This is a genomic window from Deltaproteobacteria bacterium (assembly GCA_019309545.1).
Classification (GTDB): Bacteria; Desulfobacterota; Desulfobaccia; order Desulfobaccales; family Desulfobaccaceae; genus Desulfobacca_B.
This window is the reverse complement of the sequence record JAFDGA010000016.1, coordinates 1-44,798: the sequence shown is the minus strand read 5'-3', so window position 1 is coordinate 44,798 and position 44,798 is coordinate 1. Positions and strand designations below refer to the sequence as shown.

The 44,798-nt window shown below is 53.9% G+C and carries 46 protein-coding genes and 1 tRNA gene; 17 read left to right on the top strand and 30 right to left on the bottom strand.

The window, feature by feature from the left end; translation table 11 throughout:
* The 5 genes from JRG72_06930 to JRG72_06910 form a co-directional block, all read right to left on the bottom strand.
* Nucleotides 1-138, bottom strand: a 138-nt coding sequence (locus JRG72_06930) for a 50S ribosome-binding GTPase (GenBank protein ID MBW2134950.1), incomplete at its 3' end; no start/stop codon positions are given.
* Nucleotides 139-175: 37 nt separating this feature from the next.
* A complete protein-coding gene (gene amrS / locus JRG72_06925) occupies nt 176-1,354 on the bottom strand; it encodes an AmmeMemoRadiSam system radical SAM enzyme (GenBank protein MBW2134949.1) in 1,179 nt (392 codons plus the stop codon).
* A gap of 326 nt (nt 1,355-1,680) precedes the next feature.
* Entirely contained in the window at nt 1,681-1,965 is a 285-nt protein-coding gene (locus JRG72_06920) for an integration host factor subunit alpha (protein MBW2134948.1), read from the bottom strand.
* Nucleotides 1,966-2,097: 132 nt separating this feature from the next.
* Nucleotides 2,098-2,772: a class II aldolase/adducin family protein gene (locus JRG72_06915; GenBank protein MBW2134947.1), complete on the bottom strand. Its 675-nt coding sequence runs from the start codon at nt 2,770-2,772 to the stop codon at nt 2,098-2,100.
* A 34-nt stretch (nt 2,773-2,806) separates the two neighbouring features.
* Nucleotides 2,807-4,318 (bottom strand): HD domain-containing protein, encoded by a 1,512-nt coding sequence (locus tag JRG72_06910; GenBank protein MBW2134946.1) that lies wholly within the window; start codon nt 4,316-4,318, stop codon nt 2,807-2,809.
* Between the two features lie 126 nt (nt 4,319-4,444).
* Between JRG72_06910 and radA the strand changes: the two genes are divergently transcribed.
* On the top strand, nt 4,445-5,839 hold the full coding sequence (radA, locus tag JRG72_06905) for a DNA repair protein RadA (protein ID MBW2134945.1): 1,395 nt from the start codon (nt 4,445-4,447) through the stop codon (nt 5,837-5,839).
* Here the strand turns inward: radA and JRG72_06900 are convergent.
* The 6 genes from JRG72_06900 to JRG72_06875 all read right to left on the bottom strand — a co-directional run bounded on the left by JRG72_06900 (nt 5,827) and on the right by JRG72_06875 (nt 10,028).
* Nucleotides 5,827-7,002, bottom strand: a complete 1,176-nt coding sequence (locus tag JRG72_06900; protein MBW2134944.1) for a DUF1343 domain-containing protein — start codon at nt 7,000-7,002, stop codon at nt 5,827-5,829. The two genes, radA and JRG72_06900, sit on opposite strands and share 13 nt — an antisense overlap.
* Nucleotides 7,003-7,036: 34 nt before the next feature.
* Nucleotides 7,037-7,606 carry a GNAT family N-acetyltransferase gene (locus tag JRG72_06895; protein MBW2134943.1) on the bottom strand — a complete coding sequence of 190 codons (570 nt, stop codon included), beginning with the start codon at nt 7,604-7,606 and terminating at the stop codon, nt 7,037-7,039.
* Nucleotides 7,607-7,819: 213 nt separating this feature from the next.
* Entirely contained in the window at nt 7,820-8,062 is a 243-nt protein-coding gene (locus JRG72_06890) for a LapA family protein (GenBank protein MBW2134942.1), read from the bottom strand.
* A 110-nt stretch (nt 8,063-8,172) separates the two neighbouring features.
* Nucleotides 8,173-8,469 (bottom strand): mechanosensitive ion channel, encoded by a 297-nt coding sequence (locus tag JRG72_06885; protein MBW2134941.1) that lies wholly within the window; start codon nt 8,467-8,469, stop codon nt 8,173-8,175.
* Nucleotides 8,470-8,692: 223 nt separating this feature from the next.
* Nucleotides 8,693-9,703, bottom strand: a complete 1,011-nt coding sequence (locus tag JRG72_06880; GenBank protein ID MBW2134940.1) for a TIGR00341 family protein — start codon at nt 9,701-9,703, stop codon at nt 8,693-8,695.
* Between the two features lie 16 nt (nt 9,704-9,719).
* Nucleotides 9,720-10,028, bottom strand: a complete 309-nt coding sequence (locus tag JRG72_06875) for a DUF202 domain-containing protein (protein MBW2134939.1) — start codon at nt 10,026-10,028, stop codon at nt 9,720-9,722.
* Between the two features lie 221 nt (nt 10,029-10,249).
* Here JRG72_06875 and JRG72_06870 point away from each other — a divergent pair, with 221 nt between their 5' ends.
* The gene (locus tag JRG72_06870; protein MBW2134938.1) at nt 10,250-12,247 is read left to right on the top strand and encodes a CHASE2 domain-containing protein; all 1,998 of its coding nucleotides are present in this window, start codon (nt 10,250-10,252) and stop codon (nt 12,245-12,247) included.
* Between the two features lie 180 nt (nt 12,248-12,427).
* Here JRG72_06870 and JRG72_06865 read toward each other — a convergent pair whose 3' ends face one another.
* The 4 genes from JRG72_06865 to JRG72_06850 all read right to left on the bottom strand — a co-directional run bounded on the left by JRG72_06865 (nt 12,428) and on the right by JRG72_06850 (nt 16,534).
* Nucleotides 12,428-13,117, bottom strand: coding sequence for a TIM44-like domain-containing protein (locus JRG72_06865; protein MBW2134937.1), 690 nt, complete (start codon nt 13,115-13,117; stop codon nt 12,428-12,430).
* A gap of 404 nt (nt 13,118-13,521) precedes the next feature.
* Nucleotides 13,522-14,739, bottom strand: a complete 1,218-nt coding sequence (locus JRG72_06860) for a tyrosine--tRNA ligase (protein MBW2134936.1) — start codon at nt 14,737-14,739, stop codon at nt 13,522-13,524.
* A gap of 61 nt (nt 14,740-14,800) precedes the next feature.
* Nucleotides 14,801-15,853 (bottom strand): selenide, water dikinase SelD, encoded by a 1,053-nt coding sequence (gene selD / locus JRG72_06855; protein ID MBW2134935.1) that lies wholly within the window; start codon nt 15,851-15,853, stop codon nt 14,801-14,803.
* A gap of 111 nt (nt 15,854-15,964) precedes the next feature.
* A complete protein-coding gene (locus JRG72_06850) occupies nt 15,965-16,534 on the bottom strand; it encodes a nitroreductase family protein (GenBank protein ID MBW2134934.1) in 570 nt (189 codons plus the stop codon).
* 303 nt (nt 16,535-16,837) lie between these two features.
* On the opposite strand from JRG72_06850, the gene JRG72_06845 reads away from it, so the two are divergent.
* Together JRG72_06845 and JRG72_06840 are read left to right on the top strand one after the other, a co-directional pair.
* Entirely contained in the window at nt 16,838-17,134 is a 297-nt protein-coding gene (locus tag JRG72_06845; GenBank protein MBW2134933.1) for a ferritin, read from the top strand.
* A 37-nt stretch (nt 17,135-17,171) separates the two neighbouring features.
* The gene (locus JRG72_06840) at nt 17,172-17,360 is read left to right on the top strand and encodes a hypothetical protein (GenBank protein MBW2134932.1); all 189 of its coding nucleotides are present in this window, start codon (nt 17,172-17,174) and stop codon (nt 17,358-17,360) included.
* Nucleotides 17,361-17,378: 18 nt separating this feature from the next.
* Here the strand turns inward: JRG72_06840 and JRG72_06835 are convergent, their stop codons facing one another.
* The 13 genes from JRG72_06835 to JRG72_06775 form a co-directional block, all read right to left on the bottom strand.
* Entirely contained in the window at nt 17,379-18,506 is a 1,128-nt protein-coding gene (locus JRG72_06835; protein ID MBW2134931.1) for a trypsin-like peptidase domain-containing protein, read from the bottom strand.
* Between the two features lie 82 nt (nt 18,507-18,588).
* A complete protein-coding gene (locus JRG72_06830; protein ID MBW2134930.1) occupies nt 18,589-19,836 on the bottom strand; it encodes an insulinase family protein in 1,248 nt (415 codons plus the stop codon).
* Between the two features lie 13 nt (nt 19,837-19,849).
* On the bottom strand, nt 19,850-21,952 hold the full coding sequence (pnp, locus tag JRG72_06825; protein ID MBW2134929.1) for a polyribonucleotide nucleotidyltransferase: 2,103 nt from the start codon (nt 21,950-21,952) through the stop codon (nt 19,850-19,852).
* A gap of 33 nt (nt 21,953-21,985) precedes the next feature.
* On the bottom strand, nt 21,986-22,255 hold the full coding sequence (gene rpsO, locus JRG72_06820; GenBank protein MBW2134928.1) for a 30S ribosomal protein S15: 270 nt from the start codon (nt 22,253-22,255) through the stop codon (nt 21,986-21,988).
* 113 nt (nt 22,256-22,368) lie between these two features.
* Nucleotides 22,369-23,292: a tRNA pseudouridine(55) synthase TruB gene (truB, locus tag JRG72_06815; protein ID MBW2134927.1), complete on the bottom strand. Its 924-nt coding sequence runs from the start codon at nt 23,290-23,292 to the stop codon at nt 22,369-22,371.
* An 8-nt stretch (nt 23,293-23,300) separates the two neighbouring features.
* Entirely contained in the window at nt 23,301-23,690 is a 390-nt protein-coding gene (gene rbfA / locus JRG72_06810) for a 30S ribosome-binding factor RbfA (protein MBW2134926.1), read from the bottom strand.
* A gap of 10 nt (nt 23,691-23,700) precedes the next feature.
* Nucleotides 23,701-23,997 (bottom strand): DUF503 domain-containing protein, encoded by a 297-nt coding sequence (locus JRG72_06805; GenBank protein MBW2134925.1) that lies wholly within the window; start codon nt 23,995-23,997, stop codon nt 23,701-23,703.
* A gap of 78 nt (nt 23,998-24,075) precedes the next feature.
* A complete protein-coding gene (gene infB, locus JRG72_06800; GenBank protein MBW2134924.1) occupies nt 24,076-26,937 on the bottom strand; it encodes a translation initiation factor IF-2 in 2,862 nt (953 codons plus the stop codon).
* Nucleotides 26,938-27,023: 86 nt separating this feature from the next.
* Complete coding sequence (gene nusA, locus JRG72_06795; protein MBW2134923.1) at nt 27,024-28,355, bottom strand: transcription termination/antitermination protein NusA; 1,332 nt, start codon at nt 28,353-28,355, stop codon at nt 27,024-27,026.
* A gap of 180 nt (nt 28,356-28,535) precedes the next feature.
* Complete coding sequence (locus JRG72_06790) at nt 28,536-29,000, bottom strand: ribosome maturation factor RimP (GenBank protein ID MBW2134922.1); 465 nt, start codon at nt 28,998-29,000, stop codon at nt 28,536-28,538.
* A 215-nt stretch (nt 29,001-29,215) separates the two neighbouring features.
* Nucleotides 29,216-29,291, bottom strand: a tRNA-Gly gene (locus JRG72_06785).
* 182 nt (nt 29,292-29,473) lie between these two features.
* The gene (locus JRG72_06780) at nt 29,474-30,226 is read right to left on the bottom strand and encodes a histone deacetylase family protein (protein MBW2134921.1); all 753 of its coding nucleotides are present in this window, start codon (nt 30,224-30,226) and stop codon (nt 29,474-29,476) included.
* The gene (locus tag JRG72_06775; protein ID MBW2134920.1) at nt 30,223-31,107 is read right to left on the bottom strand and encodes a 4Fe-4S binding protein; all 885 of its coding nucleotides are present in this window, start codon (nt 31,105-31,107) and stop codon (nt 30,223-30,225) included. The genes JRG72_06780 and JRG72_06775 overlap by 4 nt, the downstream gene beginning before the upstream one ends.
* A 427-nt stretch (nt 31,108-31,534) precedes the next feature.
* Here JRG72_06775 and JRG72_06770 point away from each other — a divergent pair, with 427 nt between their 5' ends.
* The 13 genes from JRG72_06770 (at nt 31,535) to ribD (ending at nt 42,175) form a co-directional block, all read left to right on the top strand.
* Nucleotides 31,535-32,056 (top strand): cysteine hydrolase, encoded by a 522-nt coding sequence (locus JRG72_06770; GenBank protein MBW2134919.1) that lies wholly within the window; start codon nt 31,535-31,537, stop codon nt 32,054-32,056.
* A 290-nt stretch (nt 32,057-32,346) separates the two neighbouring features.
* Nucleotides 32,347-32,904, top strand: a complete 558-nt coding sequence (locus tag JRG72_06765; protein ID MBW2134918.1) for a DUF177 domain-containing protein — start codon at nt 32,347-32,349, stop codon at nt 32,902-32,904.
* An 11-nt stretch (nt 32,905-32,915) separates the two neighbouring features.
* Entirely contained in the window at nt 32,916-33,098 is a 183-nt protein-coding gene (gene rpmF / locus JRG72_06760) for a 50S ribosomal protein L32 (GenBank protein MBW2134917.1), read from the top strand.
* A 10-nt stretch (nt 33,099-33,108) separates the two neighbouring features.
* A complete protein-coding gene (locus tag JRG72_06755) occupies nt 33,109-34,269 on the top strand; it encodes an acyl-CoA dehydrogenase family protein (protein ID MBW2134916.1) in 1,161 nt (386 codons plus the stop codon).
* Between the two features lie 36 nt (nt 34,270-34,305).
* Entirely contained in the window at nt 34,306-35,091 is a 786-nt protein-coding gene (locus tag JRG72_06750; protein MBW2134915.1) for an electron transfer flavoprotein subunit beta/FixA family protein, read from the top strand.
* 85 nt (nt 35,092-35,176) lie between these two features.
* Nucleotides 35,177-36,367, top strand: a complete 1,191-nt coding sequence (locus tag JRG72_06745; GenBank protein MBW2134914.1) for an FAD-binding protein — start codon at nt 35,177-35,179, stop codon at nt 36,365-36,367.
* A 9-nt stretch (nt 36,368-36,376) separates the two neighbouring features.
* Nucleotides 36,377-37,123: a 3-oxoacyl-[acyl-carrier-protein] reductase gene (gene fabG / locus JRG72_06740; GenBank protein MBW2134913.1), complete on the top strand. Its 747-nt coding sequence runs from the start codon at nt 36,377-36,379 to the stop codon at nt 37,121-37,123.
* A 110-nt stretch (nt 37,124-37,233) separates the two neighbouring features.
* The gene (gene acpP / locus JRG72_06735; protein ID MBW2134912.1) at nt 37,234-37,467 is read left to right on the top strand and encodes an acyl carrier protein; all 234 of its coding nucleotides are present in this window, start codon (nt 37,234-37,236) and stop codon (nt 37,465-37,467) included.
* A 69-nt stretch (nt 37,468-37,536) separates the two neighbouring features.
* The gene (fabF, locus tag JRG72_06730) at nt 37,537-38,775 is read left to right on the top strand and encodes a beta-ketoacyl-ACP synthase II (GenBank protein MBW2134911.1); all 1,239 of its coding nucleotides are present in this window, start codon (nt 37,537-37,539) and stop codon (nt 38,773-38,775) included.
* Nucleotides 38,776-38,777: 2 nt separating this feature from the next.
* Complete coding sequence (rpiB, locus tag JRG72_06725) at nt 38,778-39,251, top strand: ribose 5-phosphate isomerase B (GenBank protein MBW2134910.1); 474 nt, start codon at nt 38,778-38,780, stop codon at nt 39,249-39,251.
* Entirely contained in the window at nt 39,248-40,498 is a 1,251-nt protein-coding gene (locus tag JRG72_06720; protein MBW2134909.1) for a serine hydroxymethyltransferase, read from the top strand. The genes rpiB and JRG72_06720 overlap by 4 nt, the downstream gene beginning before the upstream one ends.
* An 85-nt stretch (nt 40,499-40,583) precedes the next feature.
* Nucleotides 40,584-41,063 carry a transcriptional repressor NrdR gene (gene nrdR / locus JRG72_06715; protein MBW2134908.1) on the top strand — a complete coding sequence of 160 codons (480 nt, stop codon included), beginning with the start codon at nt 40,584-40,586 and terminating at the stop codon, nt 41,061-41,063.
* Nucleotides 41,064-41,092: 29 nt separating this feature from the next.
* The gene (gene ribD, locus JRG72_06710; GenBank protein MBW2134907.1) at nt 41,093-42,175 is read left to right on the top strand and encodes a bifunctional diaminohydroxyphosphoribosylaminopyrimidine deaminase/5-amino-6-(5-phosphoribosylamino)uracil reductase RibD; all 1,083 of its coding nucleotides are present in this window, start codon (nt 41,093-41,095) and stop codon (nt 42,173-42,175) included.
* Between the two features lie 175 nt (nt 42,176-42,350).
* Here ribD and JRG72_06705 read toward each other — a convergent pair whose 3' ends face one another.
* Nucleotides 42,351-42,653 carry a hypothetical protein gene (locus tag JRG72_06705; GenBank protein MBW2134906.1) on the bottom strand — a complete coding sequence of 101 codons (303 nt, stop codon included), beginning with the start codon at nt 42,651-42,653 and terminating at the stop codon, nt 42,351-42,353.
* A 115-nt stretch (nt 42,654-42,768) separates the two neighbouring features.
* Entirely contained in the window at nt 42,769-44,775 is a 2,007-nt protein-coding gene (gene feoB / locus JRG72_06700; GenBank protein MBW2134905.1) for a ferrous iron transport protein B, read from the bottom strand.
* Nucleotides 44,776-44,798: the final 23 nt, after the last annotated feature.

Genomic DNA, 44,798 nt, shown 5'->3' with positions numbered 1-44,798 from the left:
CACGGGGACCACCCCGATATTTGGGCTAACAGTGGTAAATGGATAACTTGCGACCACAGCCTGCCCTGCAGTAAGGGCATTGAAGATAGTGGACTTGCCGACATTGGGCAGCCCGACAATGCCGCAGCTAAACCCCAAGATTTATTCTCCCTATTTTTTTAATTATTAGAAGCATTTAAAGGGTTAATTTGAGGGAAGGGCCGAGCCAGATACCCGGAATTTTAGTGCCGCAGAAGGCGCAGGCCCCGTCTTTCATCTTGACCTCGCCGATCATATAGCCCCGGCGAGGGATGATCAGTTTGCCGCAGTTATGGCAGTAGGTATTCTCCGCCGGGTTTTCCCGGACGTTGCCGATATAGACGTATTTCAGACCCGCTTCCAGGGCCGTTTGCCGGGCCCGTTCCAAGGTGGCCACCGGCGTCGGGAAATGGTTGCGCATCTTATATAAAGGATAAAAGCGGGAAAAATGCAGGGGGGTGAGCGGCCCCAGTTCGTCCCGAATCCAGATGCACATCTTTTTTAAATCCTTGGGGTCATCATTAAACTGGGGAATGATCAGATTGACTAGCTCCAGATGAACCTGACGGCGGCGCAAAGTCTTTAAGCTAGCCAACACCGGGGCCAAACTGCCGCCCACTAAATTGCGGTAAAAGTCATCGGTGAAGGCCTTGAGGTCGATGCAGGCCGCATCCAGGTACTCGCAGAGGGCTTCCAGGGGCTTGGGGTTGATGTAGCCCGCCGAATGGCAGACATTGAGAATACCGACCTGGCGGGCCAGGCGTCCCACCTCCAGCATGTATTCATAAAAAATGATCGGCTCCACATAGGTATGGGCAATGGAGGGGCAGTTGGTCTCTTGCGCCGCCTTAACGATTGCCTCGGGGGGGAAGTCGAAATTATAAGTATCCTCCGGACGTACTTGAGAGATTTCCCAATTCTGGCAGAACTTGCAATGCAGGTTGCAGCCCGCGGTAGCAATGGAGTAGGAGGCGCTGCCAGGCAGGATGTGAAACAGAGGTTTTTTCTCGATAGGGTCGATATGCACGGCGCAGGGGTTTCCATAGGCCAAGGTATAGTACCGGCCGCCCCGATTCTCCCGCACCCCGCATTCGCCCCGTTCGCCGTCCAGCACTTCGCAATTATGGGGGCAAAGCTCGCAGCGCACCATGCCATCCGGCAAGGGGGTGAAATAGGAGGCTGGCCGGGGGCGGATAAACCCATAACGGACCTGCTGACCAATTGCCGGTACGGACAGCACCGGAAGCGCCAGGGCCACCAGGCCCAGAGCCCCGGCCCTGATAAATTGGCGGCGGCTGCAGTTCCAGGTACTCCACTCGCTAGGCCATTTTTCCATGCTTAATTCCAGATTTCGAGTTAAAAGGGGCAAACCCGGTGAAGAAATTGGCATTAAAAAAATTGTAACATTTATCTTCTGGCTTTACCATAATTTTCCACCCCTTAAGGGTTCCCCCAGGGGAAGCTCCATCGAAATTATAGTGATCGCTTGATTATGTTATGGGAGGTTCGTAGAGGGTGATAGCGGTAATGGAAGGATGACCACCAACCTACCAGCGGAGCAAGCCAGACCGGAGAGGAGATTAGGCCGTTCATAGCCCTGACCAGGTCTCAAAGGATAAGATTTAGAAAGATTAACACAAGACTTGAGGGAGGGCACCGATTTCAGGTGCCATTAATGCGGTTGCGCAGCACCCCAGAGGTTTTAAAGACCACGACGTTGCGGGCGCGCAACATCAGGTCCTGTCTGGTCTGGGGGTTACGTCCCCGGCGGGCGTTCTTGCGCCGCACCGAGAACTTACCGAAGCCACTGATCAGCAGGTCCTCTTCCCGGGCCAGGGTCTCTTTCATGATCTCCAGCACCCGCTCTACCGCGGCCCGGGCTTCCTGTTTACTGAGCCCTATCTGGTTGTGGACATTATTGATAATCTTCTCCTTGGTCAAGGCCATGCTCATTCCTCCTCTGTTAGGCTCAGCCGGTCAGCGGCTTGGATTACAGTGGCGTATCTCGCAAGTTATTATTGTTAAAATAAAAATTCCTGTCAAGCTTTTTATCCGTTTTGAGTTAAGATAAATTTTCTTTTATTTAAGCAGGTTCCGGGCCCCTGGAGGGCGATACCCCTGTTCCACCCCGAAGCGGGTGAGTTTCTCCACCTCCGCCGCAGGCAGAGGTTGCACCTTGCCTAACTGACGGGCAGTAACCATGATTAAAGCAGCATGTTCCAGCTTTTCCATCCGATTATAGGCCTCCATCAGGCTGCGGCCCACAGTCAGGCCGCCATGATGAGCCAGCACCATGGCATCATAGCTGCGAATCAGTTCCTCAATGGATTGGGAGACCGCCATAGTCCCGGGAGTGGCATAGGCCGCGGTGGGAATGGCCCCTAAGGTAATGATTACCTCGGGGAGCACTCCCACATCTAGGGAAACCCCAGCAATGGAACAGGCCGTGGCCAGGGGCGGGTGAGCATGGACGACCGCGGCGATATCCGGCCGCAGGCGGTAGGCAGTCAGATGCATCTGAATTTCCGAAGTGGGTTGGCCCTTTCCCTGTATAACCTTGCCAGTCCGATCAATGGTCAATATCTCGCCCGCCTGGATAAAGCCTTTGTTGCGGCCGCTGGCTGTAATAAGCAACCGATCGTCTGAAAGCCGCGCACTGATGTTGCCATCGGTGGCCGCCACCAAATTCTTGCGGTGCATGAGATGGCAGATGCGCACCATTTCCTGTTTTAATTGTGTCTCACGTTCTAGCAATTCGCTCCCCTACCCTTCTCTCTTGACCCTCAGGTCAAAGCATTTTTTGAACCAGGTCCAGCGCCTCCTGGCGGGTATGAATCCGACCCTCCAAACAGGCCTCTTCCACGGCCTCGAGCAGTAGGCGGAATTGTGGTCCCGGGGTCAGATGAAATTTTCGGATCAGGTCATTCCCGTTAATCAATCGGGGCCGATGTTCCAGCGGCTCCAGGCGTTCTTTCAGAAACTGGTAGGCCGAGATGCAAAAGTCGGCCAGGAAAGATTCGGCATCCGGCGGTTTGAGCGGTCCCTGACCGGCCAGACTGTCGGCCATGGCCAGGGCAAAGAGGCCAGGCAGATCGGGCCGGGCCGCCTTCACCAACCGCCCCAAGGCCCGCCAGGTCAACCCTCCTTCTCGAAATATCGGCAATAGGAGAAAAGGCCGCATGTGCAGTTCGATGAGCCGCACCACGGTACGCAATTCCTCCTGACTGAAGCGCAACCTGAGGGCGATCTGGGTAAATATTTCGGCCCCTACCCGTTCATGGTGATAAAAAGTAAAGCGTTCCGGATTGTCCCGGCGTTCCCGGGTCTGAGGTTTGCCCAGATCATGGAACAGCGCGGCCAACTTGAGCAGCACTGCCTTCTTATCCTGGCTGGCGTAGTCAGTAATTACCTGTGCCAGGTCAGGAAACCAATTTTGGGGATCCAGGAGCACCTGTTCCATAAAATCTACCGTCAGCATCGAGTGCTGGAAGACATCCAGGTGATGGTAGCCGTTTTGCTCTACCCCTTTCATGTCCTCCAGTTCTGGGAAAATCTGGGATAGCAACCCGGCCTGATTCATCCCTTCCAGAGTAGGAAAGGCCCGCTTTACAGCCAATAGCTGAAAGAGCTCCTGGTGGATGCGTTCTCCGGCCACCCGGCGAAATTCTTCCCGGTAACGGCGTATCGCCGCCCAGGTCTCAGGAGTCAGAGCTAAGCCATGGGTAGCAGCAAAACGAAACGCCCGCAACATTCGCAGCGGGTCATCGTGGAAGTTTTCTGCCGCCAAAATCTGCAAGCGCCCGACTCTTAGATCCTCCCTTCCGCCCCAGGGGTCCAGCCACTCCAGCTGGCCTTCACGCATCAGAGGAATTAACGCAATGGCCATGGCATTGATGGTAAAATCCCGTTTATGCAGGTCGGCCACCAGGTCCGGGGCCCGGAATTCGGCAAAATCAAGGTCCTGGCTCTGATAGACTACCCGGGCGGTGCGTTCCTTGGAGTCGAGCCTGACAAAAGTGCCCCCCAGCCTATCAGCCAGAGCCGCGGCCAGTTCCAGAACCTGGCGATTGACCGCCAGGTCCAGATCCGGGGCCTCCCGGCCTCGGGCCAGCTCCCGCACCGTGCCCCCGACCAGGTAAACTTCCAGTTGCCAGGCTTCGGCTAGGTGGGCCAGAACTTGCAAACCGGTATGCTGTTGTAATTTTCTAATAACCCGATGAACTTCCGCCGGTGGCGGCAATTGTGCTTGCATGTTGATATAATGCCCTCGCTGGATGCAAATGTCACCAGAAATCAACATTTAGTATAAATCATTTACCTGGACTCGGCAAAATCGAAGCTTTAGGGTATAATTGGAGTGAGACTCGAGCCCAACCATAGACAGCCTTGCTGTCCATTAACTTGGCAACCTAGCAAAACAAGTTTTATGGCCGAAAAACCACCCCGGACCATCTTTGTCTGTCAGAGCTGCGGTTATAAGGCCCCGAAATGGCTGGGCAAATGCCCTGACTGCGGGGCCTGGAATTCCCTGGTCGAAGAATTACTGATTCCTGCCGCCGGCGCAGGAGATTTATCATCGTTGGGACCCGAGAGCAGCCCGGTGCCGCTGGTCAGCCTGACCAGTACTGCCGAAGACCGCCAACTCTGTGGGGTGGCAGAGTTTGATCGGGCTTTAGGGGGCGGCGTAGTACCCGGCTCGGTGACACTCCTGGGCGGCGATCCCGGCATTGGCAAATCCACCCTGATGCTCCAGGTGCTGGATAGCCTTTGTGGTTCTCAAGGTCGGGGTTTATACGTCTCCGGGGAGGAATCCAGCGCTCAACTCAAGCTCCGGGCCGATCGGCTGGGGATCACTGCGCCCGGACTGCTGGTCGCCACCGAGACCTGCCTGGAGAATATTTATAAGATGGTAGAGGCAGTCAACCCGGATTATCTGGTCTTGGACTCCATTCAAACCCTTTACACTGCCACCCTGCCCGCGGCCCCTGGCTCCATCAGCCAGGTTCGGGAGACTGCTTTCCGCTTGGTACAACTGGCCAAAAGCAGTGGCCGCCCGATCTTCCTGATCGGCCATGTTACCAAGGAAGGGGCCATTGCCGGGCCTAAACTGCTGGAGCATATGGTGGATACAGTGCTCTACTTTGAAGGGGACCGGGGCCATGCCTTTCGCCTTTTGCGCACCGTTAAAAATCGCTTCGGACCTACTCAAGAATTGGGGGTTTTTGAGATGCGGGAATCCGGGCTGTCGGAAGTGACCAACCCTTCTGAACTTTTTCTCTCGGAGCGCTCCCTGGAAACCCCAGGTTCGGTGGTGGTGCCCTGCGTAGAAGGTTCCCGGCCCATCCTTGTAGAACTGCAGGCCCTGGTCACCCCCTCCAGCCTGGCCCTGCCCCGCCGTCAGGCCATGGGCGTGGATCCGGGCCGGGTGTCGCTACTGGTGGCGGTTCTGGAAAAGCGGGTGGGACTGGCCTTGGGCGGCCAGGATCTATTTGTCAATGCCGCCGGCGGGGTACGGCTGACTGAGCCAGCTGTAGATCTGGGCATCATCGCCGCTCTGGCCTCTTCTTTTCTGGACCGGCCGCTACCGGCTGATACCCTGGTCTTTGGAGAAGTCGGGCTGACCGGCGAGGTGCGGACCGTCGGCCAGGCCGAGCTGCGCCTTAAGGAAGGCAATAAATTAGGGTTTCGCCGCGTCGTGTTGGCCCGGGGGCACCAAGCCCGGCTGCCTGCCTTACCTGGTCTGCAATTGCTGGAAGTCGCCGATGTCGCCCAAGCCTTGCGGACCCTGTTTCCCTCTACCCCACGCCCTCAAGCCGGGTAAAGCAGATATTGCTGTCGCAGATTTAGATATTCTTGTAACTCTGCCTGCCAGCTGCTTTCCAGGTCGGAGACCGCCCTGCCCTCCTCCAGCCCCTCCCGGATCGCCGGATCGCCGGTCAGTAGATCAAAAGGCCGACGGTCATACTCATACTCGTAGGGCGGCGGGCGCCAGGCAAACTGTTCCGGATACAATTCCCGGATTGCTGCAAGCAGGGTCAGGGTAGTATAATATGGCTTAAAGCTCTGCCGATCGGTGACATGGAGCTGAAAACCGTGGCAGACTGCTCCGGCCCACTTGTGGAAAGTAGGCTGAAAACAGGCGGCTCTAAGCACCACCCCGGGCAGGGGCGATCCTGCCAGCCGGGCGGAGACCTCTGTCGGGTCAATAAAGGGAGCCCCGAATAGCTCAAAAGGCCGAGTGGTGCCGCGGCCTTCAGAGAGATTGGTGCCCTCCAGCAGCACTTGGCCGGGGTAAACCAGGGCCGTATCCAAGCTAGGCAGATTGGGGGAAGGAAGTACCCAGGGCAGGCCGGTAGCATCAAAATACTGGGCCCGGCTCCAGCCCTGGGTCGGGATAATAGTCAGGTCACAACCAAGCTGCTGAGTCTGGTTATAATAACCGGCCAGTTCTCCCAGGGTCAGCCCATGGCGCATGGGCAGCGGATAAGGCCCGACCAATGACGCCATTTCCGGTTTAAGTAGATTGCCTTCGACCTGATGGCCGCCGATCGGGTTGGGACGGTCCAGGATGATTACTTGCTTGCCTTGTTGGGCGGCTGCCTGCATGGCATAGACCATGGTGGTGGCAAAGGTATACACCCGGGTGCCAACGTCGGGGAGATCGATGAGCAGGACATCGATCAACTCCAGCATCCCCGGAGCCGGGGCCAGCCGCTCGCCGTAAAGGCTGAAAACCGGAAGGCCCTGCCGAGGCTCGATAAAATCCGCCGAGGCTACCATGTTATCCTGCTTTTCACCCCCAAAGCCATGTTGGGGGCCAAACAGGGCGGTGAGTTGGCCAGGAAATCGCTCGGCAATCAGATCGGAGGCGGGTTGATAGACAGGGCCGACGGTGGCCTGGTTGCCCAGCAACCCCAAGCGACTTTGGGCCAGCCAGGCCGGGGGTTGGTCTAGCAACACCTCCAGGCCGGTTTTAACGCGCATTGCTCAGTAGAGTGATCCAACCAGAGCTATCCAATTAGAACTCCATCTGCTCTTTTTTCACCACCGGGCGTACCATTAACACCACATCGTGGGTCATGCCATCTTTGCGGATAAAATAGTCATCCAGAGTGCACTTGATCTCAAAATCCTTGGCCCGGAAGGCCTTTACCACCTTTTTATGGTCGGTAATGATCTCCGCTTTAAGGAGATGTAGATTTAATTTCCCGGCCAGGTTAATCAATTCATCCAGCATCAACGACCCCAGACCCAGATTTCGATAAGGCCGCGACACAAAGATGCGAATTTCGCCGATGTGTTTGGCGGCGTGTTTGCCCCGATGCAGGGTAGCATCGGCAACCAGCTGATCCCCTTCCAAATTTACGGCCACCAAGGGCAGGACCTTCCGATAATTGATGTGATCTATCCAATAATTGATCAGCTTCAGGTCCTTAACATCCTGTTTCAAAAAGCGGGTGTCCTCCTCCGGCGCTTCCTGAAACAGCCGGATAAGATTTTCTCGATCCTGCTGGTTCAAAAACCTTAGCATCACCCGTTGCCCGTTTTGCAGGGTGACAAACTTCCGGTAAGTGTTGTAATTGATCATCCTGGCCTCTTCAAGAAAGGAATTTTGCTATTTCCTAATCATAGCCCATCGTCAGGCATTGTCAAGGCATGAAGGGCTGGGCAGACCTGAGGATCAATTCAAACAGTCATCAGCAGATTTTACCTTTGCCTTGGCCCCGTAAAAATACATTATCAGCCGTTCCCAAAAGCTTTGGCATTAACAGCAATTCTGAGTGGTTGGGCGCAATCAACGCTACTTTTGAGCGTTAGATGTGGTCACTTTTTCAGTCGATATAGGGCTATGGGGCTTGGTGAGCAGTCTGGTGACTATGAAGCCAACCACAAAACCTATTACCATGGTCGTAATTGTAAGAATTATTTGGGACATAGTGATTTCCCAAAGTAGCACTTTTAGTGTTACTACCTGGGTATTCTGAAACAAAATTATCAAGCCCAACAATATCGCAACTAAAATGGCAATGGTTTTGTATTTCATAGTATCACCTCTGTTTAGTTATTATTTATAATCTCAGCTTAGTCACCATAACAATGAAGTAAATAAGCATCCAGACAACTTAAGAATAGGTTATTAGTTAACAGAAAAAATCATAGCGTTAACTTTGAGATCTTGACGGCATTGGTAAACAGAGTGGAATTGGGAATAAGGATTATATTATTTTCGAATTGGAGAGTAGTATAACGGAAATCGATCTGCATAACCTTACCCTCAAAGCCCGCTATAGCAATATCGGCAACCCGCTTGAAAGGACGGTAGATAAGAATCAGCGCTCCAAAAATCAACAAAATAATTTTACTCAGAGATTCAGTCAACCCTGAAACCTCCTTATTGACCTCAGACTTGGCCCCTAGGTGCTGGATAACCCTTGAGGCCAAATCTCCCATTTTTTACCCCCCAGACCGTTTATGGACCTGTAACCTTGACGCCATTGGTCCAGTGGCGTTTTCAAGTGTTGAAAAGTTTACCCCAATCCTCTAACGAGTTAAAGGATTTTAAGAAAAATTATTTCTTAAACCAACGGCGGCGATTTTTGTGATCAGCAGAATCTGTTGAATTCTCAATTAGATATAACTGCTAAGGCCATTTATTACTTGGGTCCGAAAAAAATCAGATATACCGGGATAGATAAATGGCCAGCACCAGGATCACCAGCAGGGTAGCCCAGATAATAATGGCCCAGCGAGTGGTCCGCTGGGCGATCCCCACCTCCCACCAGGATAGCGGACGGATCCCCTGAGCCAAAAAGGTTACTACCCCGGCCAGGTTAACACAGATGATGTTGGTCAAGAGCAACAGCATCGCCCCTAGGGCTAATTGAAAATGTCCGGAGCCGATCAACAGCCCCAGAGTCACCACCGGCGGCAGTAGAGCCACCGCCACCATTACCCCGATCAGGATAGTCGGAACCCCGGTGGTAAAGGCCAGTGCGCCGGCGCTGCCAGAGGCTAACGCCAGGGCCATATCTCCCAAACCGATATAAGTCCGGGAAGCAATTTCGGGAATATTCGGGTTAACCTGTAATATCAGTCCGAGCAGCATCGACAGCAACAGTGGGGTGAGCAAGCCGATTACATTTGCCTTGATAGAGGTCTGGGCCAGATTAGTGTCTCCCAGAGTGGTAGCCAGGGATAAGGAGACGTTGGGACCAAGTAAGGGAGCGATCACCATTGCGCCGATGACTACCGCCACATTGTTGTTCAGAATACCGATGGCCGCGACGATGGCCGATAAGGTTACCATCACCAGGTATACCCTGGTTAGTTTTACGCTATGGCTGATCTGGACATACAATTCCTCCCGGCTGACCCGCCCGGTTCGGTTCTGGCCCGGGGTGACGGACTCTTTTTTAGCTATAAATTCTTCAGTGGTTTCAATCCTTGGAATGGCAGCCGTTACCGGGAGGAGTACGATCCGGAAGCCATCCAACATGCCATAATACTTTTCCAACCGGTCAATTAAGGCTTCGGTATCTTCAACTTGCGCCAGAATTTTAAAATATGCCTGATTGGCGGAGATGGTATCATGCCAGACATCGATTACACTATACTCGGCGAGTAACTCCTCGGCTTCTTCCAGGTGCTCAGCAGGTAACACCATTTCTATCAGACGCAGGGGCATTGCAGTAACTCGAAATTTATTCTTTCTTAATATTCAAAGGACAATGACTTTCTAAGCCGCTAATTGCCCCCTTCATCTTCTTATAGCTCAAACAACCCAAGAGAACCAAGATTATGCTGATCGGGATAAAAATCCAGCCCAACCATTCCAGCCAGACGGAATTAAAAAACTGAATGAACGTCACCCCCGCAGCGAATAGGGTCAGCGCCGTCCGCAGGAAGGAAAGGAAAGTCCGCTCATTGGCCAGCACTGTGCGTTCCACTGCCAGGCAATCACGGACCGGTATTTCTTTTTCCACCTGTTTAAGCTCTCCTTGACTCGGCATTTTATCTCCAACTGCTAAATAATGTGGTCAGCAGCTTGGCATTAAATTCACTAGCTTCGAAAGCATGGTTTGGGCAGAACAAGCCGACACATTCTCCAACTATGCCACATCAAGCCTAGTTTAACTTGACAACCTGATATTGGCAATGGTATTTACCGCGGCAGAGTCTCAAAATCAATTGTCAGGAGAATTTTATCCAAGGAGGAGGTTGATATTTAGACTTGCCCTCTATTTCTAAATGGCTTCGGGGGGCTACTGGGCGAACTCTCGGGTTGGGTCTCCTGACCTTTTTTTTGATCGCGCCCCTGAGCTTTCTGCCCTGGGGACAGTTTTTAGAAAATTTGATCCTGGACTTCTGTTACCAGTGGCGTTCCCCTTTACCTCCACCCTCGAACCTTCTCGTTGTTGGCATTGATGAGGCCTCCTTCCAGGAGTTAGGGCAGTCCTGGCCTTGGCCTCGGCGCCTCCATGCCACGCTGATTCAACGGCTAAACGCGGCCGGGGCTGGCCTGATCGTCTTTGATATCCTCTTTGCTGACCCCACCACTCCAGAAGATGACCAATTGCTAGCTGCGGCCATCCGCCAGGCCGGCAATGTAGTCCTGGGAGAAACCATCGAGGTCACCCGCGACCCCCGTTTTAATCGCCGGATTATGGTACAGCCTCTGGAGCCTTTTCGCCGGGCCGCCACCGGAGTGGGATTGGAGATGATTACTCCAGACCCTGACGGAGTGGTACGCCATTTTCAGCTCCGGATAGGAAACCGGAAAACTTTGTCAGCGGTGGCAACTCAATCTTATCAACCCCAACGGTCCCTGTCCCCGGAGCTTACCGGGCTGATTAATTATGTCGGCCCTCCCCGTAGCCTTGATACAGTGTCTTTTTATCAGGTGTTGGACCCCGATCATCCCTTGCCCGCGGAGCGAATCCGGGGCCGCATCGTCTTGGTCGGCCGGATGCTGGAGGCCTCGGTCACCCCGCAGGCTCAGGCCGATGCCTTTTATACACCTTATTTTTCACTTACCGGCCAACTGATGTCCGGAGTGGAAATCCATGGACAGATCATCCATACCCTCCTGAGCGGCCAGTGGGGGCGGGAGTTGTCGGCCTCCGGCCGGGTATGGTTCTATCTGGTAATTTTGTTAATTTCCGCCTATCTGTTGGCGCGATTCCCTCCGCTGGCCGGATTAGGGGTCTTAATCGCGCTCTGCGCTTTGATCCTGGGCGGTTCAATCTATCTATTTTTATACCAGACCTACTTTGTTCCACCCCTGCTCTTAACTTTCGGGGCAGCGATTATTTATACCGCTAATGCCCTGTGCCATTATCTGGTGGTAGCTAAAGAAAAACGCTGGTTGCGACAAGCATTTTCCCGTTATTTATCTGATTCCCTTATAGAAGTGATCAGCTCTCACCCCGACCGCTTGCGTTTAGGCGGAGAGGAGGTTGAGGTTACAGTATTGTTCTCTGACCTGGCCGGATTCACCAGCATCTCGGAAGGAATGCCCCCCAGTGCCTTGATTGAGTTATTAAACGAACACTTTTCCACCATGACCGAGATCATTTTAACTCATCATGGGACCCTGGATAAATATATTGGTGATGCTATTATGGCCCTCTGGGGCGCACCCCTACCGATCCCCAACCACGCCAGCCTTGCCTGTGAGGCAGCTTTGGAAATGCACCGGGCGATGCAAAAGCTTCAGGAGGTCTGGGAATCCCGCGGCCTGCCCCGGTTGAGTTGCCGGATGGGACTGCACTCTGGACTGGTGATTGCAGGTAATGTCGGTTCCCGGAGACGTTTCAACTATACAGTTATGGGGGACACCGTTAATTTGGCTTCCAGACTGGAAGGGGTAAATAAGGTATATGGAACTGAAATTCTGTTGAGCGAAGCCACATATCGGCAGGTAGCCCACCGCTTCCTGATCCGGGAAGTGGATCTGATCCTGGTCAAAGGTCGAAGCCACCCCACGGCCATCTACGAACTACTGGATTACCGCGCTGAGGAGGAACCGGAGTGGCTGTTGATTTTTGCTTCCGGCCGGGCTGCCTATCGCCATGGCCAGTGGGCTTTGGCGCAAAAGTGCTTTCAGGAAGTGCTCCGCCTCAAACCAACAGATTCGCCCACCATGGTTTATTTAGAGCGCTGCCAGCAATATCAGCACCTGCCCCCGCCCCCGGACTGGCAGGGAGTTTTTGTTCTGGACAGTAAATAAAAGACCTCTGTCCTCCTACCCTCCCCATCTTTTTCAGGACAAATTTTACATCTTTCCTTAAAAATCTTCTTTTGCCGGGACAGACCTATATTCCGCCTCTGAATTAGGACCCGCCGACTGATCGCCCTAAAGTAACATGATAAGTTAGGAAAAATGAATCTAGAAATTAATCAAGACGGCTTAAGCCTGCCGGATCTTAGTCAGTTTCCAGGATTGGTGACAATTGCCACTCGGTCGGACAAAAGTCCAGGATTCGTCGAATTTCACCGGTTCCGAGTCACTGCCGGCAATCACTTGGGAAGTTTTGGTATCTACAACATAGTCTAACAGATTGGCCAGGAACCTGATAGTGACATATTCCAGCTCATGCTCCTGCCAGACCTTTTGAATTTCCACTTGGTGCAGGGTGATATTTTCCAGGCGATTAATCTGGCCTCTGGCCTTCATGATCTCCAGATCATGATTTAGAACCATGAACAGATATTCGTCAATCAGAGGTTGCATCGAAGATAAATCTTGCTGCATCCAGGCCCCCTGCACCTTAAAGAAAATATCTTGGGCCATCCCTTTGACAGCCTCCGGGTCTAACTGGTCCTCCTGATCCTGACTCGCCGCCGGGGCGGCCTCGGTTTCGTTCTCCTCTTGTTCGGCCGCGTTGTCGGCCGATCCACAAGACGTCGGATCAGGAACTAGAGCCTGGCCGTCTGTTGCCTCATTTTGCAAACCTTTCTGCCATCTTCGTATAAGCAGCCGATATCCCATGTAGAGCAACCCGCCGATCAGAGAGATATCCAAAAATCCGATGGATGATCCGTCTTCAAGCACTGCGCTGCTGGCATGGCTAAAGCCGCCAAACAGCAAGGAACCCAAAAATCCTCCTAACAGACCTCCGGCCAGGCCTCGCCCCAAACTGCCAGAGGCTGGACCGGCTCCTTTCGACTCGCCTTGAACCCTGTTAGTTTGATAAGATGATTGCTTCGTTTGGGATCTCTTTGTAGAGGCGGAACTTATGGTAGAACGTGGGGGTGAATAACTACGGGAACCCCGGAAGTTCCTAGAACGGCCTCTGCCAGATTGGGCCTGGCCCAGATCAATGCTTAACATAGAGAACCACAGCAGTCCCACAGCAAACCGGCTAAGACCAATAGAGTTTTGTTTTTATTCATGCCCTTCTTTTAATGTTATAGTCAGATATATGGGTTTATTCTCTAAAACCCTTATCGGAATCTGACCCCAATTCTTTAAGCAAAATTCTTGATTGGTCGGCAAAATCGTCAGACTGCTTTCAAGATCACCCTTTTGAACCGTCGCTTGCCGACCTGCACCAGGTAAGTCTGTCCGATCGGTAATTCCACATTGTCATCGGTGATTTTTTCGCCGTTCACCTGGACCCCTCCCTGGAGCACCAGGCGGCGGCCTTCAGAAGTGCTGCTGGCCAGACCGGCCTGTTGAAGCAACCGGGGCAGCCAAAGAGTCGGCTCAGCTAAAGGCATGGTAATCTCTTCAATCTTTTCGGGGAGCTTTTTTTCGCGGAAAATGGCGGCAAATTCCTTGGCGGCGTGATCGGCCGCGGCCTGTCCGTGAAAACGGGCGACGATTTCTTTGGCCAGCTCTTCTTTGGCCTGGCGGGGGTGCAGATTGCCCTTCTCCAGAGCCTGCCGCATGGCGTCCAGTTCTAATTGGGAGCGATCGCTCAAAAGTTCATAATAACGCAGCATCAGGGTATCGGAGATGGACATCAGTTTGCCGAATATCTCCTGCGGTGGCTCGTCAATACCCACGTAATTATGGAGCGATTTGCTCATTTTGTTGACCCCGTCCAGACCCTCCAACAGCGGCAGGGTAATAATCACCTGCGGTTCCTGACCATATTCCCGCTGCAACTCACGGCCCACCAAAAGATTAAACTTCTGATCGGTGCCGCCTAATTCCACATCCGCCTGCAGGGCCACAGAATCGTAACCCTGGATCAGAGGATAGAGAAATTCGTGAATGCCGATGGGAATATGATTAATAAAGCGCTGGTGAAAATCATCCCGCTCCAGCATCCGGGCGACGGTGTGTTTGCCGGCCAGGAAGATCAACTCCTGGGCCGACATATGCTGCATCCAGCGGCTGTTAAAGTCGATAGTGGTCTTTTCCGGGTCCAGGATTTTAAAAATCTGGCGCTCATAGGTCAAAGCGTTTTCCCTGACCTCGACTTCAGTGAGGGGAGGACGGGTCTCGCTCTTGCCGGAGGGATCGCCGATCATGCCGGTAAAATCGCCGATGAGGAAGATCACCCGATGTCCCAAGTCTTGAAAATGTTTGAGCTTTTGAATCAGCACCGTGTGTCCCAGATGTAAATCGGGGGCGGTCGGATCAAACCCGGCCTTGACCCGCAAAGGTTGTCCACTGGTTAAGGATCGGGCTAACTTGCTTTCCAGCTCCTCTTCCCGCAAGATCTCCTGAGTTCCCCGCCGGATCAGGGCCAGTTGTTCTGCCACTGTCATCTGAGTCGTGCACTCCTTATGGTTACAATTTAGTAAAAGCGATAGCATATCAATTTCAGGTTTAGCCCTGAAGTCGTAATTTGCCCTTTCCATGTGCGGTTACTTCCCCGACCCAGGCCGCCGCCGTTACCCCCGCCTGTTTTAAGCGCTCTAGGAGAATATCAGCCTGATCGGGGGCCACGGCAATCATTAGGCCGCCGTTGGTCTGGGCGTCACTTAAGATGTCCACCAGCAGGGGGTCGATCCCTGGGGCGATCTCTAGGCACGATTCACAGAAACGGCGATTGGCATGGCTGCCGGCAGGTACCAGCCCGAGTGCGGCATATTCCAGGGCCGGGGCCAGAATCGGCACCTGGGCGGCATAAAACGTCAGCTCCACCCGGCTAGCCACTGCCATCTCCAGGCCATGCCCGAGCAAGCCGAAGCCGGTGATATCGGTGAGGGCGTGGACCGCCAGGCCCTCCAGACATTCCGCCGCCGTTTTGTTGAGGGCCAACATGACCTCAATCATGGCGGCTTCCGCCTCCGGAGAGGCCAGCCGCCCCTTCAGAGCAGTGGAGATGATGCCGGTACCCAACGGTTTGGTCAGGATTAATTGATCCCCGGGGCGTGCTCCGGCGTTAGTCAACACCCGGTCCGGATGCACCACCCCGGTGGCCGCCAAGCCATATTTGAGTTCCGGGTCTTCGACACTGTGGCCGCCGAGCAGCAGCGCTCCGGCCTCATGGATTTTATCCAGCCCCCCGGCCAGGATGGCCTGAAGGTCCCCGGGGGGCACTGTCTGCCGCGGGTAACAGACAATGTTCAGGGCGGTGATCGGCCGCCCTCCCATGGCATAAATATCGCTCAGGGCATTGGCCGCCGCAATCTGGCCAAAAGTATAAGGATCATTGACGATCGGCGTAAAAAAATCCACCGTCTGGATCAGGGCGAGCTCCGGCGTCAACCGGAGGACGCCGGCATCATCGGCCCATTCCAGACCTACCAACAGATCCGGATGGGCCTGCAGGGGCAAGCTTTTCAAGATTTCCTCCAATTCCCCGGGAGGAACCTTGGCAGCTCAGCCCGCCGCCCGCACCTGTTCTAGCAGAGGCCGTTTGCCTTTATCAGTCATCATTGCCTTTTTATTACAACGGACAAAATAAATCACTTGGGGCCAGGGGCCGCCCCGCCCTCTCTTTGAAATAATCTTCCCAACGATCCACAATAAAAGCTATGGCCGTTACTAAAATCCTAGCCAGCGTACTTCCCGGTCTTTGCGGGGCGGCACTGGGGGCGATTTGGCCGGATAGCCGATCGGAGTGATGGCCAGCAATTGGCGATCTTCTTTTCCCAAAAAAGACAGCAACTCATTCTCGACATACAGCACCCCGGTCATCCAGCAGGTCCCCAGACCCTCGGCCTCGGCCGCCAACAGCAGATTCTGCATCAGGGCCGCGCCACTCTGGATGATGGCCATACGATGCATGGGGTCTTCTTCCCGCCACACGGTGACCGCAATCACCACCGGCGCCCCGCCCAGATTCTTAAAAAACTGGGCCGTGAATTTTTGCTGCTTTTCGGTAAACAGCTTTTTGAGCAAGGGCATAACATGATCAATCGACTTGGCGCACAGCAACACAAACTGATCCCGAATAGCGCCAGCCATTACCGTTATTTCCCACGGCTGTAAATTAGTTCCCGAAGGGGCCCATAACCCCGCTTCAATCACCCGGTCCAAGACTTCCCGGGGAATAGCGTCCGGCTTATAGAGCCGATGGCTGCGGCGATTTTTAATGGCCTCGTATAGTTCCATTTTTTCCCCTCCTCAGAGGTGCTTAGGCTTTTGGGGCGATTATCCCACTCCAGGCAAGATTCTTGATGACCCGGTAATTTTACTCCTGAATCCTTAATCAGAAAGTTGTCCAAGATTTTAGCAATTGAATATAACATTATGTGATTCGGAAATCTTTAAAAATCAGCGCCTCCAGATCCGCTTGACCGGTTGACATTCCATAATCAATGTTTATTTTAACAAGGACTTTACCGAACTGCATCGGCTTAGAGCTTGGAGTAAAAAACTTTTCAGATCTGAACTTTTAAATATGGAGGAAGAATAATGGCCTACGAGGGACATGGTGAACCTTTTGAGAAGCTGACCCCCAAGACCAGAGACCTGCGTCGGGCGATCTTATCGCTGATGGAAGAACTGGAAGCGGTAGAGTTGTACCAGGAACGGGTTGACGCTACCGAGGATGAGGCGCTGCGGAAAATTCTGGCTCATAATCGGGATGAGGAAAAGGAACATGCGGCCATGATCCTGGAATGGATCCGTCGTCATGACGACCGGTTTGCCCATGAACTAAAAACCTATCTGTTTACGGAAAAAGACATTACCGAGATCGAAGAAGATTAGTCATAACCCACCATAATCTTAACTAATGGAGGCCAAATTGGAACCCAAGAAAACCATGGTATGCATGTGCGAAAACTGCGGGAGTGAAGGCGAGATGACCATTAAATGCGAGGAAGTCGTGCCCCCGGAAGCGCCGCCGACCTCAGAACCCCAGCCGCAAAAGGTTAAGCGGACCGTAGTTTGTAGCAAGTGTGGCAATGAAGCCGAAATGATTGTCGATCTGTGATCAGCCTGATATTGGTCCTCAGTCCTCAGGCAGGGTTTTATCCGCCACCATTTGGGGCATTTCCCCAACCCGAAGGCTCAGGGCCAGGAGTTGACCATTCCGGAAAACCTTAAGCTTAACCTGCTTGCCGATCGGAGTCAGGGCAGTCCGGCGTGGTAATTCATTCATCTTCTGAATCTGGTGCCCATCAAATTCCAGAATGATGTCCCCGCGCCGGACACCACCGCGGGCCGCGGCCGTCTCCGGGATGACTTCTCCCACCAAGGCCCCGCTTGGCTCCTTTAAGCCAAAAGAAGCGGCTAATTCAGGGGTCACCTCCTGAACAATGACTCCCAGAAAGCCGCGCACCACCCGGCCTTGCACTTTTAATTGGTCCACGATGTGACGTGCCAGGCTGCTGGGAATAGCGAAACCGATTCCCTGCCCCCGGCCATAAATAGTATTACTGATGCCTACTGCTTCGCCCCTTAGATTGACCAACGGCCCCCCGGAATTGCCCGGATTAATGGCGGCATCAGTCTGAAGAAAATCATCATAAGGGCTGACGCCAATGATGCGTCCTTTGGCACTGATAATACCTATGGTGACGGTATTTTCCAGCCCGAAAGGGTTGCCCAGAGCCAAGACCCGGTCGCCGACCTGCACTTGATCCGAATCACCCCAATCAAGATAGGAAACTTCGGGCAGAAGTTCGGTCAGCTTAAGCAAAGATAGATCGGTCGGGGCATCGCCTCCGATTAGCCGGGCCTTGACCTGCCTACCCTGCCAACTGGTCACTACCAGGTCCTGGGCTTGATGCACTAGATGGTGGTTAGTAACCACGTGTCCTTCCGAATCAATCAGAAAACCCGAGCCTTGGGTCCGCTGAGGGAAAGCAGGCGAACTGCCGAAATCCTCAAAAGGCTTGGAAAAGCCGAATAATTTGGACCAAGAAGAGGGGTGCTCCGAGGACGCCGACCCCTGGATCGCCTGGATATGAACAACAGCCGGGATCACCATGGCCACGATCTGGGCAATGGTGGTGGGAGGCTGCTTTTGGACCTGCTGGCTTATTGATTCTGTCTGCGATTCACATCCGCCTAGCAGCGACGCCACCACCAGGGTGAAGAGGAACCTGCCCAGCCGGTTAAACCTAAAATTGCCCATGGGCTTTTCCATTAATCAAGGACCGCTTGCGGGTCCCGGTACGCGTTCCCGAAGTAAATTTTTAATCTTATGACCGGAATGATTAAAACTCCCAAGGGACATCGATTTCTGCCACCGGCCCTAAAAATACCAGAGTCCAGTTTGGCAGGTGAAATAATTTATGGGCCAATTGCTGAATCTGGGCCGCGGTCACGGCTTGCAGATTGGCAATTATTTCCTCATAAGGGATAAAACAGCCCAGGTTGATTTCATTTTTCGCCAGCCGGATCATGCGATTATCATTATCTTCCGAACTCAGGAAGAGGGCTCGGCGGAAATATTCCTGGGCGGCCTGCAATTCCAGGCTGTTGACTTCCTGGTCGGCCAGTCGGTTTAATTCAAGCTTTACGGTCTTTAACAGGGCGGCAAGATTTTCCGGGCTCACCGCAGCCGTAACCGCCAGCAAACCGGTGTCGCTATAGGAAGTAAGAAAGGAATAGATGGCATAGCACAAGCCGCGCTTTTCTCGAACTTCCTGGAAAAGTCGGGAACTCATGTTCCCGCCGAGGATCAGGTTGAGGAGAACAGCGACATACCGCTCGCGATCCCCCGCGGCGGGCGCCGGCGTTCCCATACAGACATGGACCTGCTCCAGATCACGAGGGCAGCAGTGCACTCCGGGGTGGGTAACAACGGCCGTGCGCTGCCGTATTGGCCGCCCATTGTGGAAATCCTCAAAGTAGGGTCCGATCAGATCTACCAGCTCCTGGTGGTGGAGACTTCCAGCCGCAGCAATCACCAACTGTTCAGGGCGATAGGTATCTTGTCGATAATTGATTAGTGACGTCCGAGTCAGTTGGCTGACCGTCTCCACCGAGCCGGTAATTGGTCGGCCAAAGGCATTTTCTCCCCAGAATTGGCGGCTGAAAAGCTCATGGATGTACTCCTCTGGAGAATCTTCCTGGGTATGAATTTCCTGCAGGATGACTCGGCGTTCCTTTTCAAGTTCCTCAGGCTGATAGGTAGGATGCAACAAGATATCGCTTAACAGATCGATCAGCTGGGGAAGTTGGTCGGCCAGGACCTTGCCATGGAAACAGGTATTTTCCTTAGTAGTAAAGCCATTGGAACTGCCTCCCAACTGATCGATTTCCCGGGCCAGTTCGAGGGCCCCGCGGCGCGTGGTGCCTTTAAAGGCCATGTGTTCCAGGAAATGGGCTATACCATTTTCCTCGCTAGTTTCATCGCGAGACCCGGTTTTAACCCAAAGTCCCACCGATACCGATTGCGAATGAGGGATTTCCTCGGTAATCACCAGGACCTTCCCGGGCAGGACAGTCTTCTTATACACTGCTGCTTTACCTCTAGCGATGAACTTCTTCCGGGTTTTCTACTAATGCTGCCTTCCGGGACAAGCGGATCTTTCCCTGTTTGTCGATTTCCAGGACCTTTACCAGGACTTCGTCGCCTTCCTTTAAGACATCAGTCACCTTTTTAACCCGTTGGCGGTCCAATTCAGAAATGTGCACCAACCCATCGGTGCCGGGCAGAATTTCCACGAAAGCTCCAAAATCAACGATCTTTTTGACCTTGCCATGGTAGAGCTGGCCCACCTCGGCTTCCTGGATAAGTTCGCGGATCATGCGAATGGCCTGATCTGCCGCCGTGGCATTGGGCGAGGCAATATGCACCCGGCCGTCATCCTCGATATCGATCTTGGCACCGGTGACCGCCACAATGTTTTTCACGGTTTTGCCCCCCGGGCCGATGACGTCTCTGATCTTTTCGGGACTGATATTCATGATGACGATCTTGGGAGCATGCTCTTTCAAGGTAGCGTGGGGCCGGGCAATGGTTTCTTTCATCTTATCCAGAATATGGAGACGTGCCTCCCGAGCCTGGTGCAGGGCCTGAGCCATGATCTCCCGCGTCAGGCCGGAAATCTTGATATCCATCTGTAAGGCGGTAATGCCCTGTTCGGTGCCGGCCACCTTAAAATCCATATCTCCCAGGTGATCCTCATCTCCCAGAATATCGGAAAGAATGGCCACCTGGTCGTTGTCTTTAATCAGCCCCATAGCCACTCCGGCGACCGGGGCGGTTATCGGCACCCCGGCGTCCATCAGGGACATGGAGGCCCCACATACGGTAGCCATGGACGAGGACCCATTGGATGACAGGATCTCCGAAACTACGCGGATAGTATAGGGAAAGTCATCGGCCTGGGGCAATACCCGGCTGATAGCCCGCTCGGCCAAAGCCCCATGGCCAATTTCCCGCCGCCCCGGCCCTCGCAGCATGCGGGTCTCACCGACGCAATAAGGCGGAAAGTTGTAATGCAGCATGAAGGCCTTGAAGGTATTGCCGGTCAGGGATTCAATACGTTGCTCATCGGAGACCGTTCCCAGGGTAGTGACCGCCAGGGCCTGGGTTTCTCCCCGGGTAAACAGGGCCGAGCCATGGGTCCGGCTCAGCAAACCGACCTCGCAGCAGATGGGCCGGATTTCATTATACTTACGGCCATCCACCCGGCATTGCTCACGCAAGACCAGATCGCGCACCACAGTTTTTTCCAGATCATGGAATACCCTGGCGATTTCGCGTTCCCGTCCTTCATATTCCGGCCCTAGGGTACTGATAACCTCTTCCAGTAGATTCTCCAGGGCCTTCCGACGGTCCTGCTTTTCCTTGATGCTGACCGCTGATAGGATACGATCCTGCGCCAATCCCGCCACTTTCTGGATCAACCCCGTATCCGGGGTAATTTCCGGACTGGGACGCTTGGGCAGGCCGATTTCCGCCCGCATCCGATTCTGCAAGGCCAGAATGGGTTGCATCTGTTCATGGGCAAAGAAAAGCGCCTCCAGCATCTCTTCTTCCGAAGCCATGGCCGCGCCGCCCTCCACCATTACCAGTTCTTTAGCCGTCCCGGCGACGATCAGATTAAGCGTGCTGTCTTTCAGTTCGGTGTTGGTAGGATTGACAATCAGTTGGCCATCGATCTTGCCCACCCGGACCGCAGCAATCGGCCCTTGAAACGGGATATCGGAAATTTCCAGAGCCGCCGAGGCTCCATTCAAGGCAATGATATCCGGATCATTTTCCTGATCCACCGACAATACCGTGGCAATGATCTGTAATTCGTTAAAAAACCCCTTGGGAAATAATGGTCGGATGGGACGGTCGATTAACCTTGAGGTCAAGGTCTCTTTCTCGCTGGGCCGGCCAATCTCACGGCGGAAGAATCCCCCTGGAATCCGACCGGCAGCATAGGCCATTTCTAAATAATCAACTGTGAGAGGCAAGAAATCGATGCCCTCTCTAAGATGATCTGAGGCCACCGCGGTTACCAAGACGCCGGTTTCCTCGTAACGGACAAAAACCGCGCCATTGGCCTGTTGCGCCATCTTGCCAGTTTCAAAGACCAGGGTACGTCCCCCGATCTCTACTTCAAATGTCTTAAGCATATTCTTATAAGTGCCTCCCACTTAAATAAATTCTTAGCGGCGTAGTCCTAATTGGTCGATCAGAGATCGATAACGATCCACATTTTTCTTCTTCAGATAGTTGAGCAACCGTCGCCGCTGGCCGACCAATTTGATCAGACCTCGACGGGAATGGTGATCTTTGGCATGCACCTTAAAATGATCGGTCAGATAGTTGATCCGCTCACTGAGAATAGCTACCTGGACTTCCGGCGAGCCGGTGTCCTTCTCATGATGACGGAAGCGGTCGATTAATTCCCGTTTCCTTTCGGTTGTCAGCCCCACGACTACCTCCTTATATAATTATAAGATTTAATTGATCTTCTTAATAGAGAAGGCCAATTCTTGTAAAAAATTCAGATATGTCAAAGATGTCGCATCTTCTATGGCGTTCACTACTAGCCCTGAGTAACAACCTGACCAGCCGCGAATCCCCGAATCGGTTTTAAGGCGAACCGTGGGGAGATTCCCGACAGTTCTGCCACAGCTACCAATTCTTGACCCTGTAGGATCCGAACCCGTTCTCCCGGCTGCCGCCCCTGATATTCAGCCTGGCTAGACCACTGCCGCAGGATTTGACCCTGCCGCAGCCGCTGGGCCTCATGGTTGGATACCGACACGGTTGGCCAGTCCGGCAAGCAATGGACTAAAGGAATGAGGTGCGACCGCAATTTCTCCTGGGCCTGAGGATCATCCCAGCCAGGGAGAGATACTGCCCTGGACATCGAGAACGGTCCGACCGCCAGACGCCTCAGGGCCTTAAGATGCGCCCCGCACCCCAGGCAGCGGCCCATATCGGCGGCCAGCGTGCGGATATAGGTGCCCTTGGAGCAGGTGACCACAAAAGTTACCTCTGGCAGAGAAATTTCTTCCAATGCCAGACTATATACCTTTATCCGACGCGGATTAACCTCCAGGGTCAGGCCCTGGCGAGCCAGATGATAGAGCCGTTGTCCCTGGTAGCGGAGCGCGGAATACATCGGCGGGGCCTGGAATTGCTCTCCCACAAAGCTCGCCATCACCCGGACAATCTCTTCCGACCGGGGCAAGTCGCTGCATTGACCCACCACCGTGCCGTTAACGTCCTGGGTGTCGGTTTCTACCCCAAGGTGCAGGACTGCCCGATAAGTCTTGGACTCCTCAATTAAAAAAGGCACAAGTTTGGTGGCTTCATTGAGACAGAGAGGTAAAACCCCGGTAGCAAAAGGGTCCAGCGTCCCCAGGTGCCCGATCTTTTTGACTTTTAAAATCCGGCGAACAGCTTTTACTACTCCGAAGGAAGAGAGCCCGGCCGGTTTGTCAATCACCACCACCCCGTGCAAGTGTGGTTTCATGAGGAGTCCTCGGACCCGTCGCTTTCCGGGGTTTCCTTCTGTAATTGACACAAGAGCTTCTCGATCCGGGCGCCGCGTTGCCAGGATTCATCGTGTAAGAAGGTTATTTCCGGCATTACCCGGAGGATCTGTTCCCGGCCGAGCTCTTGCTTGATAAACCCACTGGCCCGCTCCAGAGCGGCCTGAATGTGGGGCAATTCCTCCTCGCAGCGGGGTTGGTAGAAAACCCTGGCCCGGCGTAAATCTTTGCTTATCGCCACTTCAGTGACGGTCAGAGTGCGGAGCCGGGGGTCACGACTTTTGTGCAGCAAAATTAACGCGATTTTTTCCCGTAACAGTTCACTGACCCGGGCAGTCCGTGCTTTGGTTCGGCTAATGGCTTGCATCCGTGGTTGATTATCTATCGTTTAAATGCCAGACTTCGATTTTGGAATCAATTATCTGGGCCGGATGTTGGGCTTCCATATAATTCATGATCTTGTTCAGGCTGGCATCCAAGATTTGTGAATCGTTACCGATCAGCGCCAGACCCAACTTGGCCTGTTGCCATAGATCATGGTCATCAACTTCGGCAATAGCCACCAGGAACCGATGCCTGACCTTTTCAATCAGACTCTTAACCACCTTCCGCTTGCCCTTGAGAGAATGATTCTCCGGTATGCGGAGGGTAATTTGGGCTATGGTCACGACCATGAGTTGTATGTCGGTCTTGGGTTATCAGTAAACACAAATAAGCTCTTGCTGAGCACTAATTAATCATCGGCGGTAGCCTCAACCTTGTCTGCCAGGCATAGGCTCTAAATGCGCCTTAACTTCTTCCAGGCGATAGGCCTCAAGAATATCACCTACCTGAATGTCATCAAATTTATCGATGCCGATGCCACATTCATAGCCGGCCGCCACTTCTTTGACATCATCCTTGAACCGTTTTAAGGAGCTGATCTTGCCTTCAAAGATCGTTTCATGGTCACGCCGCACCCGTATTAAGGCGTTGCGTTCAAACTTACCTTCGGTTACATAGCAACCGGCAATGGTCCCGACTTTGGTGATAGAAAAGGTCTGCCGCACCTCGGCTTGGCCTAAAGGCCGTTCTTCGTAAGTCGGCTCCAGCATGCCTTCCAGGGCGGAATGAATATCGCTGCTCAGATGGTAAATAACGTCGTAGAACCGGACATCAACATCTTCTTGTTCCGCCAGGGCTTGGGCCTTGGGATTAATGCGCACATTAAAGCCGATGACAATGGCATTGGATGCCGAAGCCAACATGATATCGCTTTCCACAATATCACCGGTCCCGGCATGGATGACGTTGACCTTAATTTCTTCTGTGCCCAGTTCCGACAGGGCTTGAGTCAAGGCCTCGATGGACCCCTGGACATCGGCCTTGAGGATCAGGTTCAGTTCTTTGACCATGCCCTCCTGGAAGCGTTCGTAAAGCTTTTCCAGGGTGACCTTGCTTATTCGGGCCAGGGCCGCCTCGCGTTGTTTCTGCTGCCTTAACTGCGCTACCTGTTTAGCGACCCGCTCATTTTCGAGGACCATAAATTCATCCCCAGCATTAGGCACCCCACTGAAGCCCTGGACTTCTACGGGAATGGCCGGGGTAGCCTCCTCCACCCGCGCTCCCTTATCGTCGAACATGGCCCGGACCCGGCCATACTGTAAACCGCAGACAAAGACATCGCCCGTTTTTAGAGTTCCCTCTTGGATAAGGACGGTGCCAACCGGCCCCCGGCCTTTATCCAGTTTGGCTTCGATAATCCGACCCCGAGCTAGGCTGTCGGTACTGGCCTTGAGTTCCAAAAGCTCGGCTTGCAGGAGGATCTTCTCCAAAAGCTCGTCAATGCCCAATTGTTTCTTGGCCGAGATTTCAGCAAATTGTACATCTCCACCCCAGTCTTCGGGGACAATGCCCTGTTCCGCTAGTTCCCGTTTAACCCGTTCCGGATTGGCATTGGCTTTGTCAATCTTATTGATCGCCACGACCAGGGGCACCCCCGCCGCCTTGGCGTGGTTGATGGCTTCCAGGGTCTGGGGCATAACGCCGTCATCTGCGGCCACGATCAGGACCACCAGGTCAGTCACCTGGGCCCCGCGGGCCCGCATGGCAGTAAAGGCCTCATGGCCTGGAGTATCAAGAAAAACTACCTCACCATGCGGCAATGACACCTGGTAAGCCCCAATATGCTGGGTAATGCCGCCAGCCTCGGACTCGATTAACCGGCTCTGGCGAATGGCATCCAACAGAGAGGTTTTACCGTGATCGACATGGCCCATGATGGTGATGACCGGGGGCCGGGGGACCAGATTGCCCTCTCCCTGAGGCCTCAATTCCATGATATCTTCTTCATGGGGAAAGGCTCGTTCCACCTCATAACCGAACTCACTGGCCACCAGCACCGAGGAATCATAATCAATGGGCTGATTAATGTTGGCCATGACGCCTAGGCCCATGAGCTTTTTGATTATCTCGCTCGACTTGATACCCATCCGCTTGGCCAGTTCACCGACGGTGATCGAGTCTCCCACTTTGATGCGACGTTTAATGGCTTTGGGTACGGTCAGCGCAGTCTTGGAAACCGTCCTGATGGCTTTTTTGACGCCTTTTTTCTTGGAAACAAAACGGGAGTCGCCCTCTACCCCTTCATATAATTCCGCCCCTTCTCGGATTTCCTTTTTGCGGAGAGCCTTTTTCCGGGTTGCTTCATCGCTAACCGTTTCTATCCCCCGCTTACCCCGTTTCTTTTTGGCTTTAGGTTTCTTTTCTTCTCTCTCGGCGGTTACGGAGACCTTTTCCCGCTGTTTGGCCACTTCAACAATTTTAGGCCGATAAGACGGCTTGGGAGCAACCTCAGATTCGGATACAGATTGGGGCTCGATTTCCTCGGCCGGGGGCAGGCTGATAATTCGTGCCGGTGCCTCTTTTTTGGCTTTTTTGGCTTTTTGCCGCCGTAGGGCCGCCGAAGCATCCGTTGTCTTGGCCTCCGCCCCTTTATCCGCCGTCACCTTTTTTTCCTCCACCGCTTCCGCCGGGGCAGTCTTCGGAGACGCCTCCGAAGCGGAAGGTATTTCTGGGGCCGATGATGCGACCGCAGTCTCTGGTTCAGGTGGCGACGGTTCGGCCGGTTCCGGCTCGGCTTTAACTTCCGAGACCTCCGGGGTTGGGGCCGGCTTTTCCGCTTCGGACCAGACAATAATCCGGGCTGTAGTTTTGGTCGGTTTTTTGCGATCTCGAGTTTTAGGTGTGGCTTCCTTTGTTGCGTGGGGTTCGGTTTTCTCACCTTCTGCGGCAGCAATTCCCTGGGCTTCATCCGATACCGAGACGTCGGTCGATACTGCGGCGGGCTTGGCGGTTTCCTCACTGACTTCTGCTTCTGGAGCAGCCTCCGCAGAGGGGGCTGGCAATCCTGCCGAGGTTAATCGGCGACGGCGCTTAACGCCGCTCTCCAATCGACGCTCCTCGACCTGAGGTGCTGTTTTTGACAACACACTTCTGACCCGCTCTAAATCAGGCTCATCTATGGAACTAAGGTAATTTTCGACCTCTAAATTCATCTCTTTGAGACGCTGTAGGAGGTCTTTGACACCTATTTTAAATTCTCGGGCCAGATGTGATACTCTAGTTTTTGCCATAAATCTTTCTATCCCCGTAACAAAATTTCTTATTTAAATAAAAGCTTATTTATTCCCGGCACCTAACTCTAGCCGGATCCGGGGGGTCAGACTCCCAGATCCTCTTCTTCGGCGGGTAGCTCGGTTTTCCCCTCAGCAGTAAACAGAGCCTCAGCGGTCTCTGCGGTGGCTGGCTTCTCTTTCGGGCCCGCCAGCATCTCTTTGGCGGCGGCAATGATATTGGCCGCTTTTCTCTCATTCAACCCCGGGACCTGCAGCAAATCTTCCAAACTGCTTTCGGCAACCTCCCGGGCTGAGGTAAATCCACCTTCATAAAGGGCACTGGCAGTCATTTCTCCCACCCCAGGGATTTGCAGTAAGGAAAGATAGCTCTCCTTCAGGGATTTGGAATACTTGGTTTCACTCTTAACGTCAATCTTCCAGCCGGTCAGCTTGGAAGCCAGACGGACGTTTTGCCCCCGCTTGCCAATGGCCAGGGACAACTGGTCATCAGGCACAATGACTTCCATGGCCTGATTGACTTCGTCCAAGATGATGCGGCTGACTTCCGCCGGAGCCAGAGCCTGAGTAACGAATTTGGCCGGATCAGGATTCCAGGGGATGATGTCGATCTTTTCACCACGCAGTTCCTGGACGACATTCTGCACCCGGGAGCCTTTCATACCCACACAAGCCCCGACCGGATCCACATCTGAGTCCCTTGAGGTAACGGCTATCTTGGCCCGACTGCCGGGCTCGCGCACACAGGACAGGATCTGGACAATTCCTTCGGAGATTTCCGGAACCTCGTTTTCAAACAGGGAGATTAAGAATTCGGGCCGCACCCGGGATAAAATTATCTGTGGCCCTCTAGAATGGCGTTTTACCTCCAACACATAGGCCCGGAGGCGATCCCCCTGGCGATAACTTTCCCGTGGTACTTGCTCTTCCGGGGGTAATATGGCCTCGGTCCGTCCCAAATTAACGATAATCCCGGCCTTGTCCTGGCGCTGCACAATGCCACTGATGATTTCCCCCTGACGATCTTTGTACTCCTCGTAGACCACATCCCGTTCGGCTTCTCGCATCCCCTGGATGATCACTTGTTTAGCGGATTGGGCTGCAATCCGGCCAAAGCTGCTGGCATCCAATTTAATGCCCAAAACATCGCCCAACTCACACTCAGCGTCCAACTGGCGGCCTTCTTCCAGGGAGAGCTGGGTATCGGGATCGGTTACTTCTTCGACCACCTCTTTGAATTGGAAGATCTCGATTTCTCCGGTATCCTCGGTAAAATTGACTTCTATATCCAGTTTGGGATCGTATTTTTTCTTGGCCGCCGAACGTACCGCTTCCTCAATGGTGGTAATCAACAGCTCCTTGTCGATCCCCTTATCTCGGCAAACCTGGTCGATGATACGTTTCAATTCTCCGGTCATGAGAATTTCTGCTCTCCTGTAGCACTGGCAACCTAACAGTCAAACTCAGAGTTCAGTTACCAATTGCTATTATAGTTACCAATTATATTATAACTTTTCAGTAACGCTTAAGCAATGCCTTAGCGGCAGCCACTTATAGTGGTTTAGGCTGTTAATAACTGATGACTCATAGCTGAGCCCTTACAACTCAAAATCTAGCCTGGCCCGGGCAATGTTACTCAGGGGAATCTGATGAATCTCCTCACCTTCTTTGATTTTCACCCGGTCGTCCTCCAGGCCCAGCAGCTCTCCTCGAAAAGTATGGCGTTCTCCCGCTCCGGCCCGGATAGTAATCCGAGCCAGGCGTCCGATATAGCGCCGATAATCAGCCGGTTTCTTCAGCGCCCGGGTAAGGCCAGGGGAAGAGATTTCCAGGGTATAGGCCTGCTCAATCAGATCATGAACATCGAGTAACTCACCTACCAGATGACTTACCTGAGCACATTCATCCAGGGTAATCCCCCCTGGCTTGTCAATATATAAGCGCAGGAGCCAGCGTTTTCCGGCCCTAATCATTTCGGTATCCACCAGTTCGACTTCCTGGGCCTGAAGGACAGGCTCCACCAGGGCGGTAACCTGGGCGACGATTTCTGCAGATTTATCCATCCGGTTAAGTCAGCGGGCCTTTAGACCCGTGTAGTTAAAAAAAAAGTGGGCTTAGCCCACTTCCGCGAAAATCCAAGATTTTTCCATATCTCGGGGCGCGTCAGCCGCGCATCCATCCACCACTCAAAGAACCTTGCCCCCAGGCATTGCTGGCTTCAAGAATCCTCGAAAGGGGAAGCGGGTCTTCGATAAATGCTTCAGCACTCATCGAAATTTGGAGCGGGCAACGGGATTCGAACCCGCGACACCAAGCTTGGGAAGCTTGTACTCTACCAACTGAGCTATGCCCGCTCTAATGATTATATTGTAAAGATAATCGGTATAGAAGTCAACTCCAATCTTTCTCGAAGGTTAGGGTAAAAAAAGTCGGATTCCAGGGTCAACTAGCCAGGGAGGTCAAAGCGGCGGATAATCTTGAGCAAGGCATATTTCCGGTCCCCATACCACTAGGGCAGGCTTTGCTCCAACCGGATTTATTCCAGGCCTTGGACAAAGGCCAGGGCGTTTTTGCCCAGATCAGGGAGGTAATATCCCCCTTCCAAGACGGCAAAACGACGCCCCTGGCAAACGACCCGGGCCGCATCTTTAATCCACCGCCCGATTTGAAAATAGTCTTCGGTAAGCAGAAGGCCACCCCAATCTTTCTGGTATGTATCAAAGCCGGCGGACACCCCTAAAAGATCAAACGCGTGCACATCGGATAAGATAACCTCGACCTCCTGGAGATACTTATCCCGGTTTTTCTCGGCAATATTGATTACCGTGACCCCCGGCCGCCCTCTAAAAACATTGACAGTGCCATCTCCAAAATGCAGATCGATATCCAAAATCAGGGCGCGCTCGATCACCTTTTTATTACGCTGATGTTCGATAGCAACAGCCAGATTGTTGAAGAAGCAGAAACCCCAGTGGCTGCAAGGACTGGCGTGGTGTCCAGGAGGCCGGATAGCCGCAAAAGCCGGCTCACCCTGGCAGGCCAGCTCTGCGGCTAAGATGGCACCGCCGGCTGCCAGGCAGGCCACTTCATAAAGCCCGCCATTGTTTTTGACCCGGTCGATAAGCTCAGGATTATGCACCAATAACAGCTCGGCTTCCGTAGCCGGTTCTGGAGTCAGCACCGAGTAATGGCGGGACAGGGTCTCGTATATGGTCTTTACCCGTGCCGGCTGCTCCACACTGGCGGTAGGGTAATCAGTCAGATATTTCCTATGATAGATCAGCTTCATGTTTCCCTCTGCTGGATGGCCCTAGCCGGGGCCGCCGGTAACTTTCGCAAATTAAAAGACAAGGCCCCAAAACGGCAGGCCTGGACACATTTCAGGCAGCGGATACAGTTGGTATCATCGGCATATTGATAAGGCCGCACCCCCATCGGACATTGGCGATAACAGGCAAGGCAATGGACACATTTATCCTCATCATAGTTGAGGCGGAACAGGCTGTATCTGTTAAATAACCCATAAAAAGCCCCCAAAGGGCACAATACCCGGCAGAAGGCCCGGCTGCTGACGATACTCCACCCAATAAATAATACCAGTAAGATGACCTTATTCCAAAAGTAGAAGCTTAACGCCTGCCACAGACTGGGTTTGACCACCAGGAGTGGAAAAGCTCCCAGTAAGGTCCCGGCCGGACAGATTAATTTACAGAACCAGGGGGTCCCCAGGCCGGTAGGATCAACCCAGAAAAGCGGCAAAATCACCACCAGAAGCACTAAGATTACATATTTAACGTACTTTAAGGGTCCTGGAATATTGAGTTTAGGACCGGGGATTTTATAGAGCAGATCTTGAATAAGGCCAAAAGGACAGAGCCAGGCGCAGGGGAAGCGCCCCACCAAAGAACCGATAAAACCTAAGTATCCCACGACTATAGTCCCCATTTGGGGAACCCCGGTAGCCAGGGAGAGGCGAATATTGGCCATAAAGTTCTGGAAAGCGCCAACCGGACAGCCGAACAGAGCCGCGGGACATGAATAGCAGTTCAGCCCGGGATGGCAAATACCTTTGAGAGGCCCCTGATAAATCACCGGCCCCCAGGGGAACAACAGGTAGGCGTTGGTCAGCAGGGTAAACAGCACCTGGATGAGGCGACGTAAACGGTTCATCAACCGATCCCGATACAAGAAAGGCAGATCGTGACCCCGGTATTAAGCAGAATCTCCACCTCACCGCTATTGAGTCCCAGAATGAATAATAAGGCAAAAAAAATCAGCAGCCAGACCGCAGGATTACGTAGCATAGGCCCTCCCCGGAGTGCATGAGATCACTTTCATTATATGCCTTTTCTAGGCAGAGGCAAAAAAAAACACCCAAAAAATGACCACGGATGGAAAAAATCCTGCATTTTTCTAATGATTAAAGAAGAACCTTCAGGGACAAGATTACCCTCCAGTCACCCCTATTATATTTTGGTGCCTCCCCCCCCTCCCCTGCCCTTTTCGCCAAGCCGGATTATTTCTTAAACAAAACAATTGAAACCAACGGCATCGCGGTGTTATGTTAAAAACAGTGCAGACCGTAAAGGAGAGCCGCATGGGTAAACCTGCCCTAATCGTCACTGATATGCTGCGGGATTTTCTGGATCCAGACGGTGCCCTGTTTGTCGGCGAAGCTGGATTGCAGATCATTCCCTTTGTTGCCCAAAAAATCGCTGAAATGCGGGCTAAGGGGGCACTGGTCATTTTTTTATGCGACTCGCACGACCCGGATGATCGCGAATTTGCCCGGTTCCCGCCCCACTGTGTGCGCCATACCCCGGGAGCCGAAATCATCCCCCAACTAAACCCGCAACCGGGAGATTATCGGGTGGAGAAATCCCGCTTCAGTGGCTTTTATAACACCGAGTTGGAGGAGATCCTGAAACGGGAACAGATAACGGAAGTGCATCTGATCGGGGTCTGCACCTCCATCTGCGTCATGGAAACGGCTAGAGACCTGGTGGATCGGGATTATCCGGTGGTAGTTCATCGGCCAGGGGTAGCCGATTTAAACCCACAAGACCATGAATGGGCCTTAAAAAGAATGGCTAAGATCCTGGGCGTGCAGGTGGTCTAAGGGCAGACGGAGGGACGGCTAAGGTCCGGCTGAGCGGCAGGTAAAAAAGCCAAAACAAGATCGCTTAATCTGGGAAGCAGACCTTGACAAGAACATTTATTTCCTTATAATTACTTGTTTATGTTTTGTCCCTATTATATTTTTCACTTAGGTCAGAAAATAGATGAATCGCCTGCAGAGAAAAACGGCGTTGGGGAGAGGGAGCCAGAGATCGCAGACCCCCGGTCCTTCCCTCCGATTAGCCTCTAAATGCTTCCGGTGCCAGTTAATCTGCCTAAGTTTAACTTGCTATGACCAAAGCTAGTCTACTAAAGATTCCGATTGAGAAAATCCCCCAGGAAGGGATAGATATTCAAGTCCGGTTGGGAACAGAGTGGTTCCTTCACTGGCTGGACCAAGAACCGGATTTGGAGTTTTACCTGGAATCACCGGTGCAGGGTTACATCCGTTTGGAGAAACCCGGGGAATATCTGCTGATCCGGGGGGAGCTAACGGGAGAGTGGCGGCTTAACTGTAGCCGCTGCCTGGAAAGTTTTCTTCAGCCCCTGGAGTGCCGGTTTGATCTGTTGCTTAAGCCCGGTCCTCCCGTCGACGTAGCTGAAGAACTGGAATTATCCGCCCAAGAACTGGAAGAGGACTATTATTTAGGCGATGAACTGGATTTAGAGCAGATAATTCAGGAACAGATTTTGCTGGCCGTGCCGGTAAAGCCCTTGTGTCGGGAAGATTGCCTGGGGCTGTGCCCTTATTGTGGGGCCAACCTCAATCAGGAAACCTGCTCTTGCCGTGGCACCGGATTTAATCAACCCTTTGCTGTCCTGAATAAACTGAAGAAAACTTCCAAATAAGGAGTTCTGAGGTGGCCTTACCCAAACGCAAAAAATCCATTTCCAAACGTAATATGCGGCGCTCCCATCAGGGTCTTACCCTGCCGAATCTGGCGGTCTGCCCGCAATGCAACGAATACCGGCTTCCGCACCATGCCTGCCCGCACTGCGGTTTTTATAAAGGGCGGCGGGTAATGCCTCAATCTGAGTCGTGAGGAGCCGCTGATGGAGTATATGCTGACCGAAGAGCAGAAAATGCTCCAGGAGTTGGCCCAACAAATCGCCGAGGAACGCATCAAACCGATAAGGGCCGAACTGGATGAAGCGGAGCGCTTTCCTACCGAGATCGTCCAGGATCTGGCCCAAGCCGATCTGTTCGGGGTCATCATTCCAGAGGCTTACGGCGGCCTGGGGCTGGGATGTCTGGAAAACTGTCTGGTCCTGGAAGCCTTAAGCAGCGCCTGCGTAGGGGTAGCCACTACCTATGCCGCCAGTTTTTTGGGAGCTTATCCCATCTTACTTTTCGGCTCGGAAGCTCACAAAAGCCGCTATCTGCCGGAACTGGCCCGGGGCGAAAAACTGGCCGCCTTTGCCCTGACCGAATCCCAGGCCGGCAGTGATGCCGGGGCCATTCAGACCGTGGCCGTCAAAGACGGCGACCAGTACGTCTTAAACGGCACCAAACAATGGATCACCAATGCTGGGGAAGCCGAGACCTACTCAGTTATTGCCATGACCGATCGGGCCAAAGGGGCTCGCGGGGCCAGCGCCTTTATTGTCGAGGCCGGCGATCCCGGCGTTTCCTTCGGGAAAAAAGAGAAAAAGATGGGCATCCGGTGCTCGGCCACCCGCGAGATCATCTTCCAAAACTGCCGGATCCCGGCGGACCGGCGGCTCGGTAAAGAAGGCCTGGGGTTTATCATCGCCCTCAAGACCCTGGATTATTCGCGGCCCGGGGTCGGGGCCTTGGCCGTGGGCCTGGCCCAGGGAGCTTTGGAGGAATCGGTGCATTTCGCCCGCCAGCGCCATCAGTTCGGCATGCCGATTATTTCCTTTCAGGCCATCCAGCATATGCTGGCGGATATGGCCACCGAACTGGAAGCGGCCCGCGCCCTGGTCTATGCCGTGGCCCGTTATATTGATAGTCAACCCAAAGACTTCGCCAAACAAGCGGCGATGGCCAAGCTTTTCCCCACCGATATGGCCATGCGGGTGACCACCGACGCGGTCCAGATCTTGGCGGGACACGGCTATATGCGGGAGTATCCGGTGGAGAAGATGATGCGGGATGCCAAGATCTTGCAGATCTTTGAGGGCACCAATCAGATTCAGCGCAACATCATCGGCCAGGCGTTAAACAAGGAATTCAGCAAAAAAGGGAAATAAATAAATAGTCGTCCACCCCGACCCCCAATCCCCTTGATGAAGATCATCGTTTGTATCAAACAGGTACCCGAGACCCAGGAAATCCGACTGGATCCGGTCACTCATACCCTGCAGCGGGAAGGGGTAAAGAGCATCATCAACCCGTTTGACCTCTATGCCCTGGAGGAGGGCCTGCGTGTCCGGGAGCGCCAAGGCGGGTCGGTGACGGTGCTCAGCATGGGCCCGCCCCAGGCCGCCGACGCCCTGCGGGAAGCCCTGACCTACGGGGCGGATGGCGCGGTGCTGTTGTCCGACCGGGCCTTTGCCGGGGCCGACACCTGGGCCACGGCCTACACCCTGGCCCGCGGCATCACCAAGCTGGGCGGGGCTGACCTGATTATCTGTGGCAAACAGGCCATTGACGGCGACACTGCCCAGGTAGGGCCGGAGTTGGCGGCTTTTCTGGACATCCCCTACGTCGCCTGGGCCCGCCAGTTGACCTTTGTGGAGCCTGAGGTCCTGCAAGTGGAACGGCTGTTAGATCACGGCTATGACGGAGTGGAAGTGCGGCTGCCGGCGCTGATCACCGTGGTTAAAGAGATCAACGAACCCCGAGTGCCGTCTTTTAAGGCCAAACTACGGGCCAAAAAACAGAAAATTCCGGTATTGGGCCTGCAGGATTTAGGTTTGCATCCCCATCAGGTCGGGCTGCCCGGCTCTTTTACCCAGGTAGTGAAGGTCTTCCCGCCCCCGGCCCGGGGCCAGCGGGAGCTATGGGAAGGATCCCCTACTGAGCTGGCCAACCGGCTGTGGACCCGTTTATATGAAATGAAACTGGGTTAAGGATGGCAGAGTTTATGTAATTAACCATGGGGGGGGCAAAACAATGAGCTTTTTCTCCCCTTTGATTAGAATTCCTGCTGATTAAATGGCAATTATCATTGATCTAGAAAAATGCACCGCCTGCGGTCAGTGTATCGAGGTCTGCCCCTTTGGGTTGTTGCATCTGGAGGATGATCGGCTGGTTATTGACGAAGGCTGCAACCTCTGCGGCGCGTGTGTGGAGGTCTGTGAGGTAGGGGCACTGGCCTTGCCCGAAGGTGAAGGGCCAGGGCCGCGGCCGGAGGTGCCGCCGGACGGCATCTGGGTGGTTGCCGAGCAGCGCCACGGGCGGCTGGCCCCCGTTGTCCTGGAGCTGCTGGGGGAAGCGCGGCGGTTGGCCGAAATCCTAAAAGTGTCAGTGAGCGCCGTGCTTTTCGGACATCAGCTTCAGAACCTGGCCGCAGAGCTCACCGCGGCGGGTGCAGATAAAATTTATGTAGTGGATCACCCGCGGCTGGCAGAATTTCTGGAGGAGCCTTATGCCCAGGCGTTGACCGAACTGGCCCGCCGTTACCAGCCGGAAATAATTCTGGCCGGCGCCACCCATCCAGGGCGAGCCTTTATCCCCCGGGTAGCCGCGGCCCTGGACACCGGGCTGACCGCCGACTGTACCGCCTTTGACATCGATCTGGAGAAACGCCTGCTGCTCCAGACCCGGCCGGCCTTTGGGGGCAACATTATGGCCACCATCATCACCCCCCGCTCTTATCCACAGATGGCCACGGTGCGGCCGCGGGTGATGAAACGCCTGACGCCGCAGCCGGAGCGGAACGGCCAGGTGGTGCCGGTGCAGGTGGCTGCCCTGGACCAACCGGGTAAGAGCCGGTTTCTGCAGACCGTAGCCGAAATGACCGAAGCAGTGCCGTTAGGCGAAGCCGAGGTGATCGTGGCCGGGGGCCGGGGCTTGCAAGATGGCAAGCATTTTGCTCTCTTGGAAGAACTGGCGGAACTGCTGGGGGGTGCCATCGGCGCCACCCGGGGGGCAGTCGATGCCGGCTGGATATCCTATCCTCATCAGATCGGCCAGACCGGCAAGACCGTGTCTCCCAAGCTTTACGTTGCCTGCGGTATCTCTGGCGCGGCCCAACATCTGGTCGGCATTCAGTCGTCTGACTTCATTGTGGCAATTAATTCTGATCCTAAGGCGCCGATCTTTCAGATCGCCGATGTCGGCCTGGTCGGAGATTTGTTTGAAATCATCCCGGCCCTGATTCAGGAGATCAAGGGCAGCCGATAAGGAGTGCCAATGAGCGAAATCAAGCGAGTAGCACTAGTGACCGGGGCGGCGCAGGGCATTGGCCGGGCTTGTGTTCTGGCCTTGGCCCAACCCCAGACCATGATTTATATCAATGACGTGGCCAACTGGGACGCAGCCGAGAAAACCCGGCAAGCTGTCCAGGCCCAAGGGGCCGAAGCCGAGGTGGTAGGGTTTGATGTCTCAGATTTCCGAGCAGTAAGCGCCGTCTTTGAGCAGATCATCAACAGCAGCGGGCGTCTGGACATCCTGGTCAACAACGCCGGTATCGTCCACGACAACCTGGTGGTGCGGATGAAGGAGGAGCAGTGGGACCGGGTACTGGCGGTCAACCTCAAAGGAGCCTATAATTGTATCCGGGCCGTGGCCCGCCCCATGATCAAACAGCATTATGGCCGGATTATCAATATTTCTTCCATAGTCGGGGTCATGGGCAACCCGGGCCAGGCCAATTACGTGGCCTCCAAGGCCGGGCTGATCGGGCTTACCAAGGCTGTAGCCCGGGAACTGGCCTCCCGCCAGATTACCGTCAACGCCGTAGCTCCCGGATTTATCGCCACCGAGATGACCGAGGCGCTGCCGGAGAAGACCCAGGCGGAAATGCTGGCCCAGATTCCCTTGAATCGCTTCGGCACCCCGGAAGAAGTGGCCGCGGTGGTGGCCTTCCTGGCCTCTGAGGCGGCCGCCTATATCACCGGCCAGGTAATTCATATTAATGGCGGCATGCTTATGGTATAAATCAGTTTAAACGTTAACAGAGTGATAAGACACGAACCACAGAGTCTATAAGTTAATCATTCAGATAAGATCATCTTGCAAGCATTTTCATATTGAGGAGGTAAGGACCGATGGCGTCCATTGAGGAACGGGTAGTGGAGCTGATCACTAATCGGTTGGGAGTGGAGAAATCTGAGGTCGTCCCCGAGGCGACCTTCGTGGATGACCTGGGAGCCGATTCCTTAGATCTGGTAGAATTAATCATGGCCATGGAAGAAGAGTTCGACCTCGAGATTGCTGATGAAGAGGCCGAAAAGTTGCGGACCGTACAGGATGTCATTAACTATATCAAGGCGCATGCGTAACCGGTTGCCCCATGCGATTTTTTTCCTTACAATGGCCTTATGGATAACTATTGAGGAGAACCTGGAAGCATGAGTGCTCGGGTAGTAATCACCGGCTTGGGCCTGATCACCCCTTTAGGAATCGGGGTGGAACCTTCCTGGCAGAATCTGCTGGCCGGAAAATCGGGCATCGGGCCTATTACCCGGTTTCCGAGCGATGGCTTTGACACCACTATCGCCGGAGAAGTTCCAGGTTTTAAGCCAGAAGATTTCATTCCGGCCAAGCTGGCCCGCCGGACCGATCTGTTCAGCCAGTTTGCCCTGGCCGCGGCGGTGTTGGCCGTGCAAGACGCGGGGTTGGAGATTACTCCGGAACTGAGTCCCCAGGTCGGGACTATTGTCGGCTGTGGTCTGGGGGGGCTAAATACCCTTGAGAAGTACCACACCATTCTGTTGGACAAAGGCCCCCGCAAGGTCAGCCCGTTTTTTATTCCGATGTTGATTGCCAATATGGCCCCGGGGTTGGTGGCCATGCATTTCGGCGCCCGGGGTCCCAATACCTCGACGGTGACCGCTTGTGCTTCAGGGGCACATGCCATCGGCGATGCTTTCAAAATCATCCAACGAGGAAGCGCCAAAGTGATGATCACGGGCGGCGTCGAAGCGGTGATTACTCCGCTGGCGATCGCCGGATTCAACGCCATGAAGGCCCTGTCGACCCGTAATGACGAGCCTCAGCGAGCCTCACGGCCCTTTGACCGGGACCGGGATGGCTTTGTGGTCGGCGAAGGCGGGGGCATCTTAGTTCTGGAAGAATTGGAATTTGCCCGTCGGCGGGAGGCCAAGATTTATGGCGAAATCATCGGCTATGGCATGTCTGGGGATGCTTATCATATGACCGCCCCTTCTCCGGATGGCGCCGGCGCGGTGCTGTGCGTGGAGCAGGCTCTGGAGGATGCCCGTATCAGCATCGACGAAGTGGACTATATCAACGCCCACGGTACTTCCACGCCGCTCAATGACCTGTCGGAAACTTTAGCTCTGAAAAAGGTCTTTGGTCCCCGGGCCTACCAGATTCCGATCAGTGCCACCAAGTCCATGACCGGCCATCTGTTAGGCGGGGCCGGGGCTATTGAGGCTGTCTTTACAGTTCTCAGCCTGCAACAAGGGATTTTGCCTCCAACCATCAATTATGAAAATCCTGATCCCCAGTGCGATCTCGACTATGTGCCCAATCAGCCCCGGGAAATGCCGGTCCGGATCGCCATGTCCAACTCTTTTGGATTCGGCGGCACCAATGCAGTGCTCGTTTTAAAACGGTTTGAGTGATTATGAAAACGATAATTATCGGCTGCGACCACGCCGGCTATGGCCTGAAACAGGAAATTCTACCCCTGCTGAACAGCCTTAACCTGGAGATCCAGGATGTTGGTTGTTACAGTCCGGACCCGGTTGATTATCCACTCTATGCCCAAAAAACGATCCAGGCCGTCCAGGTCCATCCGGACAGTCGGGGCATTCTGATCTGTGGCACCGGCCTGGGGATGTCGATTATGGCTAATCGTTACCCCGGCATCCGGGCCGCCCTGTGCTATAATATTTATGCAGCGATGATGAGCCGCCAGCATAACGATAGCAATGTGCTGGTTCTGGGGGGGCGGGTTATCGGATCGGGGCTGGCCCGGGAGATTGTCCGGGTCTGGCTGACCACCTCTTTTGAGGGCGGCCGTCACCAGGAGCGTTTGGACCTGATTGAACGCCTGGGTTGCAAATCCAGCTGCCCGGAACCAGGTACAGAGACATGACCTCGCTGGCTCAAACCGATCCCGAAATTTTTGCTGCCATTGAGCAAGAACGCGACCGTCAGACCCACAAGCTAGAATTGATTGCCTCGGAAAATTTCGTTAGCGAGGCAGTTTTAGAAGCCCAAGGGTCGATCCTGACCCATAAGTATGCCGAAGGCTATCCCGGGCGGCGCTATTATGGCGGGTGTGAATACGTCGACCAGGCCGAAAACCTGGCTCTGATCCGGGTCAAACAGCTATTCCAGGCGGAATATGCCAATGTCCAGCCCCATTCCGGGACTCAGGCCAACATGGCGGTCTATTTTGCGGTTATGGCCCCAGGGGATACGATCATGGGCATGGATCTGGCCCACGGCGGACATCTATCCCATGGGGCCATCAAGAATTTTTCCGGCCAACTCTACCGCTCCGTAACTTATGGCCTGAAGCGGGACACCGGGGAGATCGATTTCGACGCTCTGGAGGAGCTGTTACAGCAACATCGGCCCAAGATTTTGGTGGCCGGGGCCAGCGCCTATCCTCGGATTATTGATTTTGCGCGCTTCGGACGCTTGGCTCGGGAATACGGGGCCTACCTGATGGCCGATATTGCTCATATCGCTGGCATTATTGCTGCCGGACTGCACCCTTCTCCGGTATTGGAGGCCGACTTTGTCACCTCGACCACTCACAAAACTTTACGGGGGCCGCGCGGCGGCCTGATCCTGGCCCGGGGAAAATATGGCAAAATCCTGGATAGCCAGATCTTTCCGGGCATCCAGGGCGGGCCCTTAATGCACACCATTGCCGCTAAGGCCGTGGCCTTTAAAGAGGCTTTACGGCCGTCGTTCAAAAGCTATCAACAACAGATTCTCACCAACGCGCGGACTATGGCAGCAGAATTCAAGCAGCGGGGCTATTCTCTGGTATCAGGTGGCACTGACAACCACCTGCTGCTGCTGGATCTGAGTTCCACCGACCTGACCGGCCAGACGGCTGAAAAGGCGCTGGATCAGGCCGGCATTACGGTTAATAAAAATGCCGTCCCCTTTGATCCCCGGCCCCCGATAGTGACCAGCGGCATCCGCATCGGCACTCCGGCCGTAACCACCCGGGGAATGAAAGAAGCCGAGATGCGACAAATAGTGGACCTGATCCATCAGGTGCTGTCAGATCCCACCGACAGCTCCCGGTTGCAACGCATCCGGGCCCAGGTCCGGGAATTTTGCCACCAATACCCATTATTTTCCCCGGAGTGGGAAGGTTAAGCAGATATTACATGATATTACCGGGCTTAGGTCCTACCTCCTCCTGGCCAGCCCTGTCAGGTAAGGAAGTTTAAAATTTTTAGCCATGCGTTGCCCGTATTGCCGCAGCAGTAAAACCCGAGTATTAGATTCCCGCATCAGCCGGGAGGCCAACGCCATCAGACGGCGGCGAGAGTGTCTGGATTGTAAGCGGCGCTTCACGACTTATGAGAAAGTCGAAGGCATCACCCCGTTGATAATCAAGAAGGATGGCCGGCGTGAGGCCTTTAACCGAAGCAAAATCTACGAAGGCATTAAAAAGGCCTGCGAAAAACGGCCGGTCAGCATAGATGCTATCGAACATTTTATTGATCGGCTGGAGCGGGAACTCCAGGAAAGCGGCAAGAAAGAAGTGCCTTCTACCGTGATCGGGGAAAAAGTCATGGCGCAGCTGCGTCAATGGGATGATGTGGCTTATGTGCGTTTTGCCTCAGTCTACCGTCATTTCAGCGATATTACCGATTTCATGGACGAACTGAAGCAGCTCCTTGAGAGCAAAACCGCTTCGACAACCGACTCCTCCTGATGTTCTTTAGCGCTGCAGATCGCCGCTATATGGCCCTGGCCCTGCGCCTGGCGGCCAAAGGCGCGGGCTATACCTCGCCCAACCCCATGGTCGGGGCCGTGGTGGTCAATGAAGGCCAGATAGTTGGCCAGGGTTATCATCGCCGCGTCGGGGCTGCCCACGCCGAGGTCGAAGCCCTGCAGGCGGCAGGCCCCCAGGCCCGTGGCGCCACTCTTTATGTCACTTTGGAACCCTGCCATCACCAGGGCCGCACTCCGCCTTGCACCGCGGCGATATTGGGAGCGGGTGTTACCCGGGTGGTGATGGCCACCCCTGACCCCAATCCCCGGGTAACCGGCGGCGGTGCCGAGTTCTTGCAGAGTCAGGGATTGACGGTTGAATCCGGCCTGCTGGAGACCGAAGCCCGGCAGCTCAACGAGGCCTATTTCAAGGCAGTGACTAGCGGCCGCCCCTGGGTGATTGCCAAGGCGGCCTGTTCTCTGGATGGCAAAATCGCCACCTATACCGGCGATTCGCACTGGATCACAGGGGACCAGGCCCGAGCCCAGGTCCACCGCCTGCGCCACCAGGTAGATGCCATCCTGGTGGGCATCGGCACTGTGCGGGCCGATAATCCCCAACTAACTACCCGGTTACCTCGCCGCAAAGGCCTGGATCCTATCCGGGTGATTCTGGACAGCACCTTAAAGATTCGTATCAATGTCCAGGTCTTGACCCAGAAGTCAATTGCCCCGACCTGGATAGCCTGCACTCCGGCCGCTCCTCCAGAAAAAATCCGGGCGGTTCAGGAGACCGGAGCAGAGGTCTTGGTGGTGCCTGGAGAAGGCCCCCGGGTAGATTTACCCAACCTCCTAAAAATCCTGGGCCAGCGCCAGATCCAGAGCGTGTTAGTGGAGGGCGGCGCTGAGGTCCACGGCGCGTTCTTTGACCAGGGCCTGGTGGATAAGTTCTACTTTTTCTATGCTCCCAAATTTATCGGCGGCCGCCATGCCGTCGGAGTCCTGGGCGGCCAGGGAGCAGCCCATATTCGGGACGCCCGCCCTGCCCATGATCTGTCCATCCGCCGCCTGGGCCCCGACCTGCTTATTTCAGGATATCTGCAAGCAAAATAAGAACTTTGCTAAACTTGACAAATTGGTGGAATTTGCCAGGGTAGTGTCAAGTTTTTTGTGTGAATTGATTAATTTCTTTAAAAAAGGGCATATTATCGTGTACCTTCCCGATCGGGTTGGACCGCCAATGCAATTCCATTTTCAAGGCAATAAAGGCCAGGAGTCTATAACAGCTTTATTCTCCCGCCACTATTTCCATGGGTTCGGTTCGGCTTTTGAAATCCTTGTTGAGTCTTTCAATTATGTTGGTCGTTCGCAGCGAGAGCCACTCTTCTTCAGGACGAAGCTCAAACAAGGATTTAGGGAACGCTCCAGACAAGCCACGGCAGAAGGTCAATTCTTCCTCCAACCGGGCGGCAAGATATTTCCCCGCGGCCTTACGGAGATCCAACCGTATCATTTCAAAGAGCTTTTCTGGAGCCAGGCAAATTTCGTTGAAAAGCTCCACAACTTCAGGTACGCTGATTTCAACATGCATGGCGTATCTCCTTTCTGGTTAGGTTTGTGTTCCACCCAGTCTAGGGGAGATACGCCTTTTTTTCTACCCTTTTTTCTAATCCTTAGAAATTCACACAATCAAATTTACACTACCATCAAATCAATAGTTGCCCCAGTTGAAAGATTACTACGGCGCTGGCCCAGCCTACCAACAGACTCCAGCCCACGGCCAGACCGGTCCATTTCCAGGAGTTGGTCTCGGCTTTGATGACCCCGATACTAGCAATGCAGGGAATGTAAAGCAGCGACATCACCATAAAAGAGAAGGCGGACAGCCCGGTAAAATATTGGGGCAACACTTTACCCAAGCCCTCTTCTTCCATGCCGTACAGGGTACCCAGGGTGCCGACTACCACTTCTTTGGCGACGATGCCGAAGACCAGAGCGACCGCAGCTTGCCAGAAGCCGAAACCGGCCGGCGCAAAGAGCGGCGCAAAGACTTTGCCTAACTGGCCGATCCAGCTCTGCTCACTGGCATACTCCACCCCGACCGGCAGCGAAGACAGCAACCAGATCAGGATTACCCCGGCCAGGATAATGGTTCCGGCCTTTTTGACAAACATACTGGCCCGCTGCCACATTTGCAGCAATACGGATTTAACCGTCGGCATGCGGTAGGGCGGCAGCTCCATAATCAGCGGCGCCACCTGCCCTTTAAAGAACAGAGACTTAAAGAGCAGCGCGGTCAACACGGCTACTATGATGCCGAGCACATACAAGATAAAGATCACTGCCCCGGCGTGGTGGGCAAAAAAGGCCCCGGCAAACAAGACATAGATCGGCAAGCGGGCCGAACAAGACATAAACGGGTTAATCAATATGGTCAACAGCCGGTCTTTTCGAGATTCAAGCGTCCGGCAAGCCATAATGCCGGGAATATTGCAGCCCAAACCGAGAATCATGGGAATAAAAGATTTGCCGTGCAGCCCCAGGCTATGCATAAATCTATCCATCACAAACGCGGCCCGGGCCATATAGCCGCTGTCTTCGAGGATGCCAATCATTAAGAACAGGATTAAAATATTGGGCAAAAAGACCAGCACTGAACCGACGCCGGCGATTATGCCGTCACCTAAAAGCGAAGCCCACCAGTTCTCGCCGAGTCCGGTTTTGGTGGCCTCGGCGAGCCAGCCAAAGCCTCCATCAATATAATCGGCCAAAGGACTACCCAGGTCAAAGACCAGTTTGAAGGTCAGCCACATGAACAACAAAAAGATCGGGATGCCCAGCCAACGATTGAGGACAATTTTATCAATCTTATCCGAAAGAGAAATTCTCTCGGCCAGATCCAGAGGTTTAGCCAGGCATTCTTTCATCAGCCCATTGATGAAACCATAACGTCTCTCAATCAGATAAGTCTCTGGATCGTCGGCGATGAGCTTGCCGAGATCGGCGGCCAGAACCTCGGCTTTATGCAAGATTTTTTCTCCCTGGGGCCAGCCCTGGAGCCATTCTTTCACCTGAGAGTTGTTTTCCAAAAGTTTGAGGGCTAACCAGCGACTGGGAGTATTTATGGATGCGTCTTTAACCCGCTGAATATCCTCGGTCAATTGGCCTAGGGCATTTTCCACCTCGGGACCATAATCGATTTTTAAGGGCTGTGCCTGGCACTTTGCGGCAGCGGCAATGGCCTCTTGCAATTCCTCCAGACCCTCGCAGCGATTAGCTACCGTGGAGACTACGGGGACGCCCAGGGATTTGGAAAGTTGCTCAACATCGAGTCGCCACTTTTTTTGGCGCACCAGGTCCATCATGTTCAGGTCAACCACCAGGTTGGCCCCTAGTTCCAGCAACTCTACGACAAGATAGAGGTTGCGCTCCAGGTTCGAGGCATCGACAATGGCTACGCTTACATCCGGCTGTTCTTTGACGAGAAAATCACTGGCAATGCGCTCATCCAGGGAATAAGCGGTCAGACTATACGTCCCTGGCAAATCCACCACCCGGATGCTTTTCCCCTGATAAGAATAATTTCCTTCCTTCTTTTCGACCGTTACCCCTGGCCAGTTGCCCACTTTCTGATGCGCGCCGATTAATTTGTTGAATACCGTAGTCTTCCCGGCGTTGGGATTGCCTCCGAGACAAATGGTCAATTCTGCCATTATTTCCTTGTTCCTCCTTAGCT

Bases quoted from the DNA above. Each gene is read 5' to 3' on its own strand.
- JRG72_06910 (MBW2134946.1), bottom strand. From the start codon at position 4,318: ATGTTGATTTCTGGTGACATTTGCATCCAGCGAGGGCATTATATCAAC.
- JRG72_06920 (MBW2134948.1), bottom strand. From the start codon at position 1,965: ATGGCCTTGACCAAGGAGAAGATTATCAATAATGTCCACAACCAGATA.
- JRG72_06745 (MBW2134914.1), top strand. From the start codon at position 35,177: ATGGCAATTATCATTGATCTAGAAAAATGCACCGCCTGCGGTCAGTGT.
- JRG72_06720 (MBW2134909.1), top strand. From the start codon at position 39,248: ATGACCTCGCTGGCTCAAACCGATCCCGAAATTTTTGCTGCCATTGAG.
- JRG72_06770 (MBW2134919.1), top strand. From the start codon at position 31,535: ATGGGTAAACCTGCCCTAATCGTCACTGATATGCTGCGGGATTTTCTG.
- JRG72_06775 (MBW2134920.1), bottom strand. From the start codon at position 31,107: ATGAACCGTTTACGTCGCCTCATCCAGGTGCTGTTTACCCTGCTGACC.
- JRG72_06835 (MBW2134931.1), bottom strand. From the start codon at position 18,506: ATGGGCAATTTTAGGTTTAACCGGCTGGGCAGGTTCCTCTTCACCCTG.
- pnp (MBW2134929.1), bottom strand. From the start codon at position 21,952: ATGCTTAAGACATTTGAAGTAGAGATCGGGGGACGTACCCTGGTCTTT.
- JRG72_06885 (MBW2134941.1), bottom strand. From the start codon at position 8,469: ATGGGAGATTTGGCCTCAAGGGTTATCCAGCACCTAGGGGCCAAGTCT.
- JRG72_06890 (MBW2134942.1), bottom strand. From the start codon at position 8,062: ATGAAATACAAAACCATTGCCATTTTAGTTGCGATATTGTTGGGCTTG.
- rpiB (MBW2134910.1), top strand. From the start codon at position 38,778: ATGAAAACGATAATTATCGGCTGCGACCACGCCGGCTATGGCCTGAAA.
- JRG72_06860 (MBW2134936.1), bottom strand. From the start codon at position 14,739: ATGACAGTGGCAGAACAACTGGCCCTGATCCGGCGGGGAACTCAGGAG.
- JRG72_06705 (MBW2134906.1), bottom strand. From the start codon at position 42,653: ATGCATGTTGAAATCAGCGTACCTGAAGTTGTGGAGCTTTTCAACGAA.
- rbfA (MBW2134926.1), bottom strand. From the start codon at position 23,690: ATGCAAGCCATTAGCCGAACCAAAGCACGGACTGCCCGGGTCAGTGAA.
- ribD (MBW2134907.1), top strand. From the start codon at position 41,093: ATGGCCCTGGCCCTGCGCCTGGCGGCCAAAGGCGCGGGCTATACCTCG.
- JRG72_06850 (MBW2134934.1), bottom strand. From the start codon at position 16,534: ATGGAACTATACGAGGCCATTAAAAATCGCCGCAGCCATCGGCTCTAT.
- fabF (MBW2134911.1), top strand. From the start codon at position 37,537: ATGAGTGCTCGGGTAGTAATCACCGGCTTGGGCCTGATCACCCCTTTA.
- JRG72_06880 (MBW2134940.1), bottom strand. From the start codon at position 9,703: ATGCCCCTGCGTCTGATAGAAATGGTGTTACCTGCTGAGCACCTGGAA.
- radA (MBW2134945.1), top strand. From the start codon at position 4,445: ATGGCCGAAAAACCACCCCGGACCATCTTTGTCTGTCAGAGCTGCGGT.
- JRG72_06765 (MBW2134918.1), top strand. From the start codon at position 32,347: ATGACCAAAGCTAGTCTACTAAAGATTCCGATTGAGAAAATCCCCCAG.
- JRG72_06790 (MBW2134922.1), bottom strand. From the start codon at position 29,000: ATGGATAAATCTGCAGAAATCGTCGCCCAGGTTACCGCCCTGGTGGAG.
- JRG72_06755 (MBW2134916.1), top strand. From the start codon at position 33,109: ATGGAGTATATGCTGACCGAAGAGCAGAAAATGCTCCAGGAGTTGGCC.
- JRG72_06780 (MBW2134921.1), bottom strand. From the start codon at position 30,226: ATGAAGCTGATCTATCATAGGAAATATCTGACTGATTACCCTACCGCC.
- fabG (MBW2134913.1), top strand. From the start codon at position 36,377: ATGAGCGAAATCAAGCGAGTAGCACTAGTGACCGGGGCGGCGCAGGGC.
- JRG72_06750 (MBW2134915.1), top strand. From the start codon at position 34,306: ATGAAGATCATCGTTTGTATCAAACAGGTACCCGAGACCCAGGAAATC.
- JRG72_06875 (MBW2134939.1), bottom strand. From the start codon at position 10,028: ATGCCGAGTCAAGGAGAGCTTAAACAGGTGGAAAAAGAAATACCGGTC.
- nusA (MBW2134923.1), bottom strand. From the start codon at position 28,355: ATGACCGGAGAATTGAAACGTATCATCGACCAGGTTTGCCGAGATAAG.
- nrdR (MBW2134908.1), top strand. From the start codon at position 40,584: ATGCGTTGCCCGTATTGCCGCAGCAGTAAAACCCGAGTATTAGATTCC.
- JRG72_06845 (MBW2134933.1), top strand. From the start codon at position 16,838: ATGGCCTACGAGGGACATGGTGAACCTTTTGAGAAGCTGACCCCCAAG.
- JRG72_06805 (MBW2134925.1), bottom strand. From the start codon at position 23,997: ATGGTCGTGACCATAGCCCAAATTACCCTCCGCATACCGGAGAATCAT.
- amrS (MBW2134949.1), bottom strand. From the start codon at position 1,354: ATGGAAAAATGGCCTAGCGAGTGGAGTACCTGGAACTGCAGCCGCCGC.
- JRG72_06895 (MBW2134943.1), bottom strand. From the start codon at position 7,606: ATGATCAATTACAACACTTACCGGAAGTTTGTCACCCTGCAAAACGGG.
- acpP (MBW2134912.1), top strand. From the start codon at position 37,234: ATGGCGTCCATTGAGGAACGGGTAGTGGAGCTGATCACTAATCGGTTG.
- JRG72_06900 (MBW2134944.1), bottom strand. From the start codon at position 7,002: ATGCGCGTTAAAACCGGCCTGGAGGTGTTGCTAGACCAACCCCCGGCC.
- infB (MBW2134924.1), bottom strand. From the start codon at position 26,937: ATGGCAAAAACTAGAGTATCACATCTGGCCCGAGAATTTAAAATAGGT.
- feoB (MBW2134905.1), bottom strand. From the start codon at position 44,775: ATGGCAGAATTGACCATTTGTCTCGGAGGCAATCCCAACGCCGGGAAG.